General features: G+C 32.7%; 32 protein-coding genes (2 of these 32 only partly in view). 9 read left to right on the top strand and 23 right to left on the bottom strand.

The features are described 5' to 3' along the window. From Q0828_RS13455 to Q0828_RS13410, 10 genes are all read right to left on the bottom strand, one after another. Positions 1-4,679, bottom strand: partial view of a hypothetical protein gene (locus Q0828_RS13455; protein WP_298421784.1) — the 5' portion only. Its footprint begins 1,873 nt before the window's first position; the window shows 4,679 of its 6,552 coding nt (coding positions 1-4,679); it begins with the start codon at positions 4,677-4,679; its stop codon lies off the left edge, out of view. Positions 4,680-4,968: 289 nt separating this feature from the next. Next, a complete protein-coding gene (locus tag Q0828_RS13450; RefSeq protein WP_298421782.1) occupies positions 4,969-12,837 on the bottom strand; it encodes a hypothetical protein in 7,869 nt (2,622 codons plus the stop codon). Positions 12,838-12,933: 96 nt separating this feature from the next. Further along, on the bottom strand, positions 12,934-14,532 hold the full coding sequence (locus Q0828_RS13445) for a tetratricopeptide repeat protein (RefSeq protein ID WP_298421780.1): 1,599 nt from the start codon (positions 14,530-14,532) through the stop codon (positions 12,934-12,936). Between the two features lie 66 nt (positions 14,533-14,598). After that, positions 14,599-15,075: a hypothetical protein gene (locus Q0828_RS13440; protein ID WP_298421777.1), complete on the bottom strand. Its 477-nt coding sequence runs from the start codon at positions 15,073-15,075 to the stop codon at positions 14,599-14,601. 78 nt (positions 15,076-15,153) lie between these two features. Then, positions 15,154-16,710, bottom strand: coding sequence for a tetratricopeptide repeat protein (locus tag Q0828_RS13435; protein ID WP_298421774.1), 1,557 nt, complete (start codon positions 16,708-16,710; stop codon positions 15,154-15,156). Positions 16,711-16,908: 198 nt separating this feature from the next. Further along, positions 16,909-22,878, bottom strand: coding sequence for a LamG-like jellyroll fold domain-containing protein (locus Q0828_RS13430; RefSeq protein ID WP_298421770.1), 5,970 nt, complete (start codon positions 22,876-22,878; stop codon positions 16,909-16,911). Positions 22,879-22,982: 104 nt separating this feature from the next. Next, on the bottom strand, positions 22,983-24,623 hold the full coding sequence (locus tag Q0828_RS13425) for a tetratricopeptide repeat protein (protein ID WP_298421767.1): 1,641 nt from the start codon (positions 24,621-24,623) through the stop codon (positions 22,983-22,985). A gap of 291 nt (positions 24,624-24,914) precedes the next feature. Beyond that, complete coding sequence (locus Q0828_RS13420; protein WP_298421765.1) at positions 24,915-26,747, bottom strand: hypothetical protein; 1,833 nt, start codon at positions 26,745-26,747, stop codon at positions 24,915-24,917. Positions 26,748-26,870: 123 nt separating this feature from the next. Beyond that, positions 26,871-28,502, bottom strand: coding sequence for a tetratricopeptide repeat protein (locus Q0828_RS13415; protein ID WP_298421762.1), 1,632 nt, complete (start codon positions 28,500-28,502; stop codon positions 26,871-26,873). Positions 28,503-28,659: 157 nt separating this feature from the next. Next, positions 28,660-37,143 (bottom strand): BspA family leucine-rich repeat surface protein, encoded by an 8,484-nt coding sequence (locus Q0828_RS13410; protein WP_298421759.1) that lies wholly within the window; start codon positions 37,141-37,143, stop codon positions 28,660-28,662. A 124-nt stretch (positions 37,144-37,267) separates the two neighbouring features. Here Q0828_RS13410 and Q0828_RS13405 point away from each other — a divergent pair, with 124 nt between their 5' ends. Genes Q0828_RS13405 through argE form a run of 3 tightly spaced genes read left to right on the top strand, consistent with a single transcriptional unit; the run spans position 37,268 to position 41,541 of the window. After that, on the top strand, positions 37,268-38,929 hold the full coding sequence (locus Q0828_RS13405) for a tetratricopeptide repeat protein (protein ID WP_298421756.1): 1,662 nt from the start codon (positions 37,268-37,270) through the stop codon (positions 38,927-38,929). 57 nt (positions 38,930-38,986) lie between these two features. Continuing rightward, complete coding sequence (locus Q0828_RS13400; RefSeq protein ID WP_298421753.1) at positions 38,987-40,390, top strand: SLC13 family permease; 1,404 nt, start codon at positions 38,987-38,989, stop codon at positions 40,388-40,390. Between the two features lie 2 nt (positions 40,391-40,392). Continuing rightward, on the top strand, positions 40,393-41,541 hold the full coding sequence (gene argE / locus Q0828_RS13395; RefSeq protein ID WP_298421750.1) for an acetylornithine deacetylase: 1,149 nt from the start codon (positions 40,393-40,395) through the stop codon (positions 41,539-41,541). Positions 41,542-41,643: 102 nt separating this feature from the next. On the opposite strand, the gene Q0828_RS13390 is transcribed toward argE, so the two are convergent. The 3 genes from Q0828_RS13390 to Q0828_RS13380 all read right to left on the bottom strand — a co-directional run bounded on the left by Q0828_RS13390 (position 41,644) and on the right by Q0828_RS13380 (position 42,439). After that, positions 41,644-41,799, bottom strand: coding sequence for a hypothetical protein (locus Q0828_RS13390; RefSeq protein ID WP_298421748.1), 156 nt, complete (start codon positions 41,797-41,799; stop codon positions 41,644-41,646). A gap of 180 nt (positions 41,800-41,979) precedes the next feature. Next, positions 41,980-42,144, bottom strand: coding sequence for a hypothetical protein (locus Q0828_RS13385; RefSeq protein WP_298421746.1), 165 nt, complete (start codon positions 42,142-42,144; stop codon positions 41,980-41,982). A 163-nt stretch (positions 42,145-42,307) separates the two neighbouring features. Beyond that, positions 42,308-42,439: a hypothetical protein gene (locus tag Q0828_RS13380; protein ID WP_298421743.1), complete on the bottom strand. Its 132-nt coding sequence runs from the start codon at positions 42,437-42,439 to the stop codon at positions 42,308-42,310. Positions 42,440-42,601: 162 nt separating this feature from the next. Here Q0828_RS13380 and Q0828_RS13375 point away from each other — a divergent pair, with 162 nt between their 5' ends. Beyond that, positions 42,602-42,940: a DUF4870 domain-containing protein gene (locus Q0828_RS13375; protein ID WP_298421741.1), complete on the top strand. Its 339-nt coding sequence runs from the start codon at positions 42,602-42,604 to the stop codon at positions 42,938-42,940. Positions 42,941-43,106: 166 nt separating this feature from the next. On the opposite strand, the gene dnaN is transcribed toward Q0828_RS13375, so the two are convergent. From dnaN to Q0828_RS13345, 6 genes are all read right to left on the bottom strand, one after another. Further along, the gene (gene dnaN, locus Q0828_RS13370) at positions 43,107-44,225 is read right to left on the bottom strand and encodes a DNA polymerase III subunit beta (protein ID WP_298421739.1); all 1,119 of its coding nucleotides are present in this window, start codon (positions 44,223-44,225) and stop codon (positions 43,107-43,109) included. Positions 44,226-44,376: 151 nt separating this feature from the next. Further along, positions 44,377-46,038, bottom strand: coding sequence for a gliding motility-associated ABC transporter substrate-binding protein GldG (gldG, locus tag Q0828_RS13365; RefSeq protein ID WP_298421735.1), 1,662 nt, complete (start codon positions 46,036-46,038; stop codon positions 44,377-44,379). Between the two features lie 2 nt (positions 46,039-46,040). Next, positions 46,041-46,766 (bottom strand): gliding motility-associated ABC transporter permease subunit GldF, encoded by a 726-nt coding sequence (gene gldF / locus Q0828_RS13360; RefSeq protein ID WP_298421732.1) that lies wholly within the window; start codon positions 46,764-46,766, stop codon positions 46,041-46,043. Next, a complete protein-coding gene (locus Q0828_RS13355; protein ID WP_298421730.1) occupies positions 46,767-47,582 on the bottom strand; it encodes a class I SAM-dependent methyltransferase in 816 nt (271 codons plus the stop codon). A 77-nt stretch (positions 47,583-47,659) separates the two neighbouring features. Further along, positions 47,660-47,956 (bottom strand): antibiotic biosynthesis monooxygenase family protein, encoded by a 297-nt coding sequence (locus Q0828_RS13350; protein WP_298421727.1) that lies wholly within the window; start codon positions 47,954-47,956, stop codon positions 47,660-47,662. An 11-nt stretch (positions 47,957-47,967) separates the two neighbouring features. Continuing rightward, complete coding sequence (locus Q0828_RS13345; RefSeq protein WP_298421725.1) at positions 47,968-48,798, bottom strand: SAM-dependent chlorinase/fluorinase; 831 nt, start codon at positions 48,796-48,798, stop codon at positions 47,968-47,970. A 107-nt stretch (positions 48,799-48,905) separates the two neighbouring features. Here Q0828_RS13345 and Q0828_RS13340 point away from each other — a divergent pair, with 107 nt between their 5' ends. Both Q0828_RS13340 and Q0828_RS13335 read left to right on the top strand, forming a co-directional pair. After that, on the top strand, positions 48,906-49,859 hold the full coding sequence (locus Q0828_RS13340) for a PhoH family protein (RefSeq protein ID WP_298421722.1): 954 nt from the start codon (positions 48,906-48,908) through the stop codon (positions 49,857-49,859). 89 nt (positions 49,860-49,948) lie between these two features. Continuing rightward, positions 49,949-50,899, top strand: a complete 951-nt coding sequence (locus tag Q0828_RS13335) for a phosphoribosylaminoimidazolesuccinocarboxamide synthase (RefSeq protein WP_298421719.1) — start codon at positions 49,949-49,951, stop codon at positions 50,897-50,899. A 74-nt stretch (positions 50,900-50,973) separates the two neighbouring features. Here the strand turns inward: Q0828_RS13335 and Q0828_RS13330 are convergent, their stop codons facing one another. Beyond that, the gene (locus tag Q0828_RS13330) at positions 50,974-53,595 is read right to left on the bottom strand and encodes a zinc-dependent metalloprotease (protein ID WP_298421716.1); all 2,622 of its coding nucleotides are present in this window, start codon (positions 53,593-53,595) and stop codon (positions 50,974-50,976) included. Positions 53,596-53,784: 189 nt separating this feature from the next. Between Q0828_RS13330 and Q0828_RS13325 the strand changes: the two genes are divergently transcribed. Next, positions 53,785-55,446, top strand: a complete 1,662-nt coding sequence (locus tag Q0828_RS13325; RefSeq protein WP_298421713.1) for a helix-turn-helix domain-containing protein — start codon at positions 53,785-53,787, stop codon at positions 55,444-55,446. Between the two features lie 95 nt (positions 55,447-55,541). After that, entirely contained in the window at positions 55,542-55,739 is a 198-nt protein-coding gene (locus Q0828_RS13320) for a hypothetical protein (protein WP_298421710.1), read from the top strand. Between the two features lie 101 nt (positions 55,740-55,840). Here Q0828_RS13320 and Q0828_RS13315 read toward each other — a convergent pair whose 3' ends face one another. The 3 genes from Q0828_RS13315 to Q0828_RS13305 all read right to left on the bottom strand — a co-directional run bounded on the left by Q0828_RS13315 (position 55,841) and on the right by Q0828_RS13305 (position 56,915). Continuing rightward, positions 55,841-56,038, bottom strand: a complete 198-nt coding sequence (locus Q0828_RS13315; RefSeq protein WP_298421706.1) for a hypothetical protein — start codon at positions 56,036-56,038, stop codon at positions 55,841-55,843. 242 nt (positions 56,039-56,280) lie between these two features. Next, on the bottom strand, positions 56,281-56,490 hold the full coding sequence (locus tag Q0828_RS13310) for a hypothetical protein (protein WP_298421703.1): 210 nt from the start codon (positions 56,488-56,490) through the stop codon (positions 56,281-56,283). Positions 56,491-56,708: 218 nt separating this feature from the next. After that, a complete protein-coding gene (locus tag Q0828_RS13305; RefSeq protein WP_298421700.1) occupies positions 56,709-56,915 on the bottom strand; it encodes a hypothetical protein in 207 nt (68 codons plus the stop codon). Between the two features lie 200 nt (positions 56,916-57,115). Here Q0828_RS13305 and Q0828_RS13300 point away from each other — a divergent pair, with 200 nt between their 5' ends. Next, on the top strand, positions 57,116-57,671 hold the 5' end (the start) of the coding sequence (locus Q0828_RS13300) for an MATE family efflux transporter (RefSeq protein WP_298421697.1). It continues 821 nt past the right edge of the window; 556 of the gene's 1,377 nt are visible here — the first part of the coding sequence; the start codon lies at positions 57,116-57,118; its stop codon lies beyond the right edge, outside the window.

The following is a 57,671-nucleotide window of genomic DNA, read 5'->3' as shown; positions in this document are numbered from 1 at the left end:
AATCTTAAATCAATATTGCTTGTTAAATCCACAGCAACTATCTGGTTTTCGCTGAAATTGAGATTGTTTAAAGTCGTGAAATCTTCAATTCCTGTAAGGTCTGCTATATTTTGATTGTGAATTTGTAAGCTCGTTACATTCTCTATATCATCTGTATTTACATAATCGTCGTTGTCAATTCCATTCCCCATACTCGTTTCATCTCCAATGCTTACTGTGTTTCCACTGGCATCATGCGTTTCCAAATAGTTTTCAAAATTATCATCAGGAATATAGGTTTGCCTACAGTCTTCATTAAAAAATGTGTGTGCATCTTTCGCAACCCAATAGGTATTGGCATGCGTGACATCATCTACCGAAACACAACTTAAATTAGGATTATTGGTTGATTTAAAATTAGTTATGCTTGTCGTATTTCCATTTTTTAGATTGATCGTTGTTAAAGCATTGTCTGTAACTTCTACGGTTTCAAGTAAGGTATTCAAGGAAAGGTCTAATGTTTCTAATTGATTGTTGTTGCCTGTAAAATATTCTAAATTGGTATTTTGAGTAAGATCTAGTAAAGTCAATTGATTATTAGCTGTATTCAATGACTGTAATGCTGTATTTGCTGTTACATCCAAACTTGCCAATTGATTGTTACTACAATCTAATTCTCTTACTAGTGTATTCTGACTCAAATTTATGTTTGTCAACATATTATCTTGACAACCAATATCTGTAATTAGCGTATTTTGAGAAAAATCGAGACTCGTTAATTGATTATTACCTACCACAAAATAGCTCAATTGCACATTTTGAGATAAGTCTAAATTTGAAATTTGATTGTTTTCAAGATATAAAAAATCTATTGCTGTATTATTTGTAAGATCGATACTCGTCAATTGATTATCATTAACAGATAATGTATTTAACAATACATTTTGTGTAACATCTAAGCTTGTTAGTTCATTATCAAAACAATTGAACTCAATTAAGGCAGTATTTGCGGTAACATCTAAATTCTGAATTTGATTGCGAGAACAATTTAAGTTTGTAAGCGCTGTAAAATCTTCAATTCCCGTGAGGCTTACAATTCCTTTATTAGAAACTTCTAGATTCGTTACGTTTTCTATATGAATAGTAGACACCGAATTATCGTTGGCAACGCCATTTCCCATACTAGTTGGATCGCCTACCGAAACTGTATTTCCAGTTGCATCATGGGTTTCTAAATAGTTTTCAAAATTTGCGTCAGGGATATTTGTCTGGCGACAATCTGTTGTAAAAAATGATTGTGCATCAATATCACTCCATTGATTTGTGGAATAGACTCTATCATCTACTTGAATACAACTTAAGTTTGGGTTATTGGTTGCATTAAAAAAGGTAACATTCGCATTATTTCCATTTTTCACATTGACTGTTGAGAGATCATTGTTTCTACAATCTAAATACTTGAGGTTCGTAAGATTACTTAGATCGAGTTCTCCAGTAGTTCCTGAATTATGAACTAATACTTGACGAAGCAATGTATTGTTAGAAAAATCAATAACATCTGTTAGCGTTGGTATTGTGAATGCCCATAATACTTCTAAAGCGGTATTGGTACTTACATCCAGACTGGTCAAACTTGTATTATTAATTCTGATATAATCTAAATTCGTCAATCCTGTTAGATTCACAGAAGTAAGGTTTCCATTACTATGTGCTGTAAAACGTTCTAAATTCGTAAGGTTTGAAATATCAATCGTAGTATTTGTATTACTCTCAATACGTAATTGCGTTAATCCCACAAAATCTTGAATTCCAGTAAAATCTGCAATTCCTCTTCCGCCAACATATAATTGAGTTACCGTATTGATCGCTGTTGTCGTTACATAATTATCATTTTCAACACCATTTCCCATACTTGTAGGTTCGCCTGCAAGAACTTCATTTCCGGAAGCATCATGGGTTTCCAAATAGTTTTCAAAATTATCATCAGAAATGTAGGTTTCGCCACAAGTAAGATCATAACTACTTTGCGCATCTTTTACCCATATATCAGCTAGATAAGATGCTGTAGGATCATCTACTTTGATACAACTTAAGTTTGGATTTGCATCTAATTTACTTGTGGTAAACGCTCCATTGTTTCCGTTTTTTAGGTTTAAACGTATTAATTGATTGGAAGAGCAATCAAATGCTATCAATTGCGTATTTAAGCTAACATCTAACTCTGTTAATATATTGTCATTGCAATATAACTCCGTTAGTAATACGTTTTGGCTCACATCTAAGTTTGCCATATTATTAATGTTACAATGCAACTCTGTTAGTAATACACTTTGACTTAGATCTAAGGTAGCGATATCATTGCTGTAACAATGTAACTCCGTTAGCAATGGATTTTGACTTACATTTAAGTTTACGATATCATTATTGTAACAATGTAATTTTGTTAATACTGTATTTTGGCTTAGATCTAAGTTTGCAATGTCACTGTCGAAACAATATAATTCCGTTAGCAATACATTCTGACTTACATCTAAGCTTGTCAGCGCATTGTCATGGCAATATAGTTTGGTTAAAGCTGTATTTTGGCTTAGATTTAAACTTGTGATACTTGTGTTAGAGCAGTCTAATTCTTGCAAACCTGTAAAGGCTTCAATACCTGTTAAATCGTTAATATTATTAGTATTACTTACATCTAAAACCGTAATAGTTGCTGCTCTATGATTTAATATGTTTGAACCAGCAATTGCTCCATCTAATTCTGGAATTAGATGTAAACTATCTACAAAATTAGCGTCGAGAATTTCTGTTAGTGCACAATCTATATCGCTAAGCAACATAGGATTTACAAAACTCCAGTTTGTCCGTGAGTATACAGGATCATCCACTAATATGCAAGCTAAATTGGATGATGCATCACCAATAATAATGTCGGTAATATTGACATTGTTTCCGTTTTTTATATTGAGAGACACTAAATTAGGGTTCGTATCTACTGTTAGTATGGTTAATGCTGAATTTTGAGAAAGGTCTAGTGCGGCAACATTGATTCCAGAAGCATATAACGTTGTCAGGTTGGTATTTGCTGTAAGATCTAAGCTAGTTAAATTGGTGTTTGAACAGTATAACTCCGTTAATAATACATTTTGACTTACATCTAAGCTTGCGATATTATTATTGAAACAATGTAACTCTGTTAATACTACATTTTGACTTATATTTAAGCTTGTCAATGCATTGTCATTACAATATAATTTGGTTAAGGCAGTATTTTGACTTAAATCTAAACTTGTGATATTTGTGTTAATACAACTTAATTCTTGTAATCCTGTAAAAGCTTCAATACCCGTTAAATCATTAACACTACTACCAGTAATACTTAGAGTAGTTAGTATCGCTGCTTTATGATTTAATATGTGTGAACCAGAAACTGCTCCGTCTAATCCTGGAATTATAGATAATCTATCTCGTAACGCTTCACTAGGAACTTCTGTTGTTGCGCAATCTACATCACTAAATAACGTAGTATTTGCAACAGTCCAATTCTCCCGTGAATATGCAGGATCATCTACTAAAATACAAGATACATTGGACTCCGTACCGCCCGTAAAAATCTCTGTAATATTTGTGTTGTTCCCGTTTTTTATATTTAGCGCTGTTAAATTAGGATTTGAACTTACTCTTAACGCGGTTAATGCTGAATTTTGAGAAAGGTCTAGTTCGGAAATATTGGTACCAGAAGCATTTAACGTTGTTAGGTTGGTATTTGCTGTGAGATCTAAGCTCACCAAATTGGTATTTTCACAATTCAATGTTTCTAACTGTGTAAGCGCACTTAGATTTACGGTAGTAATGTCTGTACCTGCACAATTCAAATTTATTAATGCAGTAAAATCTTCGATTCCTGTGAGATCTAAGATATCTCCAATAAGATCTAATGTCGTTACATTTTCAATATTTGCTGTAATTACATAGTTATCATTGGCAATTCCATTTCCCATACCATTGGTTTCTAGCTCAGTTTCGAAATCAGCATCTGGAACATATGTTTCGCCACAATGATTTCCAAAACCAGATAATGTGTCTAAATCCCACTCCGAAAGAAAACCTTCCGCTGTATTATCTACATTGATGCATATAATATTTTGGTTGTTTTGTGCTCTAAAAGTATCAATTCCACTATTGTTCCCGTTTTTTATATGTATTGTTTGAAACGAATTGTTATTTGCCAATACAGTAGTTATTGCCGGATTTGTATTTAAAGAAAGGCTTTCAAGTACATTGCGTTCACATTCTAGTCTTTCTAATGCAGTAAGTCCATTAACATTAATGGTTTCTAGTGCATTATCGTTAGCAAATACCTTTCTTAAATTTAGATTGCTTGTCAAATCTAAATGTACTAGTTGTAATGCATTGCAATTGAGTTCTTCTAATGCCGTGAAATCTTCAATTCCTGTTAAATCGCTAATGTTTGAAATATTTGAAGTGTTTTCACCACCAGCTCTATTCTGTACACTAAAACTTAGCACAGTTACGTTTTCAATATTGGCAGTTGTTACCAACTGATCGTTTGGAATTCCATTTCCCATATTGTTGGCTTCTAAAAAAGCTTCAAAATTGGCATCGGGAATCGTGGTAGTTTGTGCAAAAGCAGTATGACTGATACATGCCAATAAAAGAATATATAGTAATTTTTGTTTCATTGCAGATTTGTTTTTTTGAACAAGACAAACCTACATGTAAAACAATAAATATTACATAAGTTTGACTGGACAAAAACTGGACAGTTTTTGTTACTTATTTGATTTTCAGTGAATTGTTGTAAAAGTTACTTCTGTAATGATTAGGCTATCTGAAAAGTCTTAATTATTGTCATTTCGAGCGCAGTCGAGAAATAATAAGTGCTAATTATCAAAGCATTTCGACTGCGCTCAATGTGACAACTTCAAATATTTTAACTTTTTAGACAGTTTCTTTAATCTTTATGTTTAATTAATTGTTCAAGTTTTCTGGCAATTGTTCTATGATTTGATAGGTACTAAAGTTTAGGAAGTTTCCAGGATGTGCCAATACATTTTGAAGAATGAAAGGCGTATCAGGGTTTGTTCCTGAGTATTGCGTATCTCCATCCATATTGACATCATTTGCGTTATATCCACCAACGATATAGGTTGGAAAGTTTAAAAAGTTTCCAGCATCGTTTAACACAGAAGATAGAATCGTTGGTGTATCAGGATTTGTTCCTGAGTATTGAACAATTGTATCTTCATTTGCATTTCCTGTCCACATCGCTATCATATCGGTTTGCATACCAAAGGTTGTTTGTGCATTGCTTCCATAGGTAATTTGGTCGTTTGCGTCTGTAAAATCTACTGTAGTTTCCGTTTGTGCCAATGCAATCGTAGTTGACGTCATGATTCCTAAGTGATTTCTATGTTTTAGTGTCACATAGTAATTTCCCGCGGAAGCGTCATTAAAGTCTACCGCAGAAACACCATCTACACTTACCACATCTCCATCGCGTTGTAATAAAGCTGATTTTGCTTCTAGTACAAGCATGTTGTTCGTTGCATCGCGCAATTCTATCCAAACCCAATCAACAATGGCATCAGTTCCGGTCACATCAAAAACAGTACTATTACAGGTTCTGTTATCTCCGTAAGGACTTGTAGTTGGTAGGAGTGAAGCTGTTCGTAAATCGTCTCGCATTAGCGTTTCTTCTCCTGTCATTGGATTTAAAGCAGCGCCTTGCAATAGCACTTTTGGCGACACTTGAATTCCGCAGGTTACTTCATTATACATCGTTTGGAAGTCTTTAATTTGAAAAGGAAACGAATAAGAAGCATCATCTACAAGTACACAGGTTAAATTTGGATTGTTATTGATTAAAACCAAATCAATGTTTCCATTATTTCCATTTTTAAGATTCAAACTGGTAAGCGCGTTGCTACGACAGATGACTTCTTCTAAGTTGACATTTAAAGATAAATCCAAGCTTGTTATTTGATTATCTTCTACAGAGAACGCCTGCAAATTCGTGTTTTGGGATACATCTATGCTCGTTAGTAGATTGTTTTCCACTGAGAAATAATCCAAGTTTGTATTTTGAGAAATATCTAAACTTGTCAAATCATTATTATTTGCTTCAAAATATACCAATCCTGTATTCGTTGTTAAATCTATTGTTTGCAGATTGTTATCATTACAGATCAAGTCTCTTAAAACAGTACATTGATTTATATTTAGGCTCGTTAATAGGTTTTCTGTACACTCTAATTCTTCCATCAATGGATTGTTGGAAAGATCTAAACTCGTTAGTTGATTCTCTGATGCAGATACAAAGTCTAGTAGTGTATTTTGAGATAAATCTATGCTTGTAATTTGATTGTCTGCAATAAATAGGTCTGTTAGTAATATGTTTTGAGAAACATCTAAGCTTGTTAACTGGTTTCTGCTACAAATTAGATCCGTTAGTAATACGTTTTGACTTACATCTATGCTTGTTAATAGGTTTCTGCTACAGTTTAAATCTACTAATGCTGTGAAATCTTCAATTCCTGTTAAGTCTACTATATCGAGATTGGAAACTCTTAAATTCATCACCGATTGAATGCTTGCTGTACGTACATATCCATCATTTGCAATTCCATTCCCCATACTTGTTGGATCGCCAATAGTCACCGTATCTCCATCTGCATCGTGTGTTTCCAGATAGTTTTCAAAAATAGCATCTGGCACTTGCGTTTCGTTACAATGTTCGCCAAAAGATGTGGAACCATCTACGTTTATCAACCAATCATTTAAAGCTGGATCTGTCACATCATCTACGCTGATACAGATTAAATTTGGATTTAGTGTCGTATCAAAACCTGTGATTGCTCCGTTATTACCATTTACAACTCTTAATTCGGTTAAGTCATTATCTTTTAAATTGAGATATTCTAATACTACACAGGCATCTACATTTAGTGATATTAAGTCATTACTGTAGAGCGCAATTTGTTTTATAACTGTATTGGAGCTTACATCTACGGTCGTTAGTTGGTTATTTCCAGCTTCAATAATTTCTAAGTTTACATTGGTGCTTACATCAAGAGTTGTTAGTTCATTAAAGTAACAGACTAATGTAATTAATGCGGTGTTTCCACTTACATCTAAGGTCGTTATATTATTTCTAAAACATATTAATGTTTCCAAAGCAGTGTTTGCACTTACATCTAGTGTTATGATATTATTATTGTAACACATAAAGGATTCCAGTTGTGTAAAACGTTCGATTCCTGTAACATCTGCAATATTTTGTTGACTTATATTCAATGTGTTCACTTCCGAAATCCTGCTAGTCAATACATATTGATCATTTGCAATTCCGTTCCCCATACTCATCGGATCACCTAGAGAAACTATATTACCATTGGCATCATGCGTTTCCAGATAGTTTTCAAAATTAGCATCAGGAATGTAGGTTTCTCCACAATTTTCGCTAAAAACTACAGCAGCATCTTTTCTCCAAGGAAGTAAACTTAAGTAGCTAGCCGTTTCATCATCTACACTAATACAACTCAATGGAGGATTTGCATTTGCATTGAAATCTGTAATGTTTCCATTGTTTCCATTTTGTATGCTCAACTCCGTTAAGCTGTTAAAGGTTACATCTACAATTTCCAATGCCACACACGGATCAAGATTTAGTGTTGTTAAACTAGCTCCTTGTAGATAGATTTCTTTGAGTGCTGTATTATTTTGTAAATCTATGGTTCCAATACTGTTTTGAGAAGCTTGTAATACTTCTAAATTTACATTTGCGCTAATATCTAATGCTGTTAATTGATTGTGGCTACAGTTTAGATTTGTCAATGCAGTATTTGCACTCAAGTTTACTGTAGTGATAGAATTATCATAGCAGTTAAATGATTGTAAAGCTGTAAAGGCTTCAATACCAGTGACATCCACAATATTGAAAAAGCTTATATCTAAACTTGTCACATTTTCAATACGAGAGGTTTTTACATAGTTATCATTTTGGACTCCATTCCCCATACTTGTAGGATCGTTTACTGGTACTATATTTCCGTCAGCATCATGTGTTTCTAAGTAAATTTCAAAATTAATATCTGGCACGTACGTTTCATTACAATGTTCGGCAAACGAGGCAATACCTGTATCTATAGTCCAGTCATTTAATCTTGGTTCAGAAATGTCATCTACATTGATACAAGTTAGGTTTGGATTGTTTTGCGCTGTGAATGCGGTAATTTGGCCATTTACGCCATTTCTTACATCTAATTCCGTTAATGCATTACTTTCTACCGAAACAGTTAATAGATTTGGATTACTGATTAGGTTGATGCTTGTGATGCTATTATTTGCCAAAAATAAACTTTCTAATCCTGTAAGTTGAGATACGTCTATTGTTGTTAAACTGTTATCGTTCAGACTTAACGTTTCTAAAACAGTATTTGCACCAAAAGTTACGGTTGAAATCGTGTTGTTAGCTGCAAAAATACTTGTTAGTAGTGGGTTGTTACTAAGATCTAAACTCGTTAGTTGATTGTTTTGACATGTTAAAAATGTAAGCGCTACATTCGTACTAAGATTTAACGCTGAAATTGGATTATTGTCAGTGTTTACGTGTTCTAAATTCGTATTTGTACTAAGATCTAATGCAGATAAAATATTGATATTACATTCTAATCTTCTTAATGCTGTATTTATACTTAGATCTAACGAATTTATATTGTTACTACTACAGTATAATTCCTCTAAAGCTGTAAACTCTGCTATTCCTGTTAGGTTTGATATACTTTTACCAGCCACATTTAAAGAAGTTACCGTGTTGATTTTTGCCGTAGTTACATGATCATCAAACGCAATACCATTCCCCATACTTGACGGATCTCCAAGTGTTACTGTGTTTCCATCTGCATCATGCGTTTCTAAGTAGTTTTCAAAATTATTATCAGGTATATAGGTATCATAACAATGCTCTCCAAAAGACGTGGAACCATCTAGGTTTATCCCCCAAGAACTTAAATACGATGCTGCTGAATTGTCTACATTGATACAGGTTAAATTTGGATTGTTTCTAGCATTAAAACTAGCTATAATACCATTGTTTCCATTTTTAATGTCCAATGTGGTTAATTGACTTGAGTTGTTGACCCATACTTGAGTCAATAGTGGATTATTAGATAAGTCTAATTCAGTAATTGGATTGGCATACGTACGTATACGTGCCAATTCTATATTATTAGTCACATCAATTGATGCTAAACTATTACCATTAATTTGTAAAATTCTAAGAGCCGTGTTGTTCGTCAAGTCAATTTCCGTCAGTTGATTGTTTTCTACTCTTAAATCTTCAAGTAATAGATTAGCAGTCACATCCAAAGCTGTTAAACTTCCGTTATGGAGAAACATTGTAGTTAACTGAGAAAGACTTGACACATCAATAGTCGTAAATAAATTACCGTTTGCTTTTAATTCTATTAATTCCACAAAGCCTTCAATCCCTGTAAGGTCAGCTATATTTAGATTAAGAATATCTAAATTGCTTACTGTATTAATATTAACAGTAGTTACATACTGATCATTTGCAATACCATTTCCCATACTTGTTGCATCTCCTATCGAAACTGTATTTCCATTAGCATCATGCGTTTCCAGGTAGTTTTCAAAATTTGCATCAGGAATGTAGGTTTCGTAGCAATGCGCGCTAAAGGAAGCTGTCGTATCTTTCAACCAATACATTAAGTAATCAGCAGCATCATTATCTACATTTATACAGCTAAGATTTGGATTTCCTGTAGCATTAAAAGCCATATGATCATTGTTTCCATTAGCTACATTAAGTGTATCTAAGTTGTTATTGGATACAATACATTCTTCTAATGTAACGCAAGTCTCTGCATCTATGGAAGTAATCAAATTGTCATTAGCAGTTAATACGATTAGATTTACATTGGTCGTTAGGTCTAATGCGGTTAAGTTATTTGTATGACACACAAGAGCTTCTAATGCTGTATTTGCACTCACATCTAAAGCTGTTAAGTTATTAGTTTGACATATTAGATTTTTTAGTGCTGTGTTAGCGCTCACATCTAATGTGCTTAAGTTGTTTGAATAGCAGACAAACGTTTCTAAAGCAGTAAAATTTTCAATTCCTGTTGCATCTGAAATGTTTTGACTATTTATATCTAAAGACGTTACCGTATTTATATTTGCTGTCGTTACATAGTTATCGTTGGCAATTCCGTTCCCCATGCTTGTTGGATCGTTTAGCGGAACTATATTTCCATTGGCATCATGCGTTTCCAGATAGTTTTCAAAATTTGCATCAGGAATGTAGGTTTCGTCACAACGGATGCTATACGACGCGATATCATCTTTGTTCCAAATGCTCGTGTTTAATAAATAGGAAGCCGTTTCATCATCGACTTGGATACAGGTTAAGTTTGGATTGTTAGTAGCAACAAATTGGGTAATCGCTGGGTTATTTCCGTTTGCGATATTCAATTCTTCTAAGTTGTTATTGTTAGCGCTTAGTTTTTCCAATACAACACAGGTAGTAAGATTTAACGATGTTAAATCATTGCCATCTAAGTTTATTTCTTTTAAAGCAATGTTTGCTTCAAGACTTAAACTTGAAATAGTATTTGTATTTGCATCTAAGAGTTCTAAAGCTGTATTATTACTCAAATCTAACGTAGTTAGTTGATTGTTGTAGCATAGTAAGTTTATCAATGCGGTATTTGCACTAAGGTCTAATGTAGTTAAGTCATTTCGGTAACAGGATAAGCTTTGTAAAGCTACAAATGCTTCAATCCCTGTAAGATCAGCAATGTTTAAGTTGCCTATATTTAAAGTTTGCATTCCCGAAATGTTACTAGTGAATACGTAGTTATCATTTGCGACACCATTTCCTAGATTATTTGTTTCCAAATAGTTTTCAAAATTAGCATCAGGAATATAAGTTTCATCACAATGAATACCATAAGTTGCTGTACTATCTTTATTCCAATGAAAATCAGTTAAATAAAATGCGTTTTCATCATCTACATTGATACAGGTTAAATCTGGATTTTGAGTTGCAATAAAATTAGTAACGTTTCCATTGTTTCCATTTTGAATATTCAAGAACGTAAGCTGATTATTTGATACAGCTATATATGTAAGTCCAGTATTACTAGATAAATCTAAGGATTGAATACTATTAGAACTTACAGTTAGATTTGTAAGATTGGTATTATTAGATACATCTACAATTTGAATATTATTAGTCACTGCATTTACTGAAGTTAATGCTAGATTGCTTGAAAGATCAAGCGTCACGATGTTATTAAATGGACAGTTTAAAGTTTGTAGCGCTGTAAAATCTTCAATTCCCGTAAGGTCAATGATTCCTTTAAAAACCATAGATAAACTAGTTACATTCTCGATTCTTGTGGTATGCACAATTCCATCATTAGCAATGCCATTTCCCATACTTGTTGCATCTCCTACAGCAACTGTATTTCCAGCAGCATCATGTGTTTCTAAGTAGTTTTCAAAGTTTGCATCAGGAACGTAGGTTTTATTACAGTCTTCTTCATAATTCGTTGTCGCATCTTTACTCCAACCAGGATACGTATTTGCTACAGCAGCATTGTCTACATTAATACATGATAAATTGGGATTCCCTGTAGCAAGCAATGAAGTAATGGCACCATTATTACCGTTATTCATGTCTAATAGTATCAAGTCATTACTAGAAACAGTTACAGATATTAATGCTGTATTGTTTGACAGATCTAATTCGTCAATCGTATTGTTATCAATATTTATAGTTTGTAAAGCTGTATTATTACTGAGATTTAATTGTGCCAACGAATTATTACTTGCTTGCAACTCTAGTAAATTCACATTACTAGCAAGATTTAATGTTGTTAATTGATTTAAGTAACAACTTAAGGTTTGTAATGCCGCAAAATCTTCAATTCCTGTAAGATCATTGATATTGAGTGAATTAACATCCAATGTCGTAACGCCTTCAATTCTTGGTGTTTTTACATAATCGTCATTTGCAATACCATTTCCCATACTCGTTGCATCTCCTACAGAAACTATATTTCCATCCGCGTCATGCGTTTCTAAATAGTCTTCAAAAATATCATTATGTACGTAAGTTGTTGCGTTACAGTCAGTACTAAAAGAAGTTGTTGTGTCAATATTCATCCAAATTGATGCTGAAAACACAGGATCATCTACCGTAATACATTCTAAATTAGGGTTCCCTGTTGCACTTATAGCTGAAGAATAGTTTAGACTGCTATTATTTGTACCATTTTTAATATTCAGTGTTGTTAACTGATTATTGGTAACGTTTATAGCGTTAAGGTTTGGAAATAGTGAAAGATCTAAGTCTGTTAATAGATTGTCTTCTAAATACAATTCAGCAAGTCCAACACAACCTGTAATATTTATCGTGGTAAGTCCATTATTCCAAGCGGTCAGCGAACCTAAATTAGGATTGTTAGAAATATCTAAGCTTGCTAATTGATTGTCGTGTAACGTAACAAAATTTAAGTTTGTTAAGTTACTTAAATCTAGACTTTGCAGCGCATTTCCAGACGCTAATAGTTCGGATAAACTTGTAAAATCTTCAATTCCTGTAAGATCACTAATATTTAAGTCTTCAACGTTTAAGTTGGTTCTGTTTACAATATTAGCAGTCGTCACTAATTGATCATTTGCAATACCATTTCCCATGCCATTACTTTCCAAAAAGTTTTCAAAAATAGGATCGGGAATCGAAGTTGTTTGTGCAAAAGCAGTTTGACAAATACAAGCGAATAAGAGAATAATAAGGGATTTCTGTTTCATTGTAGGTTCGTTTAAAAACAGGACAAACCTACGTGTATTACAATAAATAATGCCAAAATTGCACTGGACAAAAACTGGACAATTTTTGGTATGTATTTAGTTTTCAGCCGATTGTTCTAAAAAGAGAATGATGTCAATAGTTTTAGCAATGTCAAGTTTTTTTCGAAGTCTGTATTGCGTTTTTAGTACACTATCATTAGAAACTCCTGTCATATTCGCGATTTCTTTTGTTTCTAAATCTAATTTTTTCAGAATAAGGAGTCGTGTTTCAGATTTTGTAAATTGAAAGTTACTGTCTTTTAAAAGATCTAAAAAACTAGGGTAGAGCAATTCAAATTTATCTCTAAAATGTAACCAATCATCATCCGTCAAAATTTTTAGTTTTAAGATGCCTTGCTTTGCTTTGATACATTCTTCAGCATTGGTACTATTTTTAAGTTTAGTAAAAGCATTCGTAATTTGTTCTTTTTCTTGTATTAAGTTTTTATTCTCTAATTCCAATACACGTTTTTTGTGTTTGAAATCTCTCTTTACTAAAAATGCAATGATAGTACTAAGAATTAATGTAGTGATTAAAAGAATAAGATAGATCTTCTTTTTAGAAGCTTCATTGTCTGCCACTAGTTCAATTTTTCTTTTTTCTTGCGCAAACACGATACTATCTGCTAATTTTTCTTTTTCAAATACATACTTTAATTCCTGCGCTTGAATCTTTTTTATCGTTTCTGCATTTATCAGCGAGTCTGAATACTTTTTATATAACTTATAATCGTCAAGTGCAGCATCAAAATTCCCCATTCGTTGGTATAATCTGCTTCGTCTTCTTAAAGATGAAGCAATGCGATATTTTAAACCTTCTGACTTACTTATAGAAAGGGCTTCGTTTACATACCGAATTGCTTCTTTATAGTTGCCTTTATGGTAATAAGCTTCTGAAATGCTACCATTTACTATTATTAATCGACTCTTATCGTGATTCGGTTTCGAAAAATGTATTCTTGCTTCTTTGAATTTAGAAAGCGCGCTGTCGTATTTTTTTTTATGCAATAGTACCAATCCAAGACTCTTCTGGATTCCATAATATCTATTTATATATTTTAGAGTATCGTCTTTATATCCTATTGCAAACATTTTTAAAGCTTTTTCATAATAAAATTTAGCAGAATCCAGTTGCTTTGTAGAACGATATACGCCGCCTATTTCTTGATAACTTCCAGCTGCATCAGCATAATTGTTTAAATCTTCCCAAATAGAGATTGCTTTGCGAAACTCAGCTATAGCTTCTGGAAACTCATATTGAAAAAGTTTTGCTGTACCCAAATTATGATGTACAGTTGCCACATGCTGAGGTTCTGACGATAATCGTAATGCTTTATAGTAATTGGCAAATGTGTTTTTATAGTTTCCTTTTCTTCGTTCTACAGCACCCAAAACTCTGTAGGCAATCGCCAACTGATGATCAGAGGAATACGCATCATTTTCTATGAAATCGATTGCTTTTAGCAGGTAATCTTCAGCACTGTAATTATCGCGTCCAAATTGATATTTTCCTAAGTTTAGTAATGTTTCTACTTTTATAGAATCTGATGGAGCGTTATGCAGTTTTTCTTGTAATCGTACAAGTGTAGTATCTATTTCTTGAGAGCTAGTTGTAAAACACACACACAGCATAAGAACATATAAGACCTTTTTCATAGTTTAAAATTACCTATTCTTATTGATTAAAGAACATTATTTTTAGTGTTTATGAATAAAAAACATTTACTCTAAAAAGTTAATAATATCAATAGTTTTATCAATAGCCATTTTTTTTCGAAGTCTATATTGCGTTTTTAAGACACTATCATATGAAACGCCCACCATATTTGCAATTTCTTTGGTTTCAAGGTTTAGTTTTTTTAGCATTAAGAATCGTTTTTCAGATTTTGTGAAATGAAACTTAGAAGTAGTTAATGTATTTAAAAAGTTAGGATAGAGCAGTTCAAATTTATCTCTAAATCGAATCCAATCTTCATCTATTAAAATTTTGAGTTTTAGGATTTCTTGCTTTGCTTTGATGCGTTCTTCATCACTAGGATTATTTTTGAGTTTATAGAGTTCATCTTTTATTTGTTCTTTTTCCTGCAATAAGATTTTGTTTTCTAACTCAAGTAAACGTTTTTTATACTTTAAAAAGAGCGCAATCATAGCACCTAAGACCAATGTAATTATAAAAAGAATACAGTATATTTTTTTCATGTTTACAACACTACAAAAAATAATACTCAGTCTTAATAATGGCAACTAGACAAAAACTGGACAGTTTTTAGTAAACCTTTAGTTTTGAGTAGAATGCTCTAAAAAGTTAATGATGTCAATTGTTTTAGCAATGTCAAGTTTTTTTCGAAGTCTGTATTGCGTTTTTAGTACACTATCATTTGAAACTCCTGTCATGTTTGCAATCTCTTTGGTTTCTAAATCTAGTTTTTTTAGAATTAAGAATCGGGTTTCAGATTTTGTAAACTGAAAATTGCTGTCTTTTAAAAGATTTAGAAAACTAGGGTAGAGTAGTTCAAATTTATCTCTGAAATGAAGCCAATCGTCATCCGTAAGAATTTTAAGTTTTAGGATTTCTTGTTTTGCTTTGATACGTTCTTCAGCGTTTGTACTATTCTTTAATTGATTGAATGCATTTGTGATTTGTTCTTTTTCTCGCAATAATGCTTTATTTTCTAATTGTAGCAAGCGTTTTTTGTATTTAAAATCTCTTTTGACTAAAAATGCAATAATAGCACTCAATAGTAGTGTGATGATAAAGAGAATAAGATATATTTTTTTCTTAGCAGATTCGTTATCAGCCAATAATTGAACTTCTCTTTTTTCTTGTTGGAATTTAAATTTTAATTCTAATTCCTGAATCTTCTTCGTATTATCTATATTATATAATGAATCCGAATAGCTTTTGTATTTTCTGTGTGAAAAGTAAGCGGATTTATAGTTTTTTAATTTATACCACAACCTACTTTTTTTGCCATACGCAAATGCAATTCTGTCCTTAAATCCTTCTTTTTTAGCAAGTTTTAGAGCTGAATCTATATATTTTCCTGCAATTCGATATTCTTTCTCTTTATAGTAAATATCTGATGCCTTTATATAATTCGTTACCAAATTTAACTTTTCATTGTTCTTTTTGGCAATCGCAATGTTATTTTGGTTCAACTGTAGCGCTTCTTCCACCTTGTTCATTCTTAAATAAAGCCGTACCAAGAAATTATTTACTTGTTGTAAACCTTTACTATCATTAAGGTTTACAAATATGTCTTTGCATTTTTTATAATAGATTTCGGCAGAATCCAACTTTTTCAACGCTCTATAATTACTCCCTTTCATGAGTAATACTAATGCAATTCCTTCTTTATTATTGATTGCTGTATTGAGTTGTAAAGATTTGTCATAATTAGAAAACGACGCCGTAAAATCTTTTTGAAACTTATGAACCGTTCCTATATTATGATATACATCTGCCATGTTTGCTGTATCTTTTTCTCCTTCAAAAAAGCTCAATGCATTTAAGTAATGTTTGATGGCTGCTGCATGTTCACTTTTTCTTCGTTTTAAGACGCCTAATTGAATTTGAATTAAAGCTTTGTCATGAGCAGTTGTCGTTTCTTTATTTTTTTGCGATAGTTCAAACGCTTCTGTAATAATATATTCAGCTTTACTAAAGTTATGATCCAATTCATATTCGCCTAGCGCAAGCATCGCTTTTATTTTTTCAGTGTCGGAAGTTGTATTTGCTAGTTTTTCTTCAAGTTGTACCAAGGTGGTATCTATTTCTTGAGCAAAAGAAAAAGAGCTAAACAGTAATACTAAGAGAATACGGTAGAATTTCATAGGTTACAAACATACAAATAAAGAAACTATTGTTTTTGTATTACAAGACACTAGAGGCTATCTGAAAAGTTTAATTTTCGTCAAATCGAACTCGATTCGGTTTCTCATCATCATTGAAAATCAGTGTAATGAGATTCTGAATCAAGTTCAGAATGACGCCTTTTAAAAACTTGTTAGATAGCCTCTTTATTATGACTGTTAATTCTCTGGTAATTGCTCTATAATTTGATAGGTACTAAAGTTTAAAAAGTTTCCAGGATGCGCTAATACATTTTGTAAGATGAGTGGCGTATCCGGATTTATCCCAGAATACTGAGTACTTCCATTCATATCAACATCATTAGTATTGTACCCATTCACAGCAAATGTTGGGAAGTTTAAAAAGTTTCCAGCATCATTTAATACTTCAGATAGAATGTTTGGTGTATCCGGACTTGTTCCTGAATATTGTACAATCGTATCTTCATTTGCGTTTCCTGTCCACATAGCAACTATTCCATTTGGCATTCCAAAAGTAGTTTGTGCATTACTTCCAAACGTAATTTGGTTGTTTCCGTTTGTAAAATCTACGGAAGTAGTAACATCTGATAAAGCGATTGTATTTGCAGACATGATTCCCAAGTGATTTCTATGCTTAATTGCGATATAATAATTGTCATGACTTATAGAAATTGTAACGGGAGAAACTCCATCTAAGCCAACTACATCACCATCTCGTTGTAGTAATGCGCTAGTTTCAGCAGTGACTATATTGTTATTAGTTGCATCTCTCAACTCTAGTTGTACCCAATCTACAATTGCATCTTGACCTGATAGCATGAATAATACTCCATTTACTTCCGATATATCATACGGAGAAATTGTAGGTATGAGTCCTGCGTTACGAAGATCGTCACGCATCCAGTTTTCTTCTCCCGTATTTGGATTGAGTAATGCACCTTGTAAAAATATTTTAGGACTCAAAGTAACTTCATTACAACTTCCGTCTGAGTCTTCTACAGTAATGGTTTGCATGCATTGACTTGTTTGATTTTGCGCATCTGTAAAAGTCCAAGTTACATTCGTTGTGCCAACAGGAAACGTTTCGTTTAGGATACTTGCATTGTTGTAATTATTTACGAGTAGATACTCCTGAATTGTACCTAGTGTAAAGTTTGAACTACAATCTATGGTTAAGCCAGAAAGGTCAAAATTATTGAGTGAAGCATTGTAATTACCAGTTAGATCGTTGGCTGTTGTAATACTTGAATTATCAGCGCATGCTTGCCCTTCGTTAAAGTTGTAATACGCAATTAAACCAGCTTCATTTCCAGAAAGCGGAATGTCTAAGGTTTCTTGTATTTCTTGTTCTGTTCGTATTGTATTCCAAATGCGGAAATCATCAATATTACCATCTAAAAATCGGTTAGAATTCCATGCGCCAATAATAAATTGTCTGTTAGCAACTAATGGAAGTGCAGTTGTATAAGTACGCTCAGCTTGCAATATACCATTTAAGTAAAAACGAACTACTTTATCAGTAGCAGAATAGGAAACCGCTAAATTATACCATGTATGCGTCTGTAATCCTAAATCTACATAATGATCTGTTGGCGAATTTCCATTTACAGACCAGCCTAAATTTCCTCCAGTATTTAATTGGAAATGTAAATATCCAGATGCCCAATTTGTATAGTTTAATAAGGCATCCCAATTATCTATGTTATCAAAATATACTTTAGTTTCTATAGTAACTTCACTCAAATCACTTGTAAAACCACTAGAAACAGTCAATCGGTCATCAACGCCATCAAAATTCAAAGCGTTACCAGCAGTAAGTCCATCTCCATATACCTTTGGAGTAGGAGCATTGATGACACCTTCACAGGATCCATTTTCTTCTACAGTTACATCAGCAGGACATTCCAAGGTTTGCCCACAAGAATCTTCATTGTAAATCGTTTGTCCATCTTTGTTGGTAAAATAAGTATTTGCATAGGTATCATTATCTACCAATACACAAGTTAGGTTTGGATTTCCAGTAATGTTTATGCTAGTAATACTCATATTAGCACCATTTTTAAGATTTAGATAGGTCAAGCTATTATTTTGAATAAAAACATTCGTCAGTGCTGTATTTTGAGAAAAATCAAGAATGCTGATAGCATTGTCACTTATTCCTAAAAACTCTAATAGTGTGTTGTTTGATACATTTAATGCTGTCAAACTAGCATTTGAAGCGTATAATTCTTTTAAAGCAGTATTGTTTGAAAGATCAATTGTATCAATATTCACATTTTGAATGCGTAATTCTTCCAAGGCTGTATTAGTAGTTACTTCTAAGTTTGTTATTCCAGAATTGTCTAGTCGGAGTTCTGTTAAATCTATAAGTCCAGAAATATCAATACTCATTAAATTAGAAGTTTCATCTGCAAATATTTGTTTTAGTTTTGTATTAGCAGTTATATCTAAATTTGAAATAGGAGTAAGAGAGCATGATAGTACTTCCAAATTCGGGCATTGATTGATATCTAAATTCGCTAAAGCAGTATTGAATACACTTAAATTCGTCAAATTTGTATTGTTACCTATGATAAGTGAATTAATAGGTGTTAATGAACAATTTAAAGATTCTAAATTTGTATTTGCACTTACATCTAGCGTTGTAAAATCGTTTTCATACGAAACAAAACTTGTCAAGGCTGTAAAATCTTGAATTCCTGTTATATCAGCTACATTTTCACTGAACAAACTCAAACTCGTTACGGTTTCTATGGCGGCTGTACTTACATAATCATCATTCGCTATACCATTACCCATACTCGTAGCATCACCAACAGCCACAGTATTTCCAGAAGCATCATGCGTTTCTAAATAGTTTTCAAAATTATCACCAGGAACGAAGGTTTGTCGACAATCTGAACTGAAAAAGGTACTAGCATCTTTCTGCCAAGTACTCAAATAAGCAGCAGTTGGATCATCAACCTGAATACAGTTAAATACATTAATACGCGCATCAAAATACGTGACATTAGCATTATTTCCATTTTTCATATTTAGACTGGACAGATCACTATTGTTTGCTGAAAAAGATGTTAGTGCAATATTGTTTGATAAATCTAGAGCAAAACCAGAAGCACTATCAACTTGTAAAGATTCAAGTAAGAGATTATTAGACACATTTAAATTGACCAAACTGCTATTATCAGAAATATTCAATGTTTTCAGATTCGTATTTACACTAAAATCTATTGAAGTAAGACCAATGTTGCTAGCATTTAGTATTTCTAAATTAGGTAATCCACTTACATCAAAGCGAGATGCTATGAAAGGATTATCACTGATATCTAGATTAACCAAATTCGTATTGGAACCCAAATCTAAAGGACCTATAGTACTAGAACTACAATCTAAAGTGGTAAGTTGTGTGTTATTCGAAAAATCTGCTGCCTCCAAATCGTTTCCTGAGCAATCTAGTGTTAGTAAGTTTACGGCATTACTTAAATCTAAATTACCTCCTGAATTGCCATTACAATCCAAATGTTCTAACGCAATAAAGTCTTCAATTCCAATAAACTGCCCAATAGCTAGATTGCTAATATCTAAATTTGTGACAGAAGCAACTCTATAGGTAAACACCTTATTATCATTCGCAATTCCATTTCCTAAACTCATTGGATCGCCTACAGCAACAGAATCTCCATCAGCATCATGGGTTTCCAAATAGTTTTCAAAATTAGCGTTAGGAATATTTGTCAGACTACAATCTAAGGTAAAAATCACATTACTATCTACATCCCAAGTGTTCAAGTATGAAGCATTTGGATCATCAACCTGAATACAGTTCATAGTTGCACTATTTTGTTCTGCATCAAAATATGTAATATTAGCATTATTACCATTTTGTATGTTGATTCCTGACAATTCTGCATTACGAGCGGATATGCTTGTCAAAGCTGTATTGGAAGAAAGGTCTAAATTAAAACCTAGGGCTTCATCTAAAGCAAGAGATTCTAGTAATAAATTATTTGAAAGATTTAGGCTAAGTATACCAACTCCATTTACGTTTAGTTCTTTTAAATTGGAAAGTGTAGTGAAAGTCGATTCAAATAGTCCTATGTTACCTGATAAGTTTAAAATTTCTAGGGTTGTATATGGTGCAAAATCAAATGACCCAATGTTGTTGTTTCCTATGTTTAATTCTGTGATAATAGTATTATTTCCTAGGTTTAAGGAAGTACTATTGGCATTGTTATAGATCAATTTTTCCAGATTTAAATTACTAGACAAATTAAGTATAGGAAATGTTAAGTCACTCATTGTTAACTCACGTAAAAGTGGTAATTGTGAAAAATTGAAACTATTAAAGTTATTATCTGAACAAATTAATATTTCTAACGCTGTAAAAGCTTCCAAACCATTCAATTGATTGATACTATTTCCAGAAATATCTAAATAAGTAACATCTGTAATTCGTGAGGTTAATACCAAACCATCATCCAAAATTCCATTTCCCATACTGTTTAGACTTCCTACAGCAACGAGATTTCCATTGGCATCATGGTTTTCAAGATGATACTCAAAATCAATATCAGGAATGCTTGTCATACTACAATTAGAACCAAAAGAGACAAAATTATCTTTTAGCCATGTACTTAAATAACTTGCAGTAGGGTCATCAACTTGTATGCAACTGAATTCATTAAATCGCGCATCAAAAAAAGTCATATTGGCATTGTTTCCGTTTTGTATGTTTAAGCTCGTTATATCACTTGTCTGTGCAGATAATGAAGTCAAAGCAACGTTATTGGATAAATCTAAAGTTAAACCACCTAAAAAGTTAATAGATAAGGTTTCCAACAATGTATTACTAGAAAGGTTAATACTAGTAAGACTCGTTTGGTCCACATTCAAATTTACTAAATTAGTTAACAGGCTAAAGTCAGAAGCATTAAAATCAAAATTATTGTCGCAGTCTAAATCGGTCAAGTTTGATAAATTACTAAAATCGATTGTTGGAACATTGTTATTTGCTAAGTTCAATTTTTCTAAAGAACTGATACTTCCTAAGACTAAATTTGTGGTTCCATTGTTAGCAGCATTCAGTTCTTTTAAATTGACATTCGTACTGACATCAATTGTTGTGTTGTTATTGTCAGAACAGTCTAGTATTTCCAGATTGGTATTTGCTACTATATTAATACTACTCATTCCGTTAGAGGCGCAATACAATTCTTTTAGTGTATTATTATTTGAAAGATCAAAATTACCGACACCATTCATTGAAAAATCTAAAATTTCTAAGGAAGTAAAGTCTTCAATTCCTGTAATATCAGCAATCATACTTGAAGAAATATTCAAAGACGTAACACCACTAATTCTCGAAGTTCGGACATGATCGTCATTCGCAATCCCATTTCCCATACTTCTATTAGATCCTAAAGGAACCATATTTCCGTTATCATCATGTGTTTCTAGGTAGTTTTCAAAATTGTCATCAGGAACCGTGGTATCATAACAATGTTCGCCAAAACTAGCTGTCGTATCTATATTCCAAAAAGATAAATAACCCGCATTCGCATTGTCTACATTGATACACGTAAGACCTGCATTTCCAGCAGCATTGAAATCTTGTATATCTCCGTTAGCTCCATTAGCAACATTTAGAAACGTAAGTGCATTGTTTTGTACATATACATTGTCAAGCATTCCATTACTTATCAAATCTAGCGAAGTAATCATATTATTACTTATATCGAGTGTTTCTATATTTAATAACAGACTCGTGTCTAATTGCGTGAGTCCACTATTGCTAAGATTCAAGGTTCGTATATTGTTTCCTGCCGTAGTAACAAAAGTTGTTAAATTAGGATTGTTGTTTGCAATAATTGTATTCAGGTTTGGATTATTGCTTACATCTAACGTGGTGAATGTATTTCCATTTGCAATAATGGTAAACAGATTCGTTATGACTTCAATACCTGTTAAATCGGCAATATTTTGGTTTTGAATGTTCAAAAATGGAAGTCCTTGCATTCCAATAGTACTCGCAAGATTATCATTTGCAATACCATTTCCAGCGCCATTGGCTTCCAGAAATGCTTCAAAATTATCATCAGGAACAAAGGTGGTTTGTGCTGCTAAAAAACTACTAAAAATAAAGAAAAATAAGTGTAGGTGTTTTTTCATTGTCTTTTGTATAAATATCAGTGAGAAACAAAAGTAACAATGCCGCTAAATTAGTACTTATAATGTGCTATGATTTTTGGTAACAAAAAGTGACAGCCTAGTATTTAAAGGCTTTGAATGATATATTCTAATTCTTGTCCAGCTATTAAATTCATCTTTTTTCGGATACGATACCGTGCTGTTTTTACAGCATCGATGGATGAATTTCTAATGGTGGAAATTTCTTTTATGGATAAATTTAAACGCATCAATGCGCATATTTCCCGATCGGTTTTGGTCAACTTTGGATAGTGTTCTCGAAGCTTCTTATCAAAACCTTTATTCACTTCTTCAATTTTACCTTGAATGGAAGAGAATTTTTTTTCAGTAGTAATTTGTAATTGCAATTTTGAAATCAATGAATTCATGGTTTGCTTCATTTCTTCCAAAGATTTCACGTTGCTAGTTTCACTCTTGAGTTGGTCTAAGAGTTCTTGTTTAAACTCCAATCGCATAGAATTATCAGCAATCAAGCGTTTTGTTTCTTCTTCATTCACTTTTACTTTTTCGTTCAACGCTAGTTTTTGTGCTTGTTCAGACACTAATTTATCATTCGCGATTTTTGCACGGTTTTTAAAATTTCGCCGCACTAATATACTAGCCAGAATTGCACTTACGAGTGTCAACAAAAACAATATAAAATACAACCATTTTTGCGTTGCTTCTGCAGCCGTTTTTTGTGATATTTCTTGACGTTCTTTTTCAAACTGATACTGCAATTCCAATTCTTGAAGTTTTTTTGTATTCTCAATATTGAAAAGTGAATCCGCATATTTTTTGTACTTGCGATGCGATAAGTATGCCGATTTATAATTCTCCAATCGATACCATAATCGACTCTTTTTACTGTAAGCAGAAGCTAATTTTTGTCTAAATCCTTCTTTTTTAGAAAGCCTGATTGCAGAATCTACATACTTTCCTGCGATTCTGTATTCTTTTTGTTTGTAATAAATGTTTGAAATACTCAAATAATTGGTAACGAGTGATAGCTTCTCATTATTCTTTTTAGAACGTGCTATATTTTCATGATTCAAATGAAGTGCCAGCGAATCCTTTCCAGTTTTTATATACAAAGATGCCAAGTAATTATTTACTTTTTCAATGCTTTTATGATCATTTATGGCGAGATATAATTTTTTAGCGCTAGTATAAAACAATTTAGAAGAATCACTTTTTTTAAGTGCTTTATAATTACTTCCTATCATTAACATTGCATTGGCAACTCCTTGTGTGTTAGAAAGTTTTACGTGTATTTTTTTTGCTTTTTCTAAATATTCAAAAGATGCTTTATAATCTCTTTGAAATTTGTGTAATACGCCAATATTATGATACACATCCGCAATATTGGCAGAATCTTTTACCTGTTCAAAATAGGCGAGTGCTTGCAAATACTGTTTGATTGCTATTGCATGTTGTCCTTTTCTACGGTGTAAAACACCTAATTGCACAGCGACTAATGCGGTATATTTTGGAGCAATATTTTGATCATTTTGTGTAAGTTGAAATGCTTCTTGAAGTATAAATTCGGCTTTGCCAAAATTATGATCCAACTCGTATTCGCCTAAGTTTAGTAAGGCTTGAATTTTTTCAGTATTTGTTGCAGCATTGTTGAGATTTTCTTCCAGTTGAATGAGTTCTTTATTTGTTTCTTGTGAAAAACAAATAATTGATATTAGGAAACACAGAAAGAAGAGTTGATATTTCATTATATCAAATTTACTAATTCATCTATAATTTTTATTAAAATAGTTATATATCTTACTATTTAAAAGAAGTGTATTACTAAGAAAAGTAACAATTATATGCTTTTTAGATAAAGAATGAGGCTGTCTGAAAAGTATTAAAAAAACGTCATTCTAAACTTGATTCAGAATCTCATTGTATTGATATTCAATCATTATGAGAAACCGAATCAAGTTCGGTTTGACGAAAATCTATTTTTTTAGACAGCCTTATTTGATAAATATATTATATGAATTTTAAAAATTCAATATTTGTTAGTTCTCTGGTAATTGTTCCATAATTTGATACGTGCTAAAGTTCAGAAAGTTCCCAGGATGTGCCAATACATTTTGTAAAATGAAAGGCGTATCAGGCGTTGTTCCAGAGTATTGCGTGTTTCCATCCATGTTCATGTCATTAGTATTATATCCGCTCACGGCATAGGTTGGAAAGTTTAAGAAGTTTCCAGTATCATTGAGTACTTCTGAAAGAATATTTGGCGTATCCGGACTTGTTCCTGAGTATTGAATAACCGTATCATTATTTGCGTTTCCAGACCACATCGCTACGATTCCAGAAAACATTCCAAAGATTGTTTGTGCATTACTTCCAAACGTAATTTGGTTGCTAGCATCTGTAAAATCTATGGAAGTAGCCACAGAAGATAAAGTAATTGCATTGGATGTTATGATTCCTAAGTGATTTCGATGTTTTATAGCTATATGATAATCATTCATTGGTTGATAAAAACTTAACTCAGAAACGCCATCTATAGTTACCACATCACCATCACGTAGTAGTAATGCTGATTGTGAATCTATTATTATTGTATTGTCAGTAGCATCACGCAATTCTACACAAACCCAATCAACAATGGCGTTTGTTCCTGTACTATTTAGTACCGAACTATCTACAGTAAGCGCGTCTTCGTATGGACTTGTTGTCGGAATGTAGCTGTTACTGCGTAAATCGTCTCGCATTAAGATTTCTTCTCCCAAATTTGGATGTAAAGCGGCACCTTGTAAGTATACTTTTGGTTTTAAAACGATGGTTTCACAAGTGGTTTCATTAAAAGTTGTTTGAATGTCAATGTTTTCCCAATTGACCTCAGAATATGTAACATCATCAACTAAAACACAAGTAAGATTTACATTATTGGTTGTTTTAAAATTTGTCAATATTGTATTATTTCCATTTTTCACGTTTAAGGATTCTAACTCATTATTATTTGCTAATAAACTAACAACAGCAGGGTTTGCTGTTATATCAATAGCACTGATCATATTTTGTTGACACTCTATAGTTTCAAGATCTGGATTCGCACTAAAATCTATACTAGTAATATCATTATTTGCACAAAATACTCGGCGTAATAATGGAAATACACTTAAGTCAATAGTTGTAAAATTATTTCCAGTAATTTGATACGTCTTTAGAACCGTAGAATTTATAGTTAACGCAGAGAGTTCATTACTATCTACAATTACAAATTCTAAGTTTGGTTGATTGTTTAAATCAAGTGTTGTTATGTTATTTCTTGTAGCTCTAAAGGATATTAGGTTTACTAAGTTCGTTAGATCAATAGTTGTAATGTTATTGTCATTAACTTGTAATGATTCTAATGCTATAAAATCTTCAATTCCAGTTGGATCAACAATTCCTTTATTTCCTATATTTAAATTAGTAATTGTATTGATATTAGCTGTTGGTACAAAATTGTCTAAAGTTCCTGTGTCATAGTTTAAATCAATTAGAGCTTGTTCAAAATTATCATCAGGAATATAGGTAAGACAAGCCATAGGGTCTAAAATCATCGTAAATATCATTTCACAACTTGCTGAACCTCCAAATGCATCAGTAACGCTAAACGTTACTACAGTTGTTTCTGTGTTTATTATAGTTCCTGGCGCTGGACTTTGCATTACAGGAACAGCTCCGCTTGGCATCATAATATCTTCAATGATGACCAAATTTGTATAGTCAGGAATGCTTACTTGACAATTGGAGTCTGAAGCTAAAGAACTATCAGGCGCGCATTGAGTAACTTGTAATTGGGCGTTACTAATTGAAGCAAAAAAAAGTAAGATAATGGTCAGGTTTAGTTTCATGGAGATTGTTTTTACACAATAATATTACTACCATGAGAAACTAAATAAAATGTAAGGTGTCAAATCGTGTCATTTCAATATTTACAGTCCATTAAAGCTATTTTTAACATTTTTTAAAAAGTATTATATCAATTGTTGAATAAAATGTTCAATAGGTTTTTCTTTTGGAATTTCCATTTTTATTCGAATTCTTCTACGCATAGATTTTACAGAATCTTCTGTAACATTTCTAATCGTCATGATTTCTTTTATGGAAAGATTGAGTCGAAGTAATGCAGCAACTTCACGTTCTCCTTTTGTCAGTTCAGGAAATTTTGTTTTTAGTGTATGTTCAAACTCTTTGTTTACAGACGTTATTTTTTCCTGTAAGTTTGTGAGTTTGCCTTCAGTTTCAATTTGTAATCGCAATGCTATCATAAAATCGTGAAGTGATTTTTTTAGATCTTTTACATTAGATGTTGTTACAGATTTGACTTGTTTTAACAATTCTTTTTTATACGTTAATCGCATAGAGTTATCTGCAATTAAGGTTTTAACATCTGCTTCCTTTTGTTGTATTTGGTGTTCTAAGGATAGTTTTTCATTTTTAAAACGTTCCTGAATTAATTGCATACGGTTTTTATAGTTTTTTCGATATAAAATAACAAGTAAGATTCCTGCTATTAGCGTGACTATAAATAATGTTAAGAATAACCATTTTTTGGTAGTTTCGGCTTTTGTAAGTAACTCTTTTTTTTGCCTTTCTTTTTCAAAATTATAATTCATTTCTAAAGCTTGAATATTCTGAGAAGTTTGATTGTTGAATAACGAATCAGCATATTTTTTGTACCGCTTATAATCTCGATATGCAGCTTTGAAATTTTCTAATTTATACCATAGTTGGCTTCGTTTTTTATATCCACTGGCTATTTTATGTACAAACCCTTCTTTTTTTGCAAGTTTTAGTGAAGAATCTACATATTTCCCTGCTATTCTATATTCTTTTAATTTGTCATAAACTAATGCTGTTGCATAATAGTTAACGGTTAACGCTAATTTTTTTCCTTTTGATTTTGAATAGTTTATATTGGATAAACTCAATGCCAAAGCCTTGTTATACTTACCTTGATTTCTGTAAAAGCTAACTAAATTATCGTTTATTTCTTGTATTTGATCTTCAGTTCCGTACATTTTAAAAATCTGCTGGGCTTCCGTATAACTTTGAAGTGCAGCCGCAGTTTTTTTGACTTTATAGTATGAATTGGCAATCATGTTTTTGGCATTAGCTACACCTAATACATTGTTTAAAGAATCGTTTAGTTTGATTGCTTTTTTAAAGTAGTTGATAGATTTTGAATAGTTACGCTGATGTCGATATACCATTCCTATATTATGATATATATCCGCTATATTTTTAACATCTTTTTTTATTTCGAAAGACTGTAAAGCTGTTAAATAGTGGGCGAGTGCTTCTTCATGTTTTCCCAATCTACGTTTTAATACACCTAATTGTACTTCAACTAGTCCGATATATGTGTGTCCTAGTTTCGATTCGTTTTCTGAAACTAGTATTTTGGCATCGTAAATTAAGGTTTTTGCTTTAGAAAAATTGTGATCCAATTCATATTCAGCCAACGCCAACAGTGCATTGATTTTTTCTATATTAGAAACAGCTTTTTTTAACTGTTCCTCAAGATCAGTTTGGGTATTTGCAGATTCTTGCGAAAAAGAAACTGTAGTAATTAATAGTAATAAAAGAATAGGAAAGTATTTCATCACTAACAAAGTTAATAATTAGAGAATAATTCTTTCTATGATTTTATTGAATTACGATGATGAATCTTGTATTGAACAATCAAGATTGGTCATAATACGCAATGATTATTTGCGTTTTAATTAAAGCCGCTTAATTTCTCAAGCGGCTTTCTGTTTTTTAATTTTCAGGTAATTGTTCTGTAATTTGATACGTACTAAAGTTTAGAAAATTTCCAGGATGCGCTAATATGTTTTGTAAAATGAGCGGTGTATCAGGGCTTGTTCCAGAATATTGTGTGTTTCCATCCATATTTACATCGTTTGCATTATATCCGCTAACAGCATAGGTTGGAAAGTTTAAGAAGTTTCCAGGATCATTTAGTATTTCCGATAATACAGAAGGCGTATCAGGAGTTGTTCCAGAATATTGTACAACAGTATCTTCATTTGCATTTCCTGACCACATAGCTACAAATCCTGACTGCATGGCTGAAGTCGTTTGTGCATTGCTACCAAACGTAATTTGACTACTTGCATTTGTAAAATCAACAGACGTTGTATTGATCAATATCGCTGTAGCTGTCATGATTCCTAAATGATTACGGTGTTTTATAGCTATAAAATAGTTATTTATACCAGCATTGAAAGATACTACAGAAACGCCGTCTGTAGCTACAATATCTCCATCACGTTGTAGTAGGGCAGAAGTACTATATAAAATGTTAGTATTATCAGTTGCGTCTCTCAATTCTACCCAAATCCAATCTACAATAGCATTTGCGCCAGTAGTATTAAAAACACTTGCATCACAGGTTAATCCGTCTGCATATGGTGAAGTGGTTGGTAGTAAACTTGCCATACGTAAATCGTCTCTCATGAGGTTTTCTTCTCCTGTATTTGGATTTATAGCAGCTCCTTGTAAATACACTTTTGCTGCAAGAAAGATTCCACAAGATTGTCCACCATCCGTAATATCCCAATTGTATGGCGCTGATGTTAGTGCTTCTCTGGCATCAAATGCTAAACAATAGGTAGCATCCGCATCGAATCTTACGTTTGTTTGTAGGCCCGTTTCTCCAGCATCAATAGTAGCCCAACCAATTAAAGTATTGTCATAATTTTGTTGAGACATTGCTGAGCCTGTTAAGAAATTTACAAAGGTATCTACAGTGCTAATATCCCACGAAGATAAATCCTGATTAAAATCACGCGCACCATCAAACATTTCATTCATAAAGATAACATTAGATACATCCCAATTGTTCATAGGTTGATTATATCTTAATGCTCTATCAAACATAAAATGCATTCGATCAGCTTTACTAACATCCCAAGTGTTTAGGGATTGATTAAAATTAAGCGCAGATTGAAACATCTCAGACATATCAATAAAACCAGTTACAAATTCACCAATATTCCATTGTGAAATATCCTGATTAAAACGTGTTGCACTCTTAAACATTCCTTTAAAATTGGTTACATTCCCTACGTCCCAAGTTGAAACATTTCCGTTAAAACGAGAAAGGTTAAACATCGCCGACATATTTGTAATGGTAGACGTATCCCAATTGGAAAGATCTGCGGTTTCGATTTGTTTGCAAATCACAAACATTCTAGACAAATCGGTCGCTTGGCTCAAGTTAGGACTATCTGTTGCATTGATTGCCATAAATTGACAACCGCGAAAAGCTTCTTTCATAGAAGTCCATTCTTGTGCTCCCCATTGTTCAATAGATTTTATTTTGTCTTTATCTCCAGAACCGTTAAAATAGATTCTTGGAAAGTCTCCGATTACGCTTATTGTGTAGATCCCGGCTGTTGTATAAACATGTGTTGCACTTCCTGTAAATCCAGATTCAATAATTCCATCTCCCCAATCTACGACATAATTATATCCTGACCCTGTGGTTGGAATCGTGATATTTTCATTCGCTGTGGTGGTTTCCCAAGTAGAGATAAAAGCATTCGCAAAATCACAATTTTGTCCGCCATCCGTAATTGCCCAATTGTACGCAGTGCTGGTAAGTATGTTCCTTGCACTCAGACCTAAACAATATTCTGGTGCTGCGGCAAAGATGATATCAGACGGAATATCGTCGTCTCCATCAGTTGCATTCCCACTACTATCCGTTGCCCAACCAATCAGCAATGCGTTATAGTTTTCTGAAGTGAATGCCGTTGCATTTTGAAACATATTTTCAGCGGTTTCCGTAAACGTTACACTAGTTCCTAAACTACTAATATCCCAATTACTTAAATCTTGATTAAATGCTGCTGCGTTTTGAAACATGTTGTTCATTCGTTGTACAGCAGATACATCCCAAGTGCTTATATCTTGATTGAAGGTCGTTGTATTGGCAAACATGTATTGCATTTGTTCTACAGAAGACACATTCCAACCACTGATGTCTTGGTCAAAATCCTCCGTATTGGCGAACATGGTCGACATTGTAATTGCACTGCTGGTATTCCAACCACTAATATTTTGATTAAATCGAAGTGCGCCAACGAATGTTTGAAGAAAATTACTCACGTTAGCAACATTCCAGCCGCTTATATCTTCATTAAATACTTCACATCCTCCAAAGGTTGCATACATATTGACAACATTGCTTACATTCCAATTTCCTATTTGATTTTTTAAATCTTCAAAATTGGTAGCGCCTTGAAACATTTGGTGAATGCCCATAGTTGTGACTCCACTAAAATCTGGCGTATCATCTGCATTTAATACTAGATTGCTACAACCTTGAAAAGCGCGGTGCATGATTGTCCATTGGTTTGGTCCCCATTGTTCAATCGTTAACAACTTGTCTTTTGATCCGTTTGAACGAGGCGTTACATTGTCTACTAAAAGGTCATTATTAAAATAAATTCTTGAAAATGTTCCACTGATACTTACTGTATATATAGCTGCATTGGTATAGGTATGCGTAGCATCGCCTGTTTGATTGGTATCTATCGTTCCATCTCCCCAATCTACTCTATAATCGTAGGCAGCTCCAGGAAACGTAGGAATTACTATGGTTTCATTAGCACCTACTTGCCATGTAGTGATAAAAGAAACGCTTTCACAATCTTCTGTTCCGCCGTTGATTGTCCAATTATAAGGTGTATCGATTAAAATTTCTATTCCTGCTGCTCCCGGGCAATAGTTTGTTGGCGGACCTTCAAATATTATATTAGAAGGAATATCGTCGTCTCCATCCGTAGCATTGCCACTACTATCCATAGACCAACCTAAAAGCAATGCATCATAATTTTCAGTACTGAATGCCGTAGCATCAAAAAACATAAATTCTGCACTTTCTGTAAACGTCACACTACTTCCTAAACTGCTGATGTCCCAATTACTCAAATCTTGATTGAAAGCTGTGGCATTTTGAAACATTCTGTCCATTCGCTGTACAGAAGAAACATTCCAACCACTGATATCTTGATTGAATGCGGTAGCGTTTTGAAACATTTTGTCCATTCGTGCTACAGAAGAAACATTCCAACCACTAATGTCTTGGTTAAAGGAAGTTGCATCTATAAACATAGCGTTCATATTCGTTGCGTTGCTGGTATTCCAACCACTAATATTCTGATTAAAAGCAGCTGCTCCCGCAAACATTGCAGAAAAATTTTGAACGTTACTTGTATTCCATCCACTCAAATCTTGGTTGAAATTTGGATTGTTTACAAACATTTGAAGTAGGCTAGTAGCACCAGAAATATTCCAACCACTTATGTCTTCATTAAATAAAGTACAGTTGCCAAAAGTTGCCCACATATTGACCACGTTGCTTACATCCCAATTTCCAATTTGATCTTTTAAATCAACCAAATTACTGGCGTTGGTAAACATTTGTTGTAATCGTATTGTAGAAGTTCCGCCTCTGCTAAGGTCTGGACTATCATCTGCATTTAGGACTAAGTTTGTACATCCCATAAAGGCACGACTCATGGTTGTCCATTGATTTGGTCCCCATTGTTCAATTGTTAAGATTTTGTCTTTATCTGCGGCTGCATCATCAAAAAATATTCTTGGAAACGTTCCTCTAATTTTTATTGTGTGAATTCCTGGAGTTGCGTAGGAATGTGTTGCATCTCCTGTTTCACTGGTATCCGCTGTATTATCGCCCCAATCTACAATGTAATCATACGGATCTCCCGAAAACGTAGGAATCGTAATGGTTTCATTGGCAGTTGTGGTTTCCCATGTGGTAATAAATGAAATAGCATCACAGTCTTTTCCTGCATCCGTGATTATCCAAATATAGGAAGTCCCTGTTAAAAGCGCTCTTTCGGTTTCACTATTACAATACGTAAGACCTACAGCTCCTAATTCTAATCCAGAAGGTATTTGCGTTTCGCCAGCATCTAGCGTTGCCCAGCCAATTAAGGTATTGTCATAATTTTCCATAGACATGGCTGTATTGTCTAGCATACCTCCCATACTATTCACTCCACTAATATCCCAACTTCCTAGATCTTGATTAAACGCACTAGCATTCTTGAATGCTTCAAATAAGCTTACATTATCTGATAATTCCCAATTGTTTAATGGTTGATTAAAGTTTGCATTATTTCTAAACATAAAGCCCATAAATGTAACATTACTTACATCCCAATTATTGATGCTTTCATTGAACGCAGAGTTTTGGAACATATATCCTGTTTGGGTTATAGTACTTGTGTCCCAGTCATTGATGCGTCCACCATTATCAACCAAAGCACTTGTTCCTTCAAACATATACAACATACTTGTTACGCTGCTTAAATCTGGAATGTCGGTAGCATTCATCACAATATTAGAACAACCTCTAAAAGCTCTTGCGAAATTTCTCCATTGAATCGTTCCCCATTGTTCAATAGATAAAATTTTATTTCTATTACTTGTAGTAGCATTATCAAAGCGTATTTGAGGGAATTCTCCCGTAATTTTTACATCATATATTCCTGCGTTGACATACGCATGTGTTGCTTCACCTGTTTCAAATGTTATTGGCGAACCATCTCCCCAATCTACATAGTAATTATAAATTATTGGATTTAGGATGTTTGTTTCTATAGGAATGGATATCGTTTCATTGGTTGTAGTAGTTTCCCATTTGGTGATAAAAGGCTCGTCTGTAGGGCAATTAAGACCAGCATCACTCAATGACCAGTTTAAATCGTTATCTAAATAATCATGTTCGCTTACAGCATTGCAATACGTTAACCCAGAAGCTCCTAAATTGATATTTGAAGGTGTATTTGGATTGTTTCTCCAACCTACTAAAGTTAAATCATACGAACCGCTTGAAAGCCCTGAACCATTTAACATACTACTCATGTCCATAGCATTGCTAAGATTCCAATTTCCTAAATTTGTATTGAAGTTATTTGCTCCTTGGAACATCGAAGAAAAATTATCTACAGTACTTACATCCCAAGATCCCATTTTGCCACCTAAATCTTTTAGGTTAGTGCAATTTCGGAACATATCTTCCATATTACTTACCAAACTTAAGTCTGGCACATCAGTCGCTGTGATTTTCAAATTTTCACATCCGTAAAAGGCTTGGGCAGTACTCGTCCATTCATTGGCTCCCCATTGTCTAATTTCATAAAGTTTTAATCTTGTTGAGGTAGCGGCAGACAAGTTATTGTATCTAAATCTAAATTCCCCCGATAGTTTCACCTCGTAAGTTCCTGCTTGCGCATAGGTATGTTCTCTATTTCCAGAAACATCGTTATCTACAGTGCCGTCACCCCAATCTACAGTATAACTATTATTATTACCCGTAGCCCCCGTAAACTGAAATCTAATGCTCTCATTATTAGATGTTGTCTTCCATACCATAATAAATTTGTCTTCCTCGGGACAAGCTAAAGTTGCATCTAAAAATGACCAATTATTACTATTTTTTAAACTCGTACGTTCCACTACAGAAGCACAATACTGTAAACCTACTTCTCCTACATTGATATTAGAAGGAATTTGAGTTTCACTCGCATCTAAAGTAGCCCAACCTATTAACGTAGCATCATAATTATCTACAGATAATCCAGAATTATCAAGCATGTTGTCCATATTGGTAACATTAGAAATGTCCCAACTTCCTAAATTATAATCAAAGTTTTTGGCGTTTTTAAACATCTGATACATTTCGATATTTTGAAGATCGGAAACAAATTCGCCTACATTCCAACCACTAATATCTTGATTGAAAAGATGTGTCTGATTGTCTGAAGTCAAAAACATTTGAGCAAAATTTCTACATTTTCCTACATTCCAACCCGTGATATCTTGATTGAAGTTGATTGCATGATGAAACATTCCTCTTAATGTAGTTGCATTCGAGACATTCCAATTATCTAGCGGTTGGTTAAAATTAGGACAGACAAAAAACATACGATAGAAATCGGTTACGTTTTCAACATTCCAACTATTTAAATACCCTTGGGTATTGATAGCTGTACTCTCGAACATATTGGCCAAAACGGTAACATTAGAAAGGTCTGGAGCACCAGCATCGTTATTTACAACAAGATTAGAACAGCCATTAAAAGCACTCTTCATGCTAGTCCATTCAATTGCTCCCCATTGATCTATGGACTTGATTTTGTCTTTATCTCCACTATTATTAAAATAAATTCTTGGAAAATCTCCAAAAATTTCAACCGTATGCGTTCCTGCGGTTGTGTATGTGTGCGTGGCATTTCCTGTAATATTGGTATCAAAAGTTCCATCTCCCCAGTTGACTACATAGTTATATCCATTGCCATCGGTAGGAATTTCGATACTTTCATTCGCGCTAGTGGTTTCCCAAGTGGTGATAAAAGCTACATCAGAACATTCAGGTCCTGCATCTGTAATAATCCAATTGTTTGGTGTGTTTTCTAAAATACTTTTTTCATTATATGCATGGCAATACGTGAGTCCAAACGCGCTAAAAGTAATGCCCGTAGGAATTTGAGCTTCTCCGTTTTCTATAGTTGCCCAACCCATCAATGTAGCATCATAATTATCTATGGATAAACCTGTATTGTCAAGCATGCCATCCATATCTGTTAGGTTTGAAATATCCCAATTGGCTAAACTTTGATTGAAATTTAGTGCATCTTGGAACATAAAACCTACATCTGTCACTTGGCCTATATTCCAATTTCCTATGGGTTGATTAAAGTCACTTGCTCCAGCAAACATTCCTTCCATGGTTACAGGCTCACTCGTATTAATTGTCCATCCAGAAATATCTCTATTAAAATCACGAGCCGAAGAAAACATATTTCTAAAATCTATGATATTGCTTACATCCCAATTGGAGATATCTCCATTAAATTTTTCAGCTTCGTTAAACATAAATGTAACAGACCTAATAGAGCTTAAATCCCAGTTATTCAAATTTGTTGCATTGAAATTTTTACATTTACTAAACATTCTCGATAAATCAGTTACATTTGATAAGTTAGGGGCATCAGTTGCATTGTACGTCAGGTTTTCACATCCATCAAACGCATTAAACATATCTCGCCAAACAATAGTTCCCCATTGTTCAATGCTTTTAATTTTTAATCTATCTCCTGTCTCGTTAAAATAGATTCTAGGGAATAAACCACCGATTCTTACTCTATGTGTACCAGCGTTAGTGTATGTATGCGAGATATTTCCTGTAACTGAATTGTCTATTTGCCCATCTCCCCAGTCTATATAATATCCATATCCTAGTCCAGCAGTAGGAATTGTAATAGATTCATTAGCAGTCGTAGTTTCCCAGGTTGTAATAAAAAGACCATCATCAGAAACATTATTACAGTTTAAACCACTATCTATAAAGTTCCAATTCGTGGGAGCGTTCGCTAATGTTGTTCTTATTGCCTGCGATGCACAATACGTACTGTTATCAAACCTAATATTTAATCCACTTGGAATTTGTGTTTCTCCTGTATCTAGCGTTCCCCATCCAGTCACAGTTTGGTCATAATTACTTGTTGAAACACCTGCTTGTGCAAATATAGCATCTGTCCCGGTTACATTACTAATGTCCCAATTCCCTAAATTTTGATTAAAAAGAGCGGCTCCTTGAAATATTCTATGAAGGATTTGTACATTACTCGTATCCCAATTACTTAGATCTTCATTAAATACAGTACAGTTTCGAAACATTTGCTCCATATCTTGCACATTACTCATATCCCATGTCCCTATTTTATTTCTATTATCGACAAGAGCATCAGCGTCTTTAAACATTTTATTAGTAGACGTTACATTACTAAGGTTTGGAGTATCACTAGCATCGAGGATTAAGTTATCACAGCCTTCAAAAGCAGACTCCATAGTTGTCCAAGGGTTATTTCCCCAACGCGATATAATTGTTATCTTCGATTTATCTGGACTGTTAGAAAAAATTATTCTTGGAAACAAACTTCCGTCTAGTATTCTAATAATATAAGACCCTGCATTTCCAAAAGTGTGCGTTAGGGCTCCTGTAACATTCGTATAAGAAACAGTGGCATTAGGATTAAAAGGAACAACAACATTAACATTATAGTTGTAAGTTAAAGAACCATCAATAGGTATGGTGAAGGTTTCATTTTGAGTAGTGGTTTCAATAAAAAACTCAAAATGTTGAGAATATGCAATATGGGACACACAAAAAAATAGGAATACGCTTAAAAGTAGGTTTCGCATGAGAACAATTTTTATTTTTTGCAAACTTAGTTTGAAAACCCAAAAAAGCATTGTTTTATAAGGTAGCAAATGGTAGCAAATCCTAAAAAAAGTATTACTTTTAGAGACTTTATAGAAGTTTTCAATGAAAAAGCAGTCTTATTTATTTTTAGTGCTATTTTTTGGTGTAACATTGTTTTGTTACGCTCAAAACAAGCAACAAAAAATTGATTCACTCACTGTTTTATTAGAAACAACTTCTTCGGATTCGTTACGTGTTTCGCGCACTATAGATTTAGGAGTTTTAATAGACACTTCTGATCCGATTAAAGCTTCTGAATATTTTAAAAATGCTTTGACAATATTAGAAGGTAATTATCCTTTTTCTGATAGAGCAACACAGCAAGCACTTGCCTACGATTGTTTAGGAATTATTGAACGTAGACGTAATAATTATGGTAAAGCATTACAGCATTACTTGACATCGCTCAAAATTAAAGAAAAAGCCAGAGATTCTTCTAAAATTGGACGTTCGTATCACAATATCGCCATGTTATTCCGTTCACAAGGAAAATATGATAAAGCTATTTCTTATATGAAAAAAGCCTTGGTAATGCGCCGTAGTGATAGTTTGGATTATGGAGTATCACTAAACAATTATGGACATTTTTTATATTTAAAAAAAGAACTTGATAGTTCACTTATCGTTTTAGACAGTGCTAAGAATTATTTTACGGAACCTCTTTATTTATCAGATGTAAACCGATATAAAGCAAAAGTATATAGAGCCAAAAAAATGTATCAAAAAGCTTTTGAACTTCATAAACAAAATCTTGTCATTTATAAAAAAGAAGAAAAGATAGAGCGATTGGCTTCTACGATGAAAGATTTGGCTTTTAATGCTCGAAAAATGAATCTATTTAGTGAAGCATCAAAATACCTAGATAGTAGTGAAGTATTGGCGGCTCAATATGGAAATAAAATATTATTAGGCCGATTGTATTTGGAGCGCTATAAAATTGAACGAGATCAAAAAAAATATAAAAAAGCCTTATCTTTTTATAGGACTTACAAAAAATATAGAGATTCCTCTAGAACCATAGAACAATCTGAACGTTTTGAAAAATTAGCTTTAGAATTTAAGTTTAAACAAGAAGCATATCGTGACAGTTTACAAGCATCCACAGAAAAAATAGAATTACAAAGAGTCGCCAAATCGCAACGTTCACAAAAACGTTTGTTTGCGGTTTTATTTTTTCTTGCATTACTAGCTTTGATTAGTTTATTTTTATTGTATCGATATAAACGAAAAATTAATCTTAGAAATCGTCAAAAACAAGAGTTAGAGACTGAATTGTTGAATGAAAAAGTGAATTTTCTACGTTATAAAACAGAGCGATTGTTGATGGATAATAAGATGCGTATCGATTTTAAAAAAGAACTATTGGATACGATTAAAGAGTTGCAAACTAAAGAGAGTAGTACAGGTATTGTAGATACGTACCAAAGTATTTTAATTCAACTAAAAAACCAGATCAATACTGAAAAACGATTGGATAGTGTCTCCGAAGTCAACAATATGTCCGAAGCCAATTTTGAAATGCAACTTGCTGAACGTTTTCCCGATCTTACCAAAGCAGAACGCGAAATTTGTCATTTGATTTATTTGAATTTAAGTTTGAAAGAGATTATGAACGTACGAAGCGCTACACTTTCTTCTATAAAATCGGCTAGATATCGTATCCGTAAAAAACTTCAAATAGAAAAAGGAGTAGAGTTGGAGTTGTTTATAAAGCAATTGTTCTAGTGTTGTCTAAATATTTTGATTAAATTACACTTCTTTACTCTCAAATAGAATCTAATATTGAATACAACCTTAAAAAACACAAAGAAATGGTATGAACACATTCCTCATGCTGTAGTGATTGTATTCATAATCATAGTTTTTGTAACGCTACTTTCTTATATCATTCCTGCTGGAGAATTCAAACGGATGTTGATTGATGGCCGTAATCGTGTCATTCCAAATTCATATACAACTATTCCAAACACACCAATTGGTTTTTTAGATATGTTTAAAGCCATTCCTTTAGGTTTTAAAGCTGCTATAGAAGTGATGTTTGTTGTATTTGCTGGTGGTATTATGTTTGGTATTATGGAACGTACGAAAGCTATTGAAAATGTAGTTGGAACGTTTGTGAGACTACTCGGACAGGAAAAAAAATACCTAGCAGTAGTCATCATGACCTTTATTTATGGCGCACTTGGTGTTTTTGTTGGTTATGAACATAACATTGCGATGGTTCCTATTGCGGCTGTTGTAGCATTAGCACTTGGAGGCGATTTAATATTAGCCGCAGGTATTTCTGTTGGTGCCATTACTATAGGATTTGGACTGTCGCCTATAAATCCATATACGGTTGGTGTTGGACATAAAATAGCAGAACTTCCTCTGTTTTCAGGAGCTTTATTACGGAGTATACTCTGTTTTAGCGCACTAAGTTTCTTAGCGTATTATAATGTCAGATACTTAAAGAAAATTACCAATAATCCTGAAAAAAGCCTTGGAAATGGGTTAAATATTGATGGAATATCACTTTCAAAATCTATTAAAGAGTATAAAATATCAACCAATAATTGGTTAGTGATTTCTGTGTTTGTAATTGGTTTGACAGCAATACTATATGGAGTTTTTAATCTGAAATGGTATTTAAATGAAATATCTGCTGTATTTTTAATGGTAGCTATTACTTCGGGAATTATAGGAAGAATGAATACAACTACTTTTAGTGATACGTTGTTAAAATCAGTATCCTATGTAGCACCTGGCGCTTTCATGGTAGGTTTTGCAACAACCATAAAAGTATTATTAGAAATGGGACATATAAGTGATACAATTTCATTTCAACTGTCAGAATTATTGAAAGATTTGCCACTATATTTATCTGCCGTTGGTATGGCAATATCACAAAGCTTTGTTAACTTCTTTATACCATCAGGAAGTGGACAAGCACTAGCAACTTTACCTGTAATGATTCCTTCTGGTGAGGTTATTGGGTTAACGCGTCAAACTACTATTTTAGCATTTCAAATTGGTGATGGAGTTTCTAATTTAATCAATCCAACACTTGGTGGTTTAATCGCCATGTTGAGCATGTGCCGTGTTCCAATAGATCGCTGGTTTCGATTTATATTTCCAGTTGCCATCACAATATTTATTTTTTCAGCAATCACACTCGTAATAGCAGTATTAATAGGCTATAATTAATTATGAACGTAACTACAATATTAAGTCATTTGGTTAGCTTTCCAGTCTTAGGAGGTGAAAGTAATTTAACTATTATTCATTGGATTAAAGACTATATAGAGTCTCATGGAATAGCTACAACGCTTGTCCCAAATGAAGAAAATACGAAAGCTTCTTTGCATTGCAGAATAGGACCAGCGGTTGATGGTGGAGTTATTCTTTCAGGACATACAGATGTAGTTCCCGTAAAAGGTCAAGTTTGGGAGACAGATCCATTTGTTTTAACTGAAAAAAATGGCAAACTATATGCACGCGGAAGCTGTGATATGAAAGGTTTTGTAGCGTGTTGTTTAGCAACTTTACCAACGATGATAAAAGCTAAACTAAAAAAGCCGATCTATTTTGCTTTTAGTTATGATGAAGAAATCGGTTGTTTAGCAGCGCCAGATTTAATAAAGCATATCAAAAAAACATATACGGAAACTCCTAAATATGCAATTATAGGCGAACCAAGTTTGTTACAACCTGTAATTGGTAAAAAAGGAATTTGCTATGTGAAAACGGAAGTAAATGGTTCTGCAGGACATAGTAGTGGAATTCATAAAGAAATCAGTGCCATTCACGAAAGTACACGACTAATGTTATGGTTGGAAAATAAAATGAAAACAATGGCAACTACTTCTAGGGACGATCGTTTCAATCCACCACATTCTACAATACATGTTGGACAGATTCAAGGAGGTGTAGCAACAAACATTGTGGCAGATTATTGTAGTTTTGAATGGGATATTCGTGTCATTCCTAAAGATAATATTCATCAAGTATTTCAAGATTATTATACTTTTTGTGAAGAAACAGAAATTGAAGTACAAAAAAAGTTCTCTGATTTTAAAATAACAAATACGTTAATACATCCGCCAGTTCCTGCGTTGGATACTAAAGAAACTGATAGTGTTGTTGGTTTAGTACAGAAATTAACGGATAATTATACTTGGCAAACAGTTGCTTATGCAGCTGAAGCTGGACAATTTCATGAAGCTGGATATGAAAGTATTATCTGTGGCCCAGGAAGCATAGAACAAGCTCATCGCGCTAATGAATTCGTAACCCAAGAACAATTGGATAGTTGTGTGATAATGTTAGAAAAGTTGGTTAAAGAAATTGAGGTATAATACTTCAATCACTTAAGATGTCTAGAATACTTAAAACCTTGTTGATGTTTTGTTGATTCATTAAAAGAAAAAAGCGAACCGAAGTTCGCTAGTAAAAATGTTTTAAGAAACTTCGCATCCAGGACATGTGTAATATTCTAAACAACTATTATATACAGTTTGAATATCATTTCTTTTTCCTCCTTTAGTTTCCTCGTTTTTCAAATTTGAAATCATATTTCTATTAAGCTTTAACGATTTTAAATTCTTTTTTTTCATGATAATTATGTTTTGATTAATAATAGTCCAAAGTAACATAATGAACGTGAGAGTAAAAAGAAGAGTAATTTCTGTTTTATAAAACAATCTGTTTGATTTATAAAATGAATAGTCAATTTAACTCTAATAATCAAGGGAAAAGAAAAGCTCGCCTTAGCTCGCTCTTAAAGTTATTCTATATTATAAGCAATTGGTCAATCTAATATCAGTATTGGCACATTTTACACGTATTGAAGGGCAACGAGAAGTTCCATCGGCTCCAATAATTTTAGATAATTGATTTTCATTAATTTTTGAAATAAACTGCTTATTAAGTTTTAACAGCTTTAGATTTCTTTTTTTCATGGTAATAAATTTTAAATTAAAATTAGGATACACTCTATTATTGAAACAACCAAGAGTCGAATCATTTATGAGTTATAAAACTTAAGAAAATAGCTATTAGTACAGTCTTAAAAAAACGAATCAATAGCTTATACAGCGTTACAAATTTACTTTGCTAATAATATTAACAACATGCCCACCATCCTTTAGAATCGTCCCAATAAATACAAGCACATACAATACCTCCGTTTATTTCTGTTTGTTCTTTTTTGTGTAGTGTTTTAACACCTTCAAGATTTAAAATGTTCTTTAACATAATATAAAGTTTTGATTATTAAGGAAGAAAGTATAAAAATGAATCATCAATAGTTTACGGTTTGACCGTACTTAACAGTTTGCTATTTGAGAATTTGACGAAAACTGTAACAAAATATATTTTTCTACGTCATATAAGCATCAATCAAAAACATTTAGCATTATGAGACGTAAAGACAATCAATTAATAGTTATCACACATTTAAGTCAGTTATCAAGCTTTGTATTAGGTTTTGGAAGTCTAATAGTTCCATTAATTCTTTGGGCTTGTAATAAAAATGACGTGTATGAAATGGACGAACAAGGGAAGCAAATTGTAAACTTTCAATTAAGCATGATTATTTATGCTATAGCATCTATACCTTTAATTTTAGTATTTGGTTTAGGATTATTATTAATGCTAACAGTTGCTGTATTATTATTTGTTATGCCAATTATAAATGCTATCAAAGTAAGCAATGGAAATGAACCATATTACCCAATGACACTAAAATTATTATAAAAAGTTAGAAGTTAGAATCAAGATGTAAGTATTGAGTATTCTATCTTAAATAATTATAAAAATATAAAAGCCGTTATACAATTGTATAACGGCTTTTTCTGTATTGTTAGTTTAAGTTTCTAGAATTTTGCACTAATGCCTAATTCCCAAAACCTAATCCCTAAATTTAATTATTCAACATCACTGGCATTACTAACATTGTAATGTGTTCACCATCTTCTAATCCATCAATAGGAGTTAAGATTCCAGCTCTGTTTGGTAATGACATTTCTAAAGAAACATCATCAGAATTTAAGTTATTGATCATTTCTGTTAAGAAACGTGAGTTGAACCCAATTTGCATATCATCTCCTTGATAATCACATGTTAAACGTTCTTCTGCTTTGTTAGAATAATCAATATCTTCGGCAGAAATATTTAATTCAGCTCCAGCAATTTTTAAACGAATTTGGTGCGTTGTTTTGTTAGAGAAAATACTAACACGACGTACAGAGTTTAAAAATTGATTTCTGTTAATCTCTAACTTATTTGGATTCTCTTTCGGAATTACTGCTTCATAGTTTGGATATTTTCCATCAATTAAACGACAGATTAAAACAGTATTATCAAACGTAAACTTTGCATTACTATCGTTATATTCAATAGTAACTTCATCTTCGCTTCCTCCTAAAATTCCTTTTAATAAGGTTAAAGGTTTCTTTGGCATAATAAATTCAGCAACTTGTGAAGCGTGTAAGTCTGTACGTTGGTATTTTACCAATTTGTGTGCATCCGTAGCAACAAATGTTAAGTTTTCTTGTGAAAACTGGAAAAATACACCACTCATTACTGGACGTAAATCATCGTTACCTGAAGCAAAAATAGTTTTACTAATTGCTGTTGCCAACACATGTCCTGCAATTGTTGTAGAACTTGGGTCTTTTAATTCAACTGCATGTGGAAATTCAGCGCCATCAGCATATGCTAAGGCATATTTACCGTGGTTAGAGCTAATTTCAACTGTATTGTTATCTTCCACAACAAAAGTTAAAGGTTGCTCTGGAAACGTTTTTAGAGTATCTAATAATAACTTTGCTGGAACTGCAACACTTCCTTCACTATCAGATTCTACATCTAATTTTGAAGACATCGTAGTTTCTAAGTCAGAAGCTGATACCGTAAGTTCGTTTTGGTTTAATTCAAAAAGAAAATTATCTAAAATTGGTAAGGTATTGCTATTATTAATAACGCCTCCTAAAACTTGAAGCTGCTTTAATAAATAGGTGCTGGATACAATAAATTTCATGTGTTTGTGTTCTATTTAAAGTTCAAAAATAATGCTTCCTAACTAAATTACATAGCTTTTTAGTAGCTAAATTGCCGTATGGAAAGCACTTTTTTGTATTCCTACAAATATATTTCAAATGTCGTTGTAAAGGAAAGAAACTTATTAACAACTATTTCGCATAGTTACGCTTTCTAATATACGCAAATACAACTCCAAAAAATGCTAATATAGCCAGAGGAAACCCAATGTTTATCGTTTGCCAAAAGGATTTTTCTTCTAAAACTTTTTCAGTATCTAGGAAGGCTAATTTTAATTCTTTTGATCGAATGTTTATAAGTCCGTTGTTGTCTAAGAGGTAATTTACAGAATTTAGTAAGAATTCTTTGTTTCCGTATTGACGTTTTGTGGCAATATCAAAACCGAGTTCTTGTGGTCGTCCGCGTGTAACTTGATTTTTAATTACATCACCATCTGCAATGACCAACATTTTAGATATTCCTTCATTTTTTGAATTGTCCAGTTGAAAAGGTTTCACTCTATTTTTATACATAGATGTAAACGTTCCTTCTAATAAAACGGCTAAGTTTTGATTTCCTTTGCCTTCGTATTCTTCTGCTTTTGGCTCTTTTTCAATAACAGATAATGAAATAGGTTTAGGAACACCTTCTAACTTTGAAAGCTCTGAACTTTTTAGAAGAATGGTCTTTTTTGTACTACTTTTTAGTGTATCAATTTGATTGGCAAATTCAAACTTTACTAAATTCGTATTATTTGTAATTGGATGTTTTAAAGTAGGGTTTACTAACGGATTGTAACGCCATTGAATAGGTAAAAACTGTGTGTTATTGTCTTCACCAACAGCCATCATAATAGGTGCGCATTGCATATCGTTTACCAATTTCGAATTGATTCTAATTCCATAGTCAAAGAAAAAATCGCGCATGCGCAAATCTCTTGGGAAAGCTAGTGTTTCGCCACTTGCATTATACAAACTGTCCATTTCTGCTTGTACATTATCTACTAACCATACTGATTTTCCACCGTTTACAGTATATTGATCTAAAATATATTTTTCGTCGTCTGTAAATGCTTTTGTTGGTTTAGGAACAATAGCTAAATCAAAACGCTTTAAGTTCTCTAAAGATTTCTCAGGATTTTCAGCAAAAGCAGTTAAATCGAAAGGTGCAATTTTATAATACTCTTTTAACGTTTGTAAAAAGCTTGAAATGTACACATCTTCTAATTCTCCATGACCTCTTAAAATAGCAATAGTTTGTTTTTCTAGTAAGGTCAATTTAGTAAAAGCATCTGCAAATGCATATTCTAAATGCTGTACAGAACTTGCAATTTTTTCTTCATCAGAACTTGCTAAGTTGTTTTTGTATAAAGGTACTTTGACAGATTTGTTGCCATACGTAGCCACTGCCCATGGAAATACACGTTCGCGTGAAATTTTGTTTGTCGCTTCTTCTGTGATATATTTTGGTTGTATACCAACTCTATTGATCAAAAATTCTTCGGCACCTTCTTCAATAGGATCAATGAATTTGAATTTTATATTTGAATTGTACGCAGAAAACTCTTCTAACAATTGTTCGGTTTCAGTAGCCAAACGTTTATAATCAGCAGGGAAATTACCTTTTAGAAATACATCAATTATAATTGGAGATGCAACATCTTTTAATGTGCTTTTTGAAGCTTCTGAAAGTGTATAACGTTTGTCTTGGGTTAAATCAAAACGTGTAAAAACACTACTTGCAATAGCATTCACAATAATGAGTACTACAATTAGTAATATAATTTTTGTAGGAATGTTAAGTTCTTTCTTCAAGCTTATCGTTTTTTTAATTGTAATACAGTTAAGAATAAAAAGAAAATAGTCACACTTAGGAAATACACAACATCTCTTGTATCAATTACACCACGTGCAATACTATCAAAGTGTGTTTTCATTCCTAACTTTTCGATTAAACTATTAAAATCACCAAAAACATCAGCACTTGCAATGCCTTCAAACCCAAAATACATAAAGAAGCAAATGAAAACGGACATGATAAAGGCTACAATTTGATTCTGCGAAAGCGTTGATGTAAATATACCAATACTTGTATATGCAGCAATTAAAAATAGCAAACCAAAGTAGGAGCCAAGCGTGCTTCCAACATCTAAGTTTCCAATAGGACTTCCTAAACAATATACTGTGTATACATATAATAATGTTGGCAATAAGGCTATAAGTATTAATACAAATGCCCCAAAATATTTTCCAAGTACAATGTGCCAACCTGAAATTGGTTTCGTTAATAACAATTCAAGCGTTCCTAAACGTTTTTCTTCAGAAAAGCTACGCATGGTAATCGCAGGAATCAAAAAGATAAGAATCCAAGGTGCTAAGGTGAAAAATGGCGTTAAATCGGCAAATCCATAATCGAAAATATTGAAGTCACTTTTAAAAAACCACAGGAATAATCCGTTGAGAATTAAAAATAAAGCAATCACCAAATATCCAATGGATGAGGAGAAAAATGAATTGATTTCTTTTTTGAGTATTGCGAGCATTTAGTTCTTTTTTAATACAATAATATCTTGGAATGATAGTGTGTTTTCTGTTCTTCCAGACCAAGTACCTGGAAAAAAGTGTACAATTTCAAAGCCTTTTGCTTCAAACTGTGTAAAAATATAATTTTTGTCAAAAGCAACATTGGCTTCTTTTACTTTTTCATCCATCAATGCATAATCTCCATGATTAACACTAAAATTCATGTGTGTAGACAACATTTTCTTTTTTGATACTTCATCTAAAATAAAAAACGTAGCCAAGCATATTTTATCGGTATTCAATACACGATTGATTTCACCTAAATAATGTAATACATCATCAGGCATCATATGTGTAAATACAGACGTTAAGAAAGCAAAGTCAAAGCTTGAATTTTCATATGGAAATGTAAAATCTTTTGCCTCGTCATTCGTATTTAAGTTATATAAGTCGTTTTTTAATGGTGTATGTGTAAAAGTAAAGTTTGGATATTTTGAAGTGATATTTTCTGTGCACCAATCTACACCTAAAGCAACAACATCAAACCCTTTGTATGTACCTTCAGTGTTTAAAAACTTTGTAAACGGAATTGCCATACGTCCAATTCCTGAACCAATATCTAAAATACGGCTGTTTGGTTTAATGTTTCCGTATGTTTTGAAATATTCAAAAAAGGTTGCTCCAATTTCAATATAATTTCCAGGACCTGTGTAAATATATCCTTTTGGTGGTTCCAGCTCTTGTCGTTTTCTAAAAAGATCAATAGGGAAATATACTACTCGTCTCAGTAATAGGCGTTGTTTGGGCGATAAACTATAGTATAATGATCTTAACATATAATTTTTAACTAACTATTCTTTTTACAGAATATATTATTGTGTAACGTTTGGTTCTAAATTCTAGTATTCACTTTTCAAGATAAACTTACTAATTTATCAACACTCCATGCATATGGCTTGTCGTTAAACATTGCTTTCGTTTGTTTCCAAACGTTTTTAAACAATTCTGAATTTCGATATGCTTCTAAATTATCTACATGTTTCCAATGACTGTAGGTAAAGAAAATTTCAGGATTTGTTTTGTCTTGATATAACTCTAAAAACTCGCAACCTTCTCTATTTTTTATAGCAGCTTTCTTTTCATCAAACATTTCTAAAAATGCAGGAATATTTTCTTTGTGAAAACTCATTTTTACGATGCGTACAAACATATGTTATTTTATTATAAAAAATTAATGGTTATGGTATCTCTAAATCGTAGTCCGAAAAGGGTAGAAGCACTACCAACAGTTTGTGGATTACTTTTGTAAATAGCGAGTTCTAGAAAATTTGCAGAATTGAATAAGGCTAGTTTTTTACCATCTTCTTCACGCTTGTGTTTTTCAACAGTAAAATTGATACTATCACTATAGCGTTCATGAATTCGTTTGAATTTATAATTACGCGCCGAAATTTCAAAGTTTCGCCCTTTTCCAACATCTTTAAATAACTTTCGCGAAATATTTGTCACTACATTTCCGTAATTGTCTATATAAATGACGTTTCCAATAATTTGCGATTCATCCGTATTTACGACAGGTTTTATGCCTGTTAAATGTTTTATATCTTGAATTGTTTTTCCAATAACTTCCAATGTTCCGCCACGTGCAATATGGCAAGCAACTTTAACAAAAACGTCCAATACAGGGAAATTTGTTTCAATTCGATCGTGAATATTTATTTCTACAATTTTTTCAGAAACTATCTCAGAAGCAATCAAACTCATAATTCCATTATTCGCACAAACAAAGAAATGACCATTCAATTTTAATGCAATATGTTTATTTTCAGGATTTAACTCGGAGTCAATACCAATAATGTGAATACTTCCTTTTGGAAAACTATTAAATGCATTTTGTATTACATACGCAGCTTCCGTAATGTTAAAAGGACTAATGCTATGTGAGATATCAACAATACGAATATTGTCTAGTTCACTATAAATAGCTCCTTTAACTGCGCCCACAAAATGGTCTTTCTCCCCAAAATCAGTTGTCAGTGTTATGATTGCCATTGGCGAATTGTTGATATTTTTTTAAGTTTAATCTATTAAAAAATGGTAAGTTTGTTATGCAAATCTAAAAAAACAAAACGGAAATCTAACCTTAATACGAGTCGCTTTTGAACGAAATTATTTTTGAACTTTCTGAAATCAGCCCAAGAGAGTTTTTTGGGTATCAAAATACCAATATAGAATTACTGAAAAAATACTTCCCAAAACTTAAAATTGTAGCCAGAGGAAACAAGATAAAAGCTTATGGTGATGAAGATTTATTAGAAGAGTTTGACAAGCGTCTGACGATGTTGATGGAACATTTTGGTAAGTACAATAAAATTGATGAAAACGTTATTGAACGTGTACTTACAAGTGAAAGTTCTAAAGATTATGACACTTCTGTTTCAAGTGGAGAAACTTTAGTGCATGGTTCTAATGGAAAATTAATAAAAGCAATTACCGCTAATCAACGTAAGTTGGTTGAGTTGATGAACAAAAATGATATGGTGTTTGCAATTGGACCTGCAGGAACCGGAAAAACATATACAGGAGTTGCTTTGGCGGTGAGAGCATTGAAAAATAAAGAGGTAAGACGTATCATTTTAACACGTCCGGCAGTAGAAGCAGGCGAAAGTTTAGGTTTCTTACCTGGTGATTTAAAAGAAAAATTAGATCCGTATATGCAACCTTTGTATGATGCATTACGCGATATGATTCCGCCAGAAAAGTTAACTAAGTACATAGAAGATGGTACTATTCAAATTGCGCCAATGGCATTTATGCGTGGACGTACACTTGATAATGCTTTTGTAATTTTGGATGAAGCACAAAATACGACGCATGCACAAATGAAGATGTTTTTAACACGTATGGGGAAAAATGCAAAGTTTATGCTGACAGGTGATCCTGGACAAATTGATTTGCCAAGACGTGTAATTTCTGGATTGAAAGAAGCATTACTTGTTTTGAAAGATATTAAAGGTATTGGAATAATATATTTAGATGATAAAGATGTCGTTCGTCATAGATTAGTGAAGAAAGTGATTGAAGCATACAAAAGTATTGAACATCAAAACTAAACTTTGACTCCGCTCAATTTTACGTATTGTTTAAACAATTAGACTAAGAACTAAAACCCTACAACACACACAACACAACAACTATAACAATGAGTAACACGATTACTGCTACGAATTTTAACTTTCCCAATCAAACAGCGAAATATACGGGAAAAGTACGCGAAGTATATACAATAAATGATGATTTATTAGTTATGATTGCTTCAGACAGATTATCTGCCTTTGATGTGGTAATGCCAAAAGGAATTCCATTTAAAGGACAAATCTTAAATCAGATTGCAACCAAAATGATGAAAGCTACTGAGCATTTGGTGCCAAATTGGCTGATTGCCACACCAGATCCAAATGTTGCTATCGGTCATATGTGCGAACCTTTTAAAGTAGAGATGGTCATTAGAGGCTATTTATCTGGTCATGCAGCACGAGAATATAAAGCAGGAAAACGTATGCTTTGTGGAGTTGAAATGCCAGAAGGAATGATAGAAAACGATAAGTTTCATACGCCAATTATTACGCCAGCAACTAAAGCAGAAATGGGCGAACATGATGAAGATATTTCTCGCGAAGACATTTTAGCCAAAGGAATCGTTTCTGAAGAAGATTATATTCAATTGGAAAAGTATACACGTTTATTGTTTGAAGAAGGTACAAAAATTGCCAAAGAGCGCGGATTGATTTTAGTAGATACGAAATATGAATTCGGAAAAACGAAAGAAGGCACAATTGTATTAATTGATGAAATTCATACACCAGATTCTTCACGTTATTTCTATGCAGATACGTATGAGGAATTACAAGCTAAGCAAGCGCCACAAAAACAATTATCAAAAGAATTTGTTCGTCAATGGTTAATTAGCAATGATTTTCAAGGGCTAGAAGGGCAAAAAGTTCCGTTTATGAGTGATGAATATATTGACTCGGTTTCGGATCGTTATATCGAATTATACGAAAATATTACAGGAGAAACTTTTGAAAAAGCAGATGTTTCTGATATTCTAACTAGAATAGAGCAGAATGTAGTTACTTTTTTAAAGAACTAATAAAAAATAAATAGTAGAAAAAGAAAAAGGCTTCAATATTGAAGCCTTTTTTATATTTATATATCAAATAACAATTATTTGATCTCTTTCATTGCATTGTCAATTAAAGTTTTTAAATGTGTTTTGTGTGCTTTTGTAGTCAAATCACCTAAACCATTTGCGGCATATCTTCTAACTGTTTTTAAGTTGTATACTGCCATAGACTTAGCAATATTACTAAAACGTCCACTAGATCTGCCTGTTAGCATTTCAATTAACATGTTTGTATATTCTACTTGTAAGTTTTGTCTAAAAGTATTCACAGATTTATTGATATCAGCTACAAAAATAGCATTGTTCAAATCTCTCATGTATTCAGATAACCTATACTTGTTTCCATATAACTCAGAATCAACAATACGTTGTAAAGTATTTGGATGTAAAATATGATATAAAACACCCATTTGTCTACGTAACGCAGCATTGTGAAGTTTTGGATCTTCTGTTCCTCTTCCAAGATTAAATCCTCTACGTTGTCTTGCTAAGTGCGTGTATAAGTCTACAGGTACATCATTTGCATTTGGTGCAAACAAGTAATCTTTTAACGCTTTCATAGCTCTTTTTTGATCTTCATAGCTCACAGGCGTATATGGTTGTGTTCCTCCAGCTTGTCCTTGCATAGCTCTGTCAACATACACACCACCAATAAAACGTGATATCACATTTACAGCACTTGATTTTTGTCCTTGAAGGATAGAATATGCACCAACCATTTCTTGGTATGATTTTCCATAATCATTATACTTTGTACGCAATCCTTTCAGCATGTCATTAACCAATTTAATTCTGTTCACAGAATATGTAATTTGATCATTTGATAAATCACCAACCATTACTCTTGGATCAATTGCTTTTCCTGGGCTTCTCATATCATCCGCATCGTTTCCAAAAATTAATGCTGGTTCTGTAGATCTTTTCAAGATGTCATCTAATTCTTTATAACTGCTTACTGGCTTGTATCCAAACTCAATTGCCCAAAGGTCATAAGGCCCTAAAGTTGTTGTAAAGTAGTGTCCTTGCTGTGTTCTGTCATTCGTAACATTAATAGCTTCATAATCCATTACAGAACCTGTTAATGCTTTTCCTTGAATGTAGTTTTTATCAGCCAATTGTGCAGGTGTGTGCAATTGACTAGATTTCATGTTGTGGTTTAACCCTAAAGTATGTCCAACTTCGTGCATAATTAAATGCATTAAACCTTCATTACGTAATACTTCTTTTTCTTCTTCTGAAGCATTCATAATTGTCAATGCTGTATGACCGAATACACTGTTTTCGTGCATTAAATGTCCTAAAGAACAATAGTTGTCTGACGTATTGAATTGTTGAAATTCTTTATTTGCGTCTTCTAAGTTATCAAAAGAATACGCATCCATTGCTTGAAATAATTTATCAAATCGTACTCTATTTGTTTGATGTACGTATTCTAACATTACATCAGCACCTAAAATTTGACCAGTTAATGGGTTAACAAAACTTGGTCCATATCCACCAAAAGGAGGATTTGGAGAAGATGTCCAACGTAATACATTTTTATTAATGTCTCCAGCATCCCAATCAGCATCATCTGGTTGTACTTTTACAGCCATTGCATTTCTGAATCCTGCTTTTTCAAAAGCGATATTCCAACGTAAAACAGCTTTTTTGATAGTTTCTCTATATTCAAGAGGTGTTGTATTTTCAATCCACCAAGTAATAGGCTCAACTGGCTCAGAAATAGCAGCATTCGGATCTTTTTTCTCTAAATGCCATCTGTGAATTAAATCTTTATATGGAGTAGCAGTAGCAGATGTCATATCATTTACTTGCGTAGTGAAAAATCCAACTCTAGGATCATCATATCTAGCAACATAGTTATTATCTGGAATCTGAATTAAACTATGATTTACTTTAATCGTAACATTTCGCCCATCAGTAACTGATTGCGAACCTCCATTTAATACAGAAGGTTTAGAGTATACATATTCAATTACTAAGTCTGTATTGTCAGGGTAATTCTTAATCGCGTTAATTTTAGATTTCCCTTTATTTAAATTTCCTAAAGAAAATGCAAAAGGTCCGCTTCCTGGAAAACGTGGTGGTTTTATCTGAGATAAAGTTTCTCTTAAAAATAAATCATCTACTTTAATAAGGTATAATCCTTTTTCTTTATCTGTAGCTTCTACTTTTATACTAGCCATTACACCTTCACTAATATTTGCATCTGCAGCATTCGTTAATGCATTATTAGGGTCAAAATAGAATTGCGTATTCTTAGTTACAAATTCAATTTTATTAAAATACTTTCTAATAGTAAACACTTTCGAACCTCTATAAGCACCTCTAAAGGCACGAATATCAGCAACACCATCATTAATTTGGCTGAAATAAATAAAGTTCTTTTCTAATTGTTCTTTAGAAACAACCATTTGCATACTTCCAGTAATTGTATCTTGGTACATTGTAAACAAACCATCGATCTTCTTACTTTTTTTAGTAAGACTTTCAATTGTTTTTGCACTAGGTTTCTTTTTTGGAGGTGTAACTTGTTCTGTTTTCCCTTTTTTCTTTTTATTACGCTTCTTTCGTTGTGCATTAGCTTCTGGAGCGGCTAAAAATGCAATCAACATAACAAGCATAAATAATACTTTGTTTTTTGATTGAGAATTTGATATCATACTTTTCTTTTTTTTTGGAATAGTTATTAAGAATGTAAAAATACTTTTTTGAAGGCGTTTTATTTCTTAAAATGATGTTAAAAGCCTTGCAAGAGAATAATTTTCAAATAATTGAATATTTTTAACTTTCATACTCGCAAAATCGTCATAAAAAAAGTATATTCATTTTTATCGATCTAAATATTCAATATGAATCGCTATATATGTATAGGTTTGCTATGTGTATGTCTATTTTCATGTTCTAAAAACGAAGAACAAAGCTTTACCAATAAAGACATTACACAAATTTTACAGCAAGCAGAACAAGCTATTTTACAACATCAAGGAATTGAAACAGATTCCATGATGAAACTTCGCATGGAGTATTACCATAAAGCACAAATGTTTAACGATTCTGTACACATGTATCGTTCACATTTTTATTTGGGTTCTTTTTACAAGAGTAGAGGAATTTATACTGATGCAATGACCGAATATGAAAAAGCATTGCAGCATATTTCTGCCGATAAAGACAGTGCACGCTATATTCAAACACAAATTGCTATCGCAACTACTGAAATTGAATTGGGCAATAAATACAAAGCTGCCGATATATTACTAGATACCTATAAAATTGCGCAACGTAATAATGATGTAGCTCAATTGCTTGATATTAGCGGTAATATGGGAATTCTTAGTTTGGAATTAAAAAAGTATAATGATGCCAAACAGAATTTTAAAGATGCCATTGCATTTGTAGAAAAAGAAGACTTAATTGAAGAAAATCCAGCAAATTATGTAGAGAATTATATCAATTATCACATGTTTGTGGCAAAAACATTTTACCAAGAAAGAAAGCACGATTCTGCAATGTTATACATTGATAAAGCCTTGGTTTCGGCAGATTATTATAAAGATGTAGAAGGGAAAGCATATTTGTATCAGTTAAAAGGTAAAACACAAACTGCACAACAACGTTTTGATGAGGCAAAAGCCAATTTACTAAAAGGGCAAGCGCTATTTGAAACCTTAAAAAATGAAAAACAGTTTTCTAAAATGCTGTTTTTACAAGCGGACAATTATGTAAAACAAGAAAACTATTCAGAAGCTAAATTATTATTAGATGATTTAGAACTACGTTATACAGATGAAAAAGTATTACTTGAAGATTATCATGAAACCTTATTGTTGAAAGCAGAACTGTATAAAAAGACAAAACAATTTGAGAAAGAATCAGAATATAGGCAGAAGTCTAAAACACTTCAAGATAGCATGAATGCTACAAATGGTGAAGAGAGTATTATTCAAAATGCGACACAATATGAAATTGAAAAAATAAAGAATCAATTTGAAGCACAACACCAAAAAGATGAAAAGAAATTTTATACGTTTTTAATTATTGCAATTTTAGTGATTACCACATTTGGTTTTTTGTTATTTAAGCAATTACAAAAAAGAAAAAATGTCAAAGAAGTTCTTCAAAATAAGCCTGATAAAAAAGAACCTCAAAATGCAATTAAAAGTGATAAAACAGTAGATGAAATTTTACAAAAACTCAAAAACTTAGAAACTCAAGAATTTTATTTAAATCCAAAATATAATTTATACGCAACTGCCAAGAAAATAGAAACAAACACTACATATTTATCTAATATTTTGAATACGTATGAAAAAATGACATTTACGGAATATTTGAATAATTTACGTATTCAATATACATTAAATAGATTAGATAGTGACAAGAAATTTCGTATGTATACAATTAAAGCAATTGCTAAAGAAGTAGGTTATAAGAGTCATGGATCATTTTCAAGAGCTTTTAAAGCGAAAACAGGAGAAAACCCTTCTACTTACTTGAAAAAAATTCGTTAAAAAGGTTGTTCAATTTATAAAATAGCAAGACTATTTCCTGTGATATATACTGTAGTTGTGTATATTGGTTTTATAACTTAAAAAACATACTCGGCATGAAAACAAAGCAAAGACTTTTAGCTCTCAAAAAAACACAAATTGCGAAAATAAATTCATTTAAAATTTTAGGAGGAAATCTTGATGCGCCAATTTCAACTATTGAATGCTTAAGTCAGAAATCGAGGACAATTAGTGGAAATCAAACTCAAACGTATACGAATGCAATTGATTGTGAAGGAGACGCAAATGCTTAAAATTAAAATATAGTAACTGACAACTAAATATTCTAAAAATTGTAAAGGCTTCATGTTTTACCGCATGAAGCCTTTTTTGTACCTAAAATTTGATATGTGAACTATATCTCTTCGTTACAAGTATATACTTGCGGGCATGCAATAATGAATCCACAAAAAGGATGTCCGGTAACACGTCCTGCACAATCGCATCCACATGATGAAGTATCAACTGGTAATCCAATTCCTCCACTAATGTTACGTTGTGCTTCTTTAGAAATAACTGAAGCTCCTTTAATGTTTAAAATGTTTTTCTTCATGGTATAGATAATTTAATTTAAAATTCCTTACTCTATTTTGGTTTTTCAGGTTCGACCAATAAATTGTATAAATTTAATTACAGAATTTATGAAAGAAAAGAAGTATATAACTCAATTTAAAAATTGAAACTGTTCATTTTATAAATTGAACAAGCAATTTTTTCTTGAAAAGGCTCTAAAACAGAAAGCTTCTGAATATCAGCGATATCAGAAGCCTTTTTCAAAATTACTTACGAAGTATATTAAATTTCTTGTGCGTCATCACAAGTATATACTTGTGGGCAAGCAAAAAACTGTTGGCAATAAAATGGTCCTGTTACACGTCCTGCACAGTCACATCCGCATCCAGCACCTCCGCCAGAAATAGGCCAGCTGATTCCTCCGTTAATTTGGCTTTGTTCATTTTTTGAAATAATTGAAGCTCCTTTAATGTTTAAAATGTTTTTTTTCATGGTATAGATAATTTAATTAAAAAATTCCTTACTCTATTTTGGCTTTTCAGGTTCGACCAATAACTTGTATAAATTTAACTACATAATTTATGAAAGAAAAGAAGTGAATGATTCAATTTATAAATTGAACAAGCTATTTTTCTTGAAAATACTCTAAAAAAAAGCTTCTGAACATCACCAATATCAGAAGCCTTTTTCAAATAACCTGCAAAACTATATTAAGAATCTTGCGCGTCATCACAAGTATATACTTGTGGACAAGCAAAAAGATCTTCACAATACTTTGGTCCTGTAACACGACCTGCACAGTCGCATCCGCATCTGAATCCTCCTGAACCTGGCCAACTGATTCCACCAGTAATTTGACTTTGTTCGCTTTTTGAAATAACAGCAGCTCCTTTAATGTTTAAAATGTTTTTTTTCATAATAAATATTTGTAGTTAGTAATTAAATATTTGCTTTTTGATTATTGTAAAATTATAACTCGAAAATGTCAGAATAAAACACTAGTCTTTCCGTTTTACAAAATGAACTGTTTGTTTTATAAATTGAGTAATATAAATAAGCCATTAAGAATCATGATAAGCCGCAAAAGTGAACTATATTTGCCAACTGAAAATGAACCGTGATTTTAGAAAACTACACTAAAGAATTTCGCTATAACTTAAAGCTTGCATCTCCAATTATATTGGGAATGCTAGGGCATACGTTTGTAAGTTTTGTGGATAATGCAATGGTGGGACAATTAGGAACTGCTGAGTTAGCAGCAGTTTCACTTGGAAATAGTTTTCTATTCATTGCCATGTCTATAGGAATAGGATTTTCTACAGCAATTACAACTTTAGTTGCTGAAGCAGATGCGGCAAATGATAAAGCAAAAGTAAAAGGCGCTTTAAAACACGGATTATTATTATGTACAGGAATTGGAGTTATAGTATTCTTAGGAGTATTACTTGCAAAACCACTAATGTACAGAATGGATCAGCCAGATGAAGTTGTGCATTTGGCAATGCCTTATTTAAACTTGGTAGCAGCTTCGTTAGTTCCACTAATAATATTTCAAGCTTTTAAACAATTTGCAGACGGTTTATCACAGACAAAATATGCTATGTGGGCAACATTGTTAGCAAATGTAGTCAACGTAGTTATCAATTACTTTTTAATTTTTGGAATCTGGATTT

Source organism: uncultured Kordia sp. (assembly GCF_947496985.1).
Taxonomy (GTDB): domain Bacteria; phylum Bacteroidota; class Bacteroidia; order Flavobacteriales; family Flavobacteriaceae; genus Kordia.
The sequence above is the reverse complement of the archived record's forward strand: the minus strand, read 5'-3'. Positions and strand labels throughout refer to the sequence as shown.

What these genes read in the sequence shown, in the direction of transcription:
- Q0828_RS13450 (WP_298421782.1), bottom strand. Translation starts at nt 12,837, where the DNA reads ATGAAACAGAAATCCCTTATTATTCTCTTATTCGCTTGTATTTGTCAA.
- Q0828_RS13445 (WP_298421780.1), bottom strand. Translation starts at nt 14,532, where the DNA reads ATGAAAAAGGTCTTATATGTTCTTATGCTGTGTGTGTGTTTTACAACT.
- Q0828_RS13440 (WP_298421777.1), bottom strand. Translation starts at nt 15,075, where the DNA reads ATGAAAAAAATATACTGTATTCTTTTTATAATTACATTGGTCTTAGGT.
- Q0828_RS13435 (WP_298421774.1), bottom strand. Translation starts at nt 16,710, where the DNA reads ATGAAATTCTACCGTATTCTCTTAGTATTACTGTTTAGCTCTTTTTCT.
- Q0828_RS13430 (WP_298421770.1), bottom strand. Translation starts at nt 22,878, where the DNA reads ATGAAAAAACACCTACACTTATTTTTCTTTATTTTTAGTAGTTTTTTA.
- Q0828_RS13425 (WP_298421767.1), bottom strand. Translation starts at nt 24,623, where the DNA reads ATGAAATATCAACTCTTCTTTCTGTGTTTCCTAATATCAATTATTTGT.
- Q0828_RS13420 (WP_298421765.1), bottom strand. Translation starts at nt 26,747, where the DNA reads ATGAAACTAAACCTGACCATTATCTTACTTTTTTTTGCTTCAATTAGT.
- Q0828_RS13415 (WP_298421762.1), bottom strand. Translation starts at nt 28,502, where the DNA reads ATGAAATACTTTCCTATTCTTTTATTACTATTAATTACTACAGTTTCT.
- Q0828_RS13410 (WP_298421759.1), bottom strand. Translation starts at nt 37,143, where the DNA reads ATGCGAAACCTACTTTTAAGCGTATTCCTATTTTTTTGTGTGTCCCAT.
- Q0828_RS13405 (WP_298421756.1), top strand. Translation starts at nt 37,268, where the DNA reads ATGAAAAAGCAGTCTTATTTATTTTTAGTGCTATTTTTTGGTGTAACA.
- argE (WP_298421750.1), top strand. Translation starts at nt 40,393, where the DNA reads ATGAACGTAACTACAATATTAAGTCATTTGGTTAGCTTTCCAGTCTTA.
- Q0828_RS13390 (WP_298421748.1), bottom strand. Translation starts at nt 41,799, where the DNA reads ATGAAAAAAAAGAATTTAAAATCGTTAAAGCTTAATAGAAATATGATT.
- Q0828_RS13385 (WP_298421746.1), bottom strand. Translation starts at nt 42,144, where the DNA reads ATGAAAAAAAGAAATCTAAAGCTGTTAAAACTTAATAAGCAGTTTATT.
- Q0828_RS13380 (WP_298421743.1), bottom strand. Translation starts at nt 42,439, where the DNA reads ATGTTAAAGAACATTTTAAATCTTGAAGGTGTTAAAACACTACACAAA.
- Q0828_RS13375 (WP_298421741.1), top strand. Translation starts at nt 42,602, where the DNA reads ATGAGACGTAAAGACAATCAATTAATAGTTATCACACATTTAAGTCAG.
- dnaN (WP_298421739.1), bottom strand. Translation starts at nt 44,225, where the DNA reads ATGAAATTTATTGTATCCAGCACCTATTTATTAAAGCAGCTTCAAGTT.
- gldF (WP_298421732.1), bottom strand. Translation starts at nt 46,766, where the DNA reads ATGCTCGCAATACTCAAAAAAGAAATCAATTCATTTTTCTCCTCATCC.
- Q0828_RS13355 (WP_298421730.1), bottom strand. Translation starts at nt 47,582, where the DNA reads ATGTTAAGATCATTATACTATAGTTTATCGCCCAAACAACGCCTATTA.
- Q0828_RS13350 (WP_298421727.1), bottom strand. Translation starts at nt 47,956, where the DNA reads ATGTTTGTACGCATCGTAAAAATGAGTTTTCACAAAGAAAATATTCCT.
- Q0828_RS13345 (WP_298421725.1), bottom strand. Translation starts at nt 48,798, where the DNA reads ATGGCAATCATAACACTGACAACTGATTTTGGGGAGAAAGACCATTTT.
- Q0828_RS13335 (WP_298421719.1), top strand. Translation starts at nt 49,949, where the DNA reads ATGAGTAACACGATTACTGCTACGAATTTTAACTTTCCCAATCAAACA.
- Q0828_RS13330 (WP_298421716.1), bottom strand. Translation starts at nt 53,595, where the DNA reads ATGATATCAAATTCTCAATCAAAAAACAAAGTATTATTTATGCTTGTT.
- Q0828_RS13325 (WP_298421713.1), top strand. Translation starts at nt 53,785, where the DNA reads ATGAATCGCTATATATGTATAGGTTTGCTATGTGTATGTCTATTTTCA.
- Q0828_RS13320 (WP_298421710.1), top strand. Translation starts at nt 55,542, where the DNA reads ATGAAAACAAAGCAAAGACTTTTAGCTCTCAAAAAAACACAAATTGCG.
- Q0828_RS13315 (WP_298421706.1), bottom strand. Translation starts at nt 56,038, where the DNA reads ATGAAGAAAAACATTTTAAACATTAAAGGAGCTTCAGTTATTTCTAAA.
- Q0828_RS13310 (WP_298421703.1), bottom strand. Translation starts at nt 56,490, where the DNA reads ATGAAAAAAAACATTTTAAACATTAAAGGAGCTTCAATTATTTCAAAA.
- Q0828_RS13305 (WP_298421700.1), bottom strand. Translation starts at nt 56,915, where the DNA reads ATGAAAAAAAACATTTTAAACATTAAAGGAGCTGCTGTTATTTCAAAA.